The sequence below is a fragment of the Stenotrophomonas sp. SBJS02 genome, assembly GCF_020428325.2.
GTDB classification, from domain to species: Bacteria; Pseudomonadota; Gammaproteobacteria; order Xanthomonadales; family Xanthomonadaceae; genus Stenotrophomonas; species Stenotrophomonas africana.
The window spans coordinates 4133779-4190508 of the sequence record NZ_CP109812.1 but is presented as its reverse complement, the minus strand read 5'-3'; the positions used below and the strand labels follow the sequence as shown (position 1 = coordinate 4190508).

Genomic DNA, 56730 nt, shown 5'->3' with positions numbered 1-56730 from the left:
GATCGCCAGCTCCTGGCCTTTCTTGACCACGTCGCCGGCGACCACCTTCAGGTCCACGGTGCCGGCCGAGATGGCGTACAGGATCGGACTGTTGGCGGCGATCACGCGGCCGTCGGCGGCAATGTCGCGGACCAGGTCGCCGCGCTTCACTTCGGCGATGCGCACGCGGCTGCTGTCGAAGGAGCGGCTGGCATTGGACCAGGCGTGCACGGCCCAGCCGATGCCGGCCAGCAGCACGATGGCGCCCAGTGCCGGCCAGCGATAGCGCTGCCAGTTGGCGCGGGTGGTGCCGGCCGGGGCGGAGGAAACGATCTGGTCCTGTGCGGAAGTGTCGCGGATCATCGGGTGCGTGCCTGACGGTGGTAGCCAATATCAAGCACGTAGCGTGCCAACTTTATTTCCTTTCAGGTCAATGGGTTGGGCGGCGTGCTGAAGTGTCCGGGTGTCCGCGGACACCTTTCCGGACACTTTCATTAAGCGGACAGGAGGGGGAAGCCGGATACGCGGGCTAGAATGCGCCGATCGTCTTCAAGGAAACGCGTGACATGTGTGGAATCGTGGGTGCAATCGCCGATCGCGATGTGGTGCCGGTACTGATCGAGGGCCTGAAGCGGCTTGAGTACCGTGGTTACGACTCCTCGGGCATCGCGGTGATCGACCACGCCGCGCGCCCCGAAGTACGCCGTGTCCGTCGCACGGGTCGCGTGTCGGAAATGGCCACCGCGGCCGAGGCCGAGGGCTTCAATGCGGTGCTGGGCATCGGCCACACCCGTTGGGCCACCCATGGGGGCGTCACCGAGGCCAACGCGCATCCGCATATCAGCCACGGTGTCGCGCTGGTGCACAACGGCATCATCGAGAACCACGAAGAGCAGCGCGAGAAGCTGCGTGCGCTGGGCTACACCTTCGAGTCGCAGACCGATACCGAAGTGATCGCGCACCTGATCCACCATCACCTGAAGGACGGCGACGACCTGCTGGTGGCGTTGCAGCACACGGTGAAAGAGCTGACCGGTGCCTATGCGCTGGCCGTGGTCAGCCGCGCCGAGCCGGAGCGCTTCGTCTGCGCACGCATGGGCTGCCCGCTGCTGGTCGGCCTGGGCGAGGGCGAGAACTTCGTTGCCTCCGACGTTTCGGCGGTGATCTCGGCCACCCGCAAAGTCATCTTCCTGGAAGAGGGCGACACCGCCGAGATCCGCCGCGACGGCGTGCGCATCTTCGACGAGCATGACCAGCCGGTCGAACGCGATGTGCATCTGTCCGATGTGTCGCTGGCTTCGCTGGAGCTGGGTCCGTACCGCCACTTCATGCAGAAGGAAATCCACGAGCAGCCGCGCGCGCTGGGCGACACCATCGAGGCGGCGATCGACGCCGGTGGTTTCCCGGCCGAGCTGTTCGGTAAGAACGCCGAAGCGGTGCTGTCGGGCATCGAGGGCGTGCAGATCATTGCCTGCGGCACCAGCTACTACGCCGGCCTGACCGCGCGCTACTGGATCGAAGCCATCGCCGGCCTGCCGTGCAGCGTGGAGATCGCCAGCGAGTACCGTTATCGCGCCGCTTATGCGAACCCGAAGCACCTGGTCGTCACCATCTCCCAGTCCGGCGAAACGCTGGATACGATGGAGGCGCTGAAGTACGCCAAGTCGCTCGGCCACAAGCACACGCTGTCGATCTGCAACGTGCCGGAAAGCGCGATTCCGCGCGCCAGCGAGCTGGTCTGCTACACCCGGGCCGGCGCCGAGATCGGCGTGGCCTCGACCAAGGCCTTCACCACCCAGCTGGCCGCACTGTTCCAGCTGACCGTGGTGCTGGGCAAGCTGCAGGGCCGTATCGGCGCAGCGCAGGAAGCGGATTACCTGGAGCAGTTGCGCTTCCTGCCAGGCAGCGTGCAGCACGCACTGAACCTGGAACCGCAGATCGCCGCCTGGGCCGAGCGCTTCGCGCGCAAGTCCAATGCGCTGTTCCTGGGGCGTGGCCTGCATTACCCGATCGCGCTGGAAGGCTCGCTCAAGCTCAAGGAAATCTCCTACATCCACGCCGAGGCCTACCCGGCAGGCGAGCTGAAGCATGGCCCCCTGGCGCTGGTGGACGAGGACATGCCGGTGGTGGTGATCGCGCCGAACGACAGCCTGCTGGAAAAGGTGAAGTCGAACATGCAGGAAGTGCGCGCGCGTGGCGGTGAACTGTTCGTGTTCGCCGACCAGGACAGCAACTTCAATGAGTCCGAAGGCGTGCACGTGATCCGCACGCCGCGCCATGCCGGTGTGCTCAGCCCGATCGTGCACACCATTCCGGTGCAGCTGCTGGCCTACCACACCGCGCTGGCGCGCGGCACTGACGTGGACAAGCCGCGCAACCTGGCCAAGAGCGTGACGGTGGAGTAAGGCATTCACGGATCTGTTGGATGCTGCATGCGAAGGGGCCCCACGTGGGCCCTTTCGTTTGCGTCGGTAGCGGTGGCAAGTGGGACAGCGGCTGGGCGTTCTGTCCGCCGTCGGCAGCAGGCAATCAATCTTTAATGCGCAACTGCGCTTGTATTCAGCGGCGGTTTCAGCCGCGGTGCCATTCTCTGGATCGTCAGCTGGTTCCCACGACGAACTGTCCTATCGATGCCGGTAGTGACCGATGGTCGCAGTCGTAGAATCGAGTTGACCGAGGTCCGGGTTGAGCCGTTGAGCCTACCTCGTTCGCGTTGCAGCACATCGTCTGCCGATCCATTCCAAGCGGCCGCCGGGTGCGCCAGACGTGCGCTGAAAGGTCTGTTCCCGGGGAGGGGGCGTATCGGAAGAGCACACTTTTTTGACTTCAGTGACCTGCACCAGGAAACAAGAATGAACGTCCGCGAACTCCTGCAATCCAAGAAAGAAGCTGTCATCACCATCGACGCCGAAGACACCATCGGTGCCGCCGCCCACAAGATGAGCGCGAACAAGATCGCTGCGCTGGTGGTGATGAAGGACGATGCCCCGGTCGGCATCATTTCCGAGAAGGACATCGTGCGTACCCTGGCCGACGACGGCCCGCAGGCCGGCCGCCGGGTGATCTCCAGCCTGCCGTCCACCGGCCTGGAAGGCATTGCGCCGGAAGCGACCCTGAAGCAGGCCATGTCGTTGATGACGTACTCGCGGCGCCGTCATCTGATGGTCACCGAAGGCACCCGACTGGTTGGCATCCTCAGCCTGGGCGACATCGTGAAGAACCTGCTGGGCGAGCTGGAACTGGAAAAGGCCGTGCTGCAGGACATCTACATGGCCGCCCACTGAGGGCTGGATCCCTGGATGCAGAGAAGCCGGGCATTGCCCGGCTTCTTCGTTCACGGCTTCGGTGATATCAGAAAGTGACCTTCACCGAATCGGCACTGTAGTTTGCCGGGCCGTGGTAGACCACCTCGATGTTGTTGCCATCCGGATCGAGCACGAAGGCGCCGTAGTAGCCCGGATGGTAGGGGCGTTCGCCCGGTGCACCGTTGTCGGTGCCGCCGGCGGCGATGGCTTCAGTGTGGAAGGCATCGACGGTAGCGCTGTCGCGCGCCTGGAACGCCAGGTGGTGGCGGCCGGTCAGCTGGCCGGCGGCGGCCTCGCTGTTGGCGCTGGAAATGAACAGCTCATCTGCCCAGAAGTAATCATCGCCTTCGCCGGCGATCGGGATGCCGATCGTATCGAACACCGCCTGGTAGAAGCGGCGGCTGGCCGCCAGGTCACGCACCACCAGCTGGATGTGGTCGATCAGGCGGCCACGGTGCAGTTCCATCGTTTCCATACGAACCTCGCAAAAAAGGGGACGGAGGGGATTAAGTCGCTTCCGGCCAATAGTGCCAGAAACGACTTAATCCCCTCCGCCCCCTTTTTGTCAGTTGGCGATGATCTCGACCCAGTAGCCGTCCGGGTCCTTGATGAAGGCCAGGTTCTTCATGCGGCCGTCGGTCAGGCGCTTCTGGAAGGTCACGCCGAGGTCCTCGAAGCGCTGGCAGGCGGCCTCGATGTCCGGCACCGACACGCAGATGTGGCCAAAGCCGCGCGGGTCGCTGTTGCCGTCGTGGTAGACCGCGCCGTCCTGGGTTTCGGTGCCATGGTTGTGGGTCAGTTCCAGCACGCCCGGCAGGCCAGCCATCCACACGCGGCGCTGGGCGTCGTCTTCCGGCACCACCGCGCCGGCCGGTACGTAGGCCAGGAAGTACAGGCTGAACTGGGCCTCGGGGAAGTCGCGCTTGTCGATCAGCTGGTAGCCGAGCACGCGGGTGTAGAAGTCCAGCGAGGCGGTGATGTCCTTCACCCGCAGCATGGTGTGGTTGAACACGAAGCCGGTGGTTTCGGCCGGGGCCTGGGCGGCGACGCCGGGGACCTGTTGGAGGGAATGGAAGCTCATGGATCGCATCCTTGTCAGGGGGAAGGGAAAACAACCCGCGGAAGGCGTGCCTGGAAGTTGCATCTGAAACCGGTAGTTGCCGGAGCGAGCGCTGCCATTGCATCCTCCCAGCCGTTCATGGATCGGCGGGTCATGCTGCAACGCAGGATAATCGTTGTGCACCCGCAATGGGATCCGCGCTGCTGCAACGCTGGGAGAAATGCCTGCAACGATGGCATTGCAGGGCGGGAAAGCGGTGTTCAGGAGTTCGGCACGGAAGGCGATGCGCAGGTACTTCGTCAATGATGGTTGACAGCGTTTCACTGACCACGCTATTGCTTGTATGTATATACAAATAACCGAGGGTCTCCAGAGCTCCCATGCCGTACCGCCGATGGCTGCCGCTGCTGCTGATGGCCGTGCTCCTCTTCGAAGGCATCTTCGGAGCCTGGGCGGGGACGCGCATGGCCCTGCATGGCGCAGGCGGCCAGCATTCATCTGCTCGCGCGGCAGTGGGATGCCAGGTTACGCCTCGCACGACAGTGGGGGCACCTGCGGCGGCACATGCCTCCCATGAGCAGGCCCCGGCTGCCGCCGGCTCCGGGCATGAAGATCACTGCACCTGCGTTGACGCCAGCAGTTGTGACTGTCGTTGCCTGTTGAGCCTGTATCCGCCGATGCCACCGTTGCTGTTGGCGACGGCCCATCCGCGCATCACGTTGGATCTGGCGTTGCCATCGCTGATCCTGCCCGCCAGCAAACTCTCACGGGTATTCCGACCTCCCATCGCCTGAGCGGCTGTCCCTGCGTCCACAGGACGCCATCGTGTCCCTTGCCCGCAGCGTGGCGAGGGCACCCAGAGACAGTACCCCTGCGGGAGAGAGAGCATGTACCTCAAGTCCAATGCCCTGGCTGCGGCCATCGGCAGCCTGTTGTGTTTCTCCGTCATTCACTCCGCCGCCGCGCAGGACGCGCAACCCACCGATGGAAGCGCACGCACGCTCGATACCGTGCAGGTGACCGGCAGCCACATCAAGCGCGCTCAGTTGTCAGGTGTCGGCCCGGTGAGCGTGGTCGATGCCGAGGCCATCGAGCGCTCCGGCGCCACCTCGGTGGAGACCCTGCTGCAGCGCCTGCCGGCATCGGCCGGGTTCGCCGGCAGCCAGAGCAATGCCTACTGGGCCGAGAACGGTTACGGCACCACCCAGGTCAATCTGCGCGGCCTGGGTATCAACCGGACTCTGGTCCTGCTCAATGGCCGGCGCATGGTCAACGGTGGTACCGGCGCCAACAGCTCGGTCGATCTCAACGTCATCCCGGTGTCGTTGATCGAGCGGGTGGAAGTACTCAAGGATGGAGCCTCGGCAATCTATGGCGCCGATGCGGTGGCCGGTGTGGTCAACATCATCACCAAGCAGGGCTTCGACGGTGCCGAAGCGGCGGTGCGTTATGGCCAGACCAGCCAGGGCGACGGCGAGGAAACCTCGGTCGACATCAGTTGGGGCATCCGCGGAGAGCACGGCTCCCTGATGGCCGCGGTCAGCTATTTCGACAGTGGTGCCGTCAACATGGCCTCGCGCGCACCCTGCGGCCTGATCGAATCCGATGGCCGGTTGGTCTGTTCCGGCAGCTCGAGCACGATCGGCGGCCGTGCATTGCTGGCCGACGGGCAGCGCGTCAACTTCAACCAGGTGGCTGGCGGCGACGGCGATTTCTACGAGCCGTACTCGGCAGCCAAGCACAACTACAACGGCAATCCCACGCTCAATGCGGTCAATCCCATCGAGCGGCTCAGCCTGAGCGTGTTCGGCGACAGCCAACTCAATGACAGCACGCGCGTTTTCATCGAGGCGATGTACACCAATCGCCAATCCAGGCAGCTGGCTACGTCGGGCGGGCTGGGCGTGTACCGGCCGATCAACATCGCCGCCGATCATCCAACCAATCCCACCGGGCAGGATCTGCTGCTGCAGCGCCGGCGCCTGGAAGAAGCCGGCCCACGGCACTTCTTCCAGGAGACCGATACCTACCGCGTGGTGGCGGGCCTGAAAGGCCAGCTCGGCACCAGCTGGGACTGGTCGGTGGCCCTCAACTGGGGACGCAACACAGGCGTGGATGGCTCGGACAACGTTGCCAATCTTGATCGCGTCGACCAGACCCTGGACCGCGCGCTGTGCAGCACTGCGCCTGGTGCCGCCATTCCTTGCGGCGACTATCTGGGCTATGGCGACCTGAGCCGCGAGGTGCTCGACTACATCCTGTACACCTCACGCGATACCGGCGGCAACGAGCAGAAGAGCTTCACTGCCAACCTCAGCGGGCAGATCTTCGAGCTGCCTGCGGGCTGGGTGGGTTTCGCCGCTGGCGTCGAGGTGCGCAGGGAGCGCGGTTGGCGCGATCCTGACCCGCTGACCGTGCTCGGAATCGGCAACACCAACCAGCAGGATCCGATCGCCGGGCGATACACGGCCAAGGAGGCTTACGTGGAGCTGGCAGTGCCGTTGCTGCAGGACGCGGCCATTGCCGATTCCCTGTACCTGAACCTGGCCGGCCGCGTGTCCGACTATGATCTGTTCGGCCGCGACTTCAACTACAAGGTCGGCCTGGACTGGCAGGTCAGCCCTTCATTGAAGCTGCGCAGTACCTATGCCACCGCATTCCGCATCCCCAACATTCCCGAACTGTTCGGTGGCGTGGCCGAAGGCAATCTCACCACCACCGATCCCTGCAGTGGCTGGAGCAGCCTCCCGGCCGACTCGGTGGTACGTGCGAACTGCCAGGCGCATGGCGTACCGGCGGGCTATGTGCAGCCTGGCAACACCATCCTCACCACCTCTGGTGGCAACGCGGATCTCGAACCCGAAGACGCTACCTCCTTTACCGCAGGCGTGGTGTGGACGCCCACGTTCGCGCCAGGGCTGACCCTGACCCTGGACTACTACCGCATCCGCATCGAGAACGCGATCCAGCGCATCGCCGGATCCACCAAGCTGGCCATCTGCTACAACACGCCGGCATTGGCGCACCCGTTCTGCAATGCCAGCAACTTCACCCGCAATGCGCGTACCGGCGAAGTGGACTACCTGTCGTCGCAGCCGGTGAACACGGCCGATGAGGAAGTCAGTGGCATCGACCTGGGAGCCCTGTACGAGTTCAAGCCGTGGGGCATGGATGCCAGCGTCAGCGCTGACGTCTCCTACCTCCAGCGCTATGACGTGCGTCCATACGCAGGGGCGGAAGTGATCACCTATGCGGGCCGGATCACCGGCGGTCGTGGCAGCTATGCCCGCTGGCGCGGTCTGCTGTCGCTGAACGCCGCACGCGGGCAATGGTCAGGCACCTGGACCACCCAGTACATCGGCCGGGCCGACGACATCAATGCTGCACACGGTGATATTGGTGATCATGCGCCTTCGGTGTTCTATCACAACCTCCAGCTCAGGTATGCGGTCAGCAAGGCACTGGATGTGGCGATCGGCGTGGACAACGTATTCGATCGTTCCGCGCCTTTCATCCAGAGCTACACCGACGCCAACACCGACACCATGACGTACGACCTGCTGGGTCGTCGCTGGTACGCACGCATTGGCTATCGCTGGTGAACGCAGCGCCCCGCCGTCTGCGGCGGGGCGCCCTGCAAGGGAGAAGAAGTAGATGAAACCCGCATTCTGGGCGCGTCGCGCCCACAAGTGGATCGGCCTGGTGATCGGTGTGCAGGCATTGCTGTGGATGCTCAGTGGTGTCTACATGACCGTGGTGCCGCTGGAGGTGATCCATGGCGATCACCTCGCTCATGTGCGTGGCGAATCGTTGACACCTCAGCGTGAGCGTGTCGGCGCCGATGTGCTGGTCACGCGCTATCCGGGGCTGCAGTCGTTCCGCCTCAAAAAGGTGCTGGAGCGTGAGGTCTATGACGTCAGGCGCGGAAAGGAGCGCTTCCTGGTCGATGCCGTCAGTGGAGAGCGCCTGCCGCGGCTGGACCGCGCGGCGGCCGTCGCGCTGGCGCAGTCGCTGTACCAGGGCACGGGCAAGGTCGCGCGGGTCGACTGGCTGATCGATGCACCTTCCGAGGTGAAGACCCGGCCAGTACCGATGTGGGCGATCCATTTCGCTGATCGTGGAAGCACCACGCTGTACCTGTCACCGGACAGTGGCGAACTGCTGGCGCGCCGGCACAGCCTATGGCGCTGGTTCGATTTCCTGTGGATGTTCCACATCATGGACTACGAGCATCGCACCGACGTCAACAACACCCTGCTGCGTGCCGCATCAGTGATCGGGCTCGGGTTCGGGCTCAGTGGCCTGTGGTTGCTGTTCTACAGCTTTGGCCAGAGGAGGCGCGCATGACGCCCTGGTTGCGCCGAATGCACAAATGGATCGGAGTGCTGGTCGGGCTGCAGTTCCTGGTCTGGCTTGGCAGCGGGCTGGGCATGAGCCTGCTCGACCCGGATCGGATCGCTGGCACGTCGCAACGGGCGGGGCCGTTGGAAGCACCGGCCTGGCCGGCGGGCACCGTGTCGCCGGTCGATGCGCTTCGTGCTGCAGGGCGGTCGACGGCGACCCTGGACAGTGGTTGGCTGCTGCAGCAGCCGGTGTATCGCTTGCAGTCGCCGCAAGGAACCGAAGTGATCGACGCGCGTGATGGCCGGCGCATCATCATCGATCCGGCAATCGCCCTGCGTGTGGCTCAGGCCGCCTATCGCGGCGAAGGAGCAGCGGCTGCGCCGGTACATCTGCCGCACAGCCTGGAAACCCGGGCCCACCCCGATCCAGTCTGGCGGGTGGACTTCGCCGATGCACAGGACACCACGATCTACGTCTCCGCCGACAGTGGCCAGGTGCTGGAGCACCGTACTGCAACGTGGCGGTTGTTCGACGTGTTCTGGATGCTGCACATCATGGACTACGCCGCACGGGTGAACTTCAACAATCCGTTGGTAGTCGGCATGGGAGTAGGGGGGCTATGGATGGCCTTGAGCGGGGTCTGGCTCCTGCTGGCGAGCTTCCGCCTGCACGAGTTCGTTCCGCGGCGGTGGCGCGGTCATCGGCAGTTGAGGGTATTTGCGCAGGGCGGTGTCCATCTGCGCACTGTCGCCGCGGCCCGTGGTGACAGTGTCTATCTGGCGCTGGCACGCGAGGGCGTGAACCTGCCTTCCAACTGTGGCGGCGGCCAGAGCTGTGGCTTGTGCGAAGTGCGGGTTCGAGGGGATGCGGGTGTACCTACTGCTGCGGATCGTGCACATCTGGCCGGATCGCGCTTGAAGGTGGGATGCCGGTTGGCCTGCAATCTGCCGGTGGACTCGGATCTGGAGATCGAAGTCGCCGGCGGTCCGAGCCTGTGGACCGAACATTGGGCAACCGTGGAACGGGTCGAGGCGGTGACGCCGTTCCTGCGCGAGGTCCACCTGCGCCCTGATAATGCAGCCGACACGCTGTACCAACCGGGTTGCTATCTGCAGGTGCACGTACCCGAATATGACGTACCGCGCAGCGCACTCTGGCACCCGGACGAGCATCGCCTGGATTGGGGGCCGCTGCCGTTGCCGGCGACCCTGCACAACAAGGCCGCCCTTCGGCGCTCGTACTCGCTGGCGATGCCGGTTGCCGCTGCGGATGGGCAGTTGGTGCTGCTGGCCCGGTTCAGTCCAGGTTGGCAGGATGCAAAGCGGCATCCTCCGGGCAAGGGCTCCACGTATCTATACACCCTGCGGCCCGGAGACCGCGTCCGCTACAGCGGACCATTCGGCGATTTCGCGCTCAGCGGTGTGGCCCGGGAGAAGATCTTCATCGGCGCCGGTGCCGGCATGGCACCGCTGCGGGCGATGATCGAACAGCGCCTGGCCGAGGGCGGCGATGAACGCATTCATTACTGGTACGGCGCCCGCAGTCCTCGCGACTGTCCCTATGGGGCACGGATGCAGGCCTTGGCGGCAGCGCACGCGAACTTCAGCTGGCACCCGGTGTGCTCGCAGGAAGGGGAGGGCAGGCGGGTGCATGACGCCATCCACGAGGACCTGCTGCGGCAGCACCCGGACCTGTCCGCGTGCGAGTTCTATCTGTGTGGTCCACCGCCGATGCTGGCAGCGACCCGGCAGCTGCTGCGCCGGCTGGGTGTGACGGAGGAGCGGATCGCGTACGACGACTTCAAGATCTGACGCGGAGGGCACCGTGGTTGCGGGGGGGGCCACGGTGCCCGCCTGTGGCCTGCAGGCGGAGTAGAATGCGCGGCTGTACTCACCGAAGTGGCGTTCCATGTCCCAGCGCGCTTGGGTGGCTGCGGCCATCCGCAAGATCGAAGCCGATTTCAACCGTTCCGCCGATACCCATCTGATCCCGCTGGCGCTGCCCGGGTTCGAGGGCATCGATGTGTACCTGAAGGATGAGTCGAGCCATCCCACCGGCAGCCTCAAGCACCGGCTGGCACGCTCGCTGTTCCTGTACGCGTTGACCAACGGCTGGTTGCGCGAAGGACGGCCGGTGATCGAGGCGTCCAGTGGCTCGACCGCGGTGTCCGAAGCTTACTTCGCGCGGCTGCTCGGTCTGCCGTTCATTGCGGTGATCCCGGCCACGACCTCGCCGGAGAAGATTGCCGCCATCGAGTTCCACGGGGGCCGCTGCCACCTGGTCGAGCGCGCCTGCGAACTCAACGGTGAATCGGAGAAGCTGGCCCGCGAAACCGGTGGTCACTTCATGGACCAGTTCACCTATGCCGAGCGGGCGACCGACTGGCGGGCCAACAACAACATTGCCGAGTCCATCTTCAAGCAGATGGCCGAGGAGCCGAGCCCGGTTCCGGAATGGATCGTGTGCAGCCCCGGTACCGGCGGTACCGCAGCGACGCTGGGCCGCTATGTCAGCTACCGCCGGCACGACACCCGCATCCTGTGCGCGGACCCGGAAGTGTCGGTGTTCTTCGACGGTTACCAGGCCGCCGTGGCCGGTGAGCAGGACTGGCGTGGCCTGACCTGCAGTGGTGGTTCGCGTGTGGAAGGCATCGGCCGCCCGCGGGTGGAGCCGAGCTTCATTCCGACCAGTGTGGATGCGATGGTGAAGGTACCCGACGCGCTGAGCCTGGCCGCCATGCGCCATGTCAGCCGCCAGCTCGGCCGTCGTGTCGGCGGATCCACCGGCACCAATTTCATCGGCGTGCTGCAGGCCGCGCAGTGGATGCGTGAGGCCGGCCACCAGGGCAGCATCGTCAGCATCCTGTGCGACAGCGGCGAGCGCTATGCGCAGAGCTACTACGACCCGGCGTGGTACGCGCGCCAGGGCATCGATGTCGACGGTGCCGATGCACAGCTGGCCGCAGCGGTGGCCGGGCAGGGGCTGCCGGAACTGCCGTGGTGCAGCCTGGAAGCGCTGTAGCACGGCAACGCACGGCCGGATGTGCATCGGCTGGGTAGAGTCGACTGTTAGTCGACTGCTCTACGTCCAGGTCGCGAAAATCCCGCGCTGCGCGCGAAAGTCGACTGACAGTCGACTCTACCCGATCGGCGGGGCGTCTCAATATCCCGCTGCGGTGAACGCGTCCAGCACGGCATCGCGCAGCGCATCGGGCAATGCCTCGATGTCCATCGCGCGATCATCCAGATGCAGGCTCGGGTCCAGGATGCTGGTGCGTCCCTGGGCCAGCGCCTGCAGCCACAGCAGCACGCAGATCACGAACTCGCGCTCATGGCCCAACCGCAGCTGGCTGGCGCCGCGTTCGACCACTTCGAAGGGATACCACTCCTGGGCATCGTTGAACGTGCCGCCCTGCTGTAGCACTGCCTGCAGCTGATGCAGGTGACGTGGGGCGTCGTCGCCGGCATCGCACAATGCGGCGATCCAGGTCAGTTCGGCCGGGCTGGCGGACAATGCCAGTGACCGGGCCGGTGAGGCGGATGCAACTGCAGCCAGACCTTCCATGTAGGGCCTCGTTTGGTGCGTATCGCTGCGGACTCCCCCGCAGCCAGAGCTTCGGTGCGCGACCGTAAGGCCGACGTGAATGCCGGGCCGTGCCCCCTTGTCAGCCCCGCCTGCCAGCGCCATATCCTGCATGCTGCCCGCCTGCCGGGCCCGTACCCTGGAGATCTGCCGTGACCGTTGCCAACCCCCTGCTCGATTTTTCCGGCCTGCCGCGCTTCGAGGCCATCCGCCCCGAGCACGTGGCGCCGGCGCTGGACGTGCTGCTGGCCGATGCCGAGGCCGCCGTCAGCACGGCCGAGCAAGTGCAGCCGGTGCGCTGGCAGACCTTCGTGGCCCCGCTTGACGATGCCACCGAGCGCCTGTGGCGCGCCTGGGGTCTGGTCGGCCACCTGCAGGGCGTGGTCAACACCCCGGAACTGCGCGAGGCCTACAACAGCAACCTGCCGCGGGTGACCCGCTTTGCCAGCGCGCTGGGCCAGAACCTGGCGCTGTACCGTCAGTACCAGGCACTGGCTGCCAGCGCGGAGGCCGCGACGTTCGACGACGCCCAGCGCAAGGTGCTGGACAACACCCTGCGCGATTTCCGCCTCGGTGGTGCCGAGCTGGCGCCAGAGGCGCAGCAGCGCTTTGCGGCGATCAAGGAGGAGCTGTCGGCGCTGTCGGCGAAGTTCTCGCAGAACGTGCTCGACGCTACCGACGCGTGGTCGCTGATCATCGAGGACGAAGCGCGACTGAAGGGCGTGCCGGAAGACGTGAAGGCCGCTGCACATGCCGCAGCACAGAAGGACGGCAAGGCCGGCTGGAAACTGACCCTGCAGATGCCGTGCTACCTGCCGGTGCAGACCTGGGGCGAGGACCGCGACCTGCGCGAGATCCTGTACCGCGCCAGTGCACAGCGTGCGTCCGAATTCGGCGACGACGCGCTGGACAACAGCGGCAACATCGACCGCATCCTGGCCCTGCGCGCGGAACTGGCGGCGCTGCTCGGCTTCGGTTCGTATGGCGATTATTCGGTGGCGACCAAGATGGCGCAGGACCCGGCCGAGGTGCTCGGTTTCCTGCGTGACCTGGCCTCGCGCGCCAAGCCGTTCGCCGCCAAGGATCGGGCCGAGCTGGAGCAGTTCGCACGCGAACAGCTCGGCATCGACAGCCTGCAGGCCTGGGACCTGGCGTTCGCCGCCGACCGCCTCAAGCAGGCGCGCTACAGCTATTCCGAGCAGGAAGTGAAGCAGTATTTCACCGAACCGAAGGTGCTGGGCGGCCTGTTCTCGGTGATCGAGCAGCTGTACGGCCTGCGCGTGCAGGAGGACAGCGCGCCGGTATGGCACGAGGATGTGCGCTTCTTCCGTCTGGTCGATGCGCAGGGCGCGCTGGTCGGCCAGTTCTATCTGGATCTGTATGCGCGCGAGGGCAAGCGTGGTGGTGCGTGGATGGATGATTGCCGCAACCGCCGCGAGCGTGCCGATGGCAGCATCCAGACGCCGCTGGTCTACCTGGTGTGCAACTTCGGCCGCGGTGCCAACGGCAAGCCGGCCACCTTCAGTCACAACGAGGTGACCACCCTGTTCCATGAGATGGGCCACGGCCTGCACCAGCTGCTGACCCGCATCGGTGAGCTGGGCGTGGCTGGCATCAACGGCGTGGAGTGGGATGCGGTGGAGCTGCCCAGCCAGTTCATGGAGAACTTCTGCTGGGAATGGGACCACCTGCAGGGCATGACCGCGCACGTGGACAGTGGCGAGCCGCTGCCACGCGCGCTGTACGAGCGCATGCTGGCCGCGCGCAACTTCCACAGCGGCATGGCCACCGTGCGCCAGCTGGAGTTCGGCCTGTTCGACATGCTGCTGCACAGCCAGTTCGATCCGGCGCAGGACAGCGTGCTGGCGCTGCTGGATCGCGTGCGTGCGGAAGTGGCGGTGAACCACCCGCCGGTCTGGAATCGCTTCCCGCACCAGTTCAGCCACATCTTCGCCGGCGGCTACGCGGCCGGTTACTACAGCTACAAGTGGGCTGAAGTGCTCAGTGCCGATGCCTACGCCGCGTTCGAGGAAGCGCCGCAGGCACTGGCTGAAACCGGTGCACGCTTCCGCGATGAGATCCTGTCGCGCGGTGGCAGCCGTCCGGCCGCGGAAAACTTCAAGGCCTTCCGTGGGCGCGCACCGCAGATCGATGCGCTGCTGCGTCACTCGGGCATGGCGTAAACCGTTTGGTAGGTGCCAACCTTGGTTGGCACTTCACCGCCATCCACGCATGGCGTGGATCTACTGGAACATGCCCTGGTAGGTGCCAACCTTGGTTGGCACGTCGCCCCCATCCACGCACATGCCGGCCAGCGGCCGGCACTACCGAAGACGGGTCATTCGGCGTAGATCATCTTCCGGGTCATGCCGCCGTCCACGATGAAGTCCTGGCCGGTGGTGAAACCGGACAGCGATGACAGCAGATATACCGCCAGTGCACCGATATCTTCAGGGCGGCCGACCCGGCCGACCGGATGCTGGGCGTGGTCGGTGGCCGAGTAATCGGGCTCGTGGCGGCGCGAGGGTGCCTGCCAGGCCGTGGTACCGATCCAGCCGGGGCTGATGCTGTTCACCCGCACCGCCGGGCCGCTGCTGATCGCCAGCGCATGGGTGAAGGCCACCAGCCCACCCTTGGCCGCTGCATAGGCCTCGCTGTGCGCCTCCGATTGCCAAGCACGGGTCGAAGCGATGTTGATGATCGTGCCGGTGGCACTGGCCGACAGCACGGGCAGCGCGTGCTTGCTGCAAAGGAAGGCGCCATGCAGCGAGGACAGGCGGCGCTGCCACTCATCCCACGCCATGTCCTGCAGCGGCGTACCGTGCGCACCGGCGATGCCGGCATTGTTGACCAGGCCATCGATGCCGCCAAACCGCTGCACCGCCGTGGCGATGAACGCGCGCACGCTGGCTTCGTCGGTGATGTCCAAGGGCTGGAACGCCGCATCGTCATCGCGCTGCCATTCGGCCAGGCAGGCGTGGCCGGCTTCCGTATCCAGATCGCCGATCAGCACGCGGCCACCGGCACCGAGCACGGCCTGGGCAATACCGCGACCGATGCCGTTGGCGCCGCCGGTGACCAACACCACTTTGCCCGACAGCGGTGCGGCCGGCCATGCGGCAATCGGCGGCACGCGGCTCATGACAGGTCGTCCCCACGCAGGCGACGATGCCAGCCGTCCACACCGATGCGGTCCAGGGTCTGGATGTTGCGCTCGACGATCACGTCCGGGTCCGGATAGACATCCACCGCGCGCGCCACGCTGTCTTCGCGCAGCAGGTGCAGGGTGGGGAAGGGCGCGCGGTTGGTGTAGTTGCTGGCGTCGTCTGCGGCCACGCCGTCGAACTGGTAGTCCGGGTGGAAGCTGGCTACCTGCAGGATGCCCTGCAGGTCCAGCGCTTCGATGGCCGCGTCGGCGTTGTCGAGGAAGTCGTTGTAGTCGAGGAAGTCGGTCAGCACCTGCGGATGCACGATCAGCGTGGTGTCGATCTGCTCGGCCGGCGTGTCGCGCAGCAGCACCAGCTCCTCGGCCAGTTGTTCAACCAGCGCTTCCGGCGTGGTCGCATCGCTGAGCACGATGCGGACCTGGTCCTTCACGTACACCGCCTTGGCGAACGGGCACAGGTTCAGGCCGATGACGATGCGCTCCAGCCACAGGCGGGTGGCGGCGATCGGGTCATCGGTGGGCAGGTGGGAATCGGTCATGGCGGGCACGTCGGCTGGCGGGGCCGCCATTGTAGGCAGTGTGCCAGTGCTGCGCTGTCCACTGTGCAGGAACTGGACAGTGGCGAAGCGGGAAACTCCTGATGATTCAATCCGTTGCGCGCTACCGATGGATGGCCGATTGCCAGCCCGGGGCGACAGGCGTGGAATGGATGCACGACACAGGAGGACACCCATGACTGCATCTTTCCCGTGGCTGCCGGACGCCCTCTGGGCCGGCGCCTTCTTTGATGGCCACTGGCAGGCTGCCCCACAACGGCACCCGGTGATTGAACCGGCCACCGGCCAGCAGCTCGGCGAGATCGGTCTGGCCGACCCGGCCCAGGTCGCGCGTTCGGCGGCCGCCGCTGCACAGGCGCAGCAGGCGTGGCGGCGGCACCCTACGAACAGCGTGCCGAGGTGCTGCGCAAGGCCGCGCGTCTGGCCGAAGAAAACATCGAGACCCTGGTCGAGTGGCTGGTGCGCGAAAGCGGCTCGACCCGCCTGAAGGCGGGCTTCGAAGCCAAGGTGACCATCAAGGCACTGCATGAAGCTGCGGCGCTGCCGTCGCGCAGCACGGGTGAGATCCTGCCGTCCGAACCGGGCAGGCTGAACCTGGCGCGCCGACGTCCGCTGGGCGTGGTCGGGGTCATCTCGCCGTTCAACTTTCCGCTCTACCTGGCGATGCGCGCGGTGGCCCCGGCGATTGCGCTGGGCAACGCTGTGGTCCTCAAGCCGGACCCGCGTACGGCGGTATGTGGCGGCGCGGTGATCGCACGCGTGTTCGAGCAGGCGGGCCTGCCGGCAGGCGTGCTGCACATGCTGCCCGGCGATGGCGCGGCCGGGGCCGTACTGACCAGTGACCCGCACGTGGCGATGATCCAGTTCACCGGTTCCACCGCCGCTGGCCGCAAGGTCGGAGAGGCGGCCGGCCGGCATCTGAAGAAGGTCTCGCTGGAACTGGGCGGCAAGAATTCGTTGATCATCCTTGATGATGCAGACCTGGACCTGGCGGTGGCCAACACCGCGTGGGGCGTCTACCTGCACCAGGGCCAGATCTGCATGGCGACCGGCCGCGTGCTGGTGCACCGGAAGATCCACGACACGTTCCTGCAGAAACTGGTGGCCAAGGCCAACGCGCTGAAGGTGGGCGACCCGGCACGTGAGGACGTGGCCATCGGCCCGCTGATCAATGCCGGCCAGCGCGACCATGCCGCACGCGTGGTCGAGCAGGCCGTGCAGGCCGGTGCCACGCTGGAAGCGGGAGGCACGCATCGGGACCTGTTCTTCGCGCCGACCGTGCTCGGCAATGTTGCGGCCGACAATCCGGCCTTCAACGAGGAGATCTTCGCGCCGGTAGCGGTCGTGGTGCCGTTCGACGATGACGACGAAGCCGTGCGCCTGGCCAACGACAGCGAGTACGGGCTGTCGATGGCGATCGTGTCCAGCAATGTCGGCCGCGCGCTGAAGATCGGCGAGCGCCTGCGTACCGGCCTGCTGCACATCAACGACCAGACCGTGAATGACGAGGTGATCAACCCCTTCGGCGGCGTCGGCGCGTCCGGCAACGGCACCAGCATCGGTGGCCCGGCCAACGGCGAGGAGTTCACCCAGTGGCAGTGGTTGACCGTCAAGGGCGAAGCGCCCGCTTACCCGATCTGATCGAAGGAACCATCACGATGAACGACAACAACGCAACGCGTGAGATCACCGCCGCCGTGGTACGCGGCAAGGAGCAGCCCTTCGTCATCGAGCAGGCGACGCTGCGCGGCCCGCAGGACGATGAGGTGCGGGTGAAGGTGGTGGCCACCGGCCTGTGCCATACCGACCTGATCGTGCGCGATCAGTACTACCCGGTGCCCTTGCCCGCGGTGCTCGGCCACGAAGGTGCCGGCATCGTGGAAGCGGTTGGCCCCAACGTACGCGACCTCAAGGTGGGCGACCATGTAGTGCTGACCTATGGTGCCTGTGGCCACTGCAATCCGTGCCGGGGCGGCCACGGTGCCTATTGCAGGGATTTCTTCGCACTGAACTTCGGTGGCGATGATGGCCACGGACATACCGCGATCACCGATGCGCAGGGCCAGCCGCTGCACGACCACTTCTTCGCGCAGTCTTCGTTTGCCACCTTCGCGCTGGCCCGCGAGATCAATGCGATCAAGGTACCTGACGACGCGCCGCTGGAACTGCTGGGCCCGCTGGGGTGCGGCATCCAGACCGGTGCCGGTGCGGTGCTCAACTCGCTGCAGGTGCGGTCGGGCAGCAGCTTTGCAAGCTATGGTGCCGGCGCGGTGGGCCTGAGTGCGGTGATGGCGGCCAAGGTGGCCGGCGCCACCACCATCATTGCCATCGACGTGGTGCCCTCGCGCCTGGAGCTTGCCCTGGAGCTGGGGGCTACCCACGTGGTCAACAGCCGGGAGACCGATGTGGTCGAGGCAGTGCGCGCGATCACGGGGGGGAGGTGCTGACTTCGCGCTGGAATCGACGGGTCGTCCGGACGTGCTGTCCGCCGGCATCGAGGCGCTGGGTGGGCTGGGCATGATGGGCGTGGTCGGTGCGCCGAAGCTGGGCACCACCGCCAGTTTCGATGTGAACAACCTGCTGCTCGGCGGACGCAGCATCCGCGGCATCGTCGAGGGTGACAGCGTGCCGCAGGTGTTCATTCCGCAGCTGGTGACCCTGTTCCAGCAGGGGCGCTTCCCGTTCGACAAGCTGGTGAAGTTCTATCCGCTGGAACAGATCAACCAGGCGGCGGAGGACAGCACCCGCGGCATCACCCTGAAGCCGGTGCTGCGCATCGCAGCGTAACGTCCACCGTCGGTAGCGCCGGCCGCTGGCCGGCATGGGGTCGGATCCGTTTTCCAGGAGAAGGCGGCTCCGACCCCTTGTTTGAACGCGTCTTGAAACGGAAACGCTCCGTTGTGGAGACGTAACATGGCGTTGCCGCTGGCGGGTGTACGCTGCATTCATGATGGCCACGACAGTCGGGCAGCAACAACTGGTGGCGGCACGTGCCGCTTTCGCCGAGGGCGATGCGCGCTCATTGGGCGTGTTGCCGCTACCGCTGCAGCAGTCATGGCTGCGTTCGCGCGCGGCGGGCCTGCAACCGGGGCAGGAGCCGGACTATCGACCGCTGCTGGGGCGCGGAAAGCGTCTCCCGCATCCCGATGACCGGCGCCTGGCACGTTGCGTGCAGCCGGAGCTGGAACAGCTCTGGGCGGCCTTCGGTGGGCGTGGCTGGACGATGTTCTGCGCCAACCGCGACGGCATGGTGATCGCGCAGCAGGCCCACGGCCTGGAAGATGCGCCCCTGCTGCGGCCGATCCAGGTCGGGCGACAGCTGGGCGAGACCGAGATCGGCACCACCGCGCCGGCGGTCAGCCTGGCTGACGACGTGCCGGCACTGGTGCGCGGCAACGAACACTACCTGCAGCGGTTCGCGCCGGTGTTCTGCCTGAGCGAGCCACTGCACGATCTCGACGGCCGGGTCTGCGGGGTGATCGACATCACCGGTCTTGGCGAGCGAGATCCGGCCCTGCTGCAGGGCTATTTCCGGCAGGCTGCGCTGGCCAGCGAAAATCGCTTGTTCCACAGTCTCACCGACGTGCACCTGCTGGCTGTGCAACATGATCCGCGCTGGCTGGCGTCACCGCTGCAGGGACTGCTGGCGGTGCAGGAGGATGGCCAGCTGCGTGCAGCCAACCGCGTTGCACGGCGCCTGCTGGGCCTGCCACGGCGGGGGCCGTTGCCGCTGCTGGATCTGGAGGCGCTGTTTGCTGGCGCCAGTGCGGCGCAACGGCGTCGCCTGCTGCAACCGGGCGCAGCGCATCGGGTCCGGTTGGGCGAGGGCAGCGCGGTCTACCTGCAGCGTCTGCAGGGGCCGCGGGGCGGGGCGCATCGGTCTGCTCAGCGGAGCACCCCGGCAGATCCGGTCGCGCCGCTGCTGCGTGACCAGCAGCGTGAGGCCGCGCGCCGCGCGGCCCAGGCCGCTGACGGCAACCTCAGCCTGGCCGCGCGCCAGTTGGGGATCTCGCGCACCACGCTGTACAAGCTGCTGCGCGATTGACCGCGTAGTCCGCCGGGCATGGCCCGGCGGGGCATCAGTCGCGGAAATTGTTGAACTGCAGCGGCAGCTCGAACTTGCCGGCCTTGAGTACGGCAATGGCGTCCTGCAGGTCATCGCGCTTCTTGCCCTGCACGCGCAGCTTGTCGCCGTTGATCTGGCTTTCCACCTTCAGCTTGGCGTCCTTCAGTGCCGCCGCGATCTTCTTGGCGATCTTCTGCTCGATGCCCTGCTTGACGGTGATCTTCTGCCGGGCCTGGGCCAGGTTGGTCTCGATGTCGCCGAACTCCAGGCTGAGCACGTCGATGCCGCGCGCGGCCAGGCGTGCACGCAGGATGTCGTTCATCTGCTTGAGCTGGAACTCGGTCGGCGCAGTCTGGTTGATGACATCGCCATCGCGCTCGAACTTGGCGTCCACGCCCTTGAAGTCGAAACGGGTGGCCAGTTCGCGGTTGGCCTGGTCGATGGCGTTGGTCAGCTCGTGGGTGTCGACTTCGGACACGACGTCGAAGGAAGGCATGGGCGAGGCTCCGCAGAATTCAGTGGTGGCCATTCTATCGCGCCGGCCCGCATGCCCGCTTTGCGTGGAGTCGAGCCATGCTCGACTGTCGCCCTTCTGTAGAGCCGAGCCATGCTCGGCTGCTTTGTTAAGAGCAGTCGAGCATGGCTCGACTCTACAAGACGGCCAGTCGAGCATGGCTCGACTCTACAATCCGGTGCGGTCGGCGATAATGGGCCATGAACCTGCAACGCTCCCCTTCGCGTGCGGTGGCCTGGATGGTCGCTGCGGTCGCCTGCTTCTCGCTGATGGACGCCGGCATGAAGCAGCTGTCGGCCAGCTATCCCACGCTGGAAGTGACCTTCCTGCGTGGTGCGGCCTCATTGCCGTTCGTGCTGGTCTGGGTGCTGGTCAGTGCCGGGCCGCGTTCGCTGGTGCCGCGCCGCTGGGGCCTGCACCTGCTGCGTGGCGGGCTGGGCATGGCGATGATCGGCTGCTTCGTGTTCGCCCTGCGCGACCTGCCGCTGTCCACTGCCTACACCATCTATTTCGTTGCCCCGCTGCTGATCGCCGCGCTCTCGGTGCCGTTGCTGGGCGAGCGCGTCGGGCCGCGGCGCTGGGTCGCCATCGGCATCGGCCTGGTGGGCGTGCTGGTGGTGCTGCGGCCGGGTGTGGACGGCTTCATTTCGGTGCCCGGCCTGATGGTGCTGGCGGCGGCAACGGCCTATGCCGTGGCTGCGATCACGGTCAGCCTGCTGACCCGCACCGATACCTCGCAGTCGATGGTGGTCTGGTTCCTGGTCATCATGGCCATCGGCGCCGGCCTGCTGGCCATTCCCGGCTGGGTACCTCTGCAATTGGCGCATGCGCCGCTTATCGCCGGCATGGGTCTGGCCGGGGCGCTGGGCCAGATCGCCCTGACCAAGGCCTTTCAGCTGGGCGAGGCCTCGATGATCGCACCGCTGGAGTACAGCGGCCTGGTCTGGGTGATCGGCTGGGATCTGGCGTTCTGGGGCCAGCTGCCCGACAGCTATACCTGGGTGGGGGCGGCGATCATCGTCGCCTCGGGCCTGTACCTGCTGCACCGTGAGCGGGTGAACCGGCAGGAACCGCCGAAGCCGCTGGACCATCCCTGAGCCGGGGGAGTGCGGGCTGCTGGCCGGCAACCCCCTTGCGCCGGAGGGACCGCTGCAGGTGCAGGCCAGCGGTCAGCACTACCGGGGAAAGCGGCTTAGAACCAAAAGGAATAACATTCTGGCCCATGGCGCGGGCGCGCGACCGCCTGCGCTGGTAGGCTGCACGCCCCCTTCCGTCACCCAGCCGGTGAGCCACGCCCGTGATCGAGTTCCAGCGCCTGCACAAATCCTATGCCGTTGCCGGCCGCGCAGTCAGCGCGCTGCAACCGCTGGACCTGACCATCGAGGCCGGTGAGGTATTCGGCATCATCGGCCATTCCGGTGCCGGCAAGTCGACCCTGATCCGCATGATCAACCGCCTGGAAGAACCCAGCGGTGGTCGCCTGCTGATCGGTGGCGAGGATGTCACCGCACTGGACGCGGACGGCCTGCGCACATTGCGCCGGCGCATCGGCATGATCTTCCAGCACTTCAACCTGCTGTCGTCGCGCACGGTGGCCGGCAACGTCGCCTTCCCGCTGGAGCTGGCCGGCATGCCGAAGGCGGAGATCGACGCGCGCGTGGCCGAGCTGCTGCAGACTGTGGGCCTGGAGGCGCATGCCAAGAAGTACCCGGCACAGCTGTCTGGTGGCCAGAAACAGCGCGTCGGCATCGCCCGCGCGTTGTCCACGCGCCCGCAGATCCTGCTGTGCGACGAGGCCACCAGTGCGCTCGACCCGCAGACCACCGCCTCGGTGCTGTCGCTGCTGTCGAAGATCAATCGCGAGCTCGGCCTGACGATTGTGCTGATCACCCACGAGATGGACGTGATCCGCCGCGTCTGCGACCGCGTCGCCGTCCTGGATGCTGGCCAGATGGTCGAGACCGGACCGGTCACCCGCGTGTTCCTGCACCCGCAGCACCCGACCACGCGCCGTTTCGTCAGTGAATCGGAGCAGGTGGACGAAGGTGCGCTGCACCGCGATTTCGATGCCGTCGGTGGCCGCATCGTGCGGCTGACCTTCCTTGGCGGAGACACCTACGAACCCCTGCTCGGCAGCGTCGCGCGGCAGACCGGAGTCGACTACAACATCCTGTCCGGCCGTATCGACCGGATCAAGGACACCCCGTATGGCCAGCTGGTGGTCGCCCTGGTGGGCGGTGACCAGTCCGCTGCGCAGGCCGCGTTCGTGGCCGCCGGCGTGCATGTTGAGGAACTGCGTCGATGATCATCGCTACTGCCGGCGGCTTCTTCCGCCACCTGGATGCGGGCAAGTGGGCCGACATCGGCCAGGCCACCATCGACACTCTGCTGATGCTGCTCGGTTCGCTGCCGCTGACGCTGGCCATCGGCCTGCCCCTGGGCGTGCTGCTGTACCTGTTCGGCGCACCGCAGATGAAGCGCCGGCCGTTCGCCTATGGCGTCCTGGCACTGGTGGTGAACCTGCTGCGCTCGGTGCCTTTCATCATCCTGATGATCGTGCTGATCCCGGTCACGCTGTTCCTGATGGGGACGTCGCTGGGTGTGCGCGGCGCGATCGTGCCGCTGGTGATCGGTGCCGCGCCGTTCTACGCGCGCCTGGTCGAGACCGCGCTGCGCGAAGTGGACCGTGGCGTGATCGAAGCGACCCAGTCGATGGGTGCCACCACCTGGCAGCTGGTCACCCGCGTGCTGCTGCCGGAGGCGCGTCCGGGCCTGATCGCTGGCGCAACGGTCACCACCGTGGCGCTGATCGGCTTCACCGCGATGGGCGGTGCGATTGGTTCCGGTGGCCTCGGCGACCTGGCCTTCCGCGATGGCTACCAGCGCTCGCACACCGACGTGGCCCTGGTCACCGTGGTCCTGCTGTTGATCCTGGTGCAGCTGCTGCAGATGCTCGGCGACCGCCTGGTCGCGCATTACAGCCGCAGATGACGGAATGCCGGGCAGCGCCCGGCATCGTGCGGGTAGTGCCGGCCGCTGGCCGGCAGTTCCACGTGCGATCAACGCACGTTCGGTACTTCGTAGCCCAGCTTGCCGACCTGCTCAGGGTGCTGCGGCACGCGCTTGAGCTTGTCGGTGTTCACCCCGTACTCGTCACGCAGGCGCTCGGCCAGCTCCTTGTACAGGGCTTTGTCCATGTCCGGCGTACGCGAGAAGATCCAGGCCATTTCACGGCCCGGGTAGCCGATCAGCGCCCACGAGTAGTCCGGCGCCACTTCCAGCACTCTCGAGTGCGTAGGCACGACGCGGTAGAACCAGGTGCGCCAGCCGTGGTTGCCGCTGTCCGGATCGACGCTGGCGCGCGCGCGGACTTCCTGCAGCGGTTCGCCGAAGCCATCGCGATAGCGGTAGGTGATGCCGACCTTGTGCTCGTCGCGGAGTTCGTACTCGTTGACGCTGGCTACATGGCCACGTTCGATGAAATTCGGCACGCGGCCGATCACATACCAGGTACCCATGAAACGCTTCAGGTCGATCGGCGCGTCCGGGTCGGCCGCGCGCAGGGCGCTGGCACGGGGCGATGGCGGCTCACTGGCGGCCACGGCGGGGGCCGCCAGGGACAGGGCCAACAGCACGGCGCAGAGCGGGCGGATCGAAGTCATGCGGGAGCGGGCTCAGGAGGGCTTTGCCTGAGCATGGTCGACTGAGCGTGCGCGATCCGTCAATGGTGTCGCAACCTGTGAGAAGGGCCTTGTCCAAGCTGCGTTGCATTGTCCACCGGAGAAGCCCCATGAACATACGTTCCGTCCGTCGCCCTGCAGCTGAACGCGTCAGCGTCGAACGTGCCCACCCGCACCTGCTGCGCACCGTGCAGCAGCTGGCCCTGGCCGGTGTGGCGCTGGTCCTGGTCTGGCCAGCCGCGCGCGGCAGCAACGCCTGGCTCGGTTGGTTGCCGATGTGGCTGGTGGGCATGCCGCTGGTGGCCTGGTGGGCGCTGCTGCGCTTCCCGTTGCCGCGCCTGTCGTGGCTGCGACTGGCGCGTCGTACCGGTGGACAGGCCCGCCGCCGCAGCGGTGGGGCGGTGCGTGGCCGTCGCGGCTCGCCCACCACGGCCTGACCTTCGACACGGGGGCGGCCGCAGCGATCCATGCTAGCGTTCCACGGCTTATGACTGCCTGGAGCTGCAATGTCACGACTCGCTTCCGCCTGCCTGCTGGCTGGCATGATGACCGCTGCCTCGGTGGGGACCGCCGTGGCCGCTGAAGACACCGACCGTTATGCCTGGCTCGAAGACGTCACCGGCGACAAGCCGCTGACCTGGGTCAAGGAACAGAACGCCAAGTCCGAGGCGCGCCTGGCGCAGAGCCCGGCCTTCAAGCAGATGGAGGCCAGCATCCGCGAGGTGCTCGACTCCGATGCCAAGATTCCCGCCGTGCAGAAGATCGGCGACTACTACTACAACTTCTGGAAGGACCAGCAGCACGAGCGCGGCCTGTGGCGGCGCACCACGCTGGCCGAATACCGCAAGGCCTCGCCGCAGTGGGAGACCGTGCTCGATCTGGATGCGTTGAACAAGGCCGAAGGTGAGAACTGGGTCTGGCATGGTGCCGACTGCCTGCGCCCGGACTACAGCCGCTGCCTGATCGCGCTGTCGCGTGGCGGTGCGGATGCCGACGTCACCCGCGAGTTCGACCTGGCCAACAAGACCTGGATCAAGGATGGCTTCTTCCGTCCCGAGTCCAAGGGCGGCCTGAACTGGGTCGACCGCGATACCGTGTTTGTCTACACCGACTTCGGTGCCGGCTCGATGACCACGTCGGGTTACCCGCGCGTGGCCAAGCTGTGGAAGCGTGGCACGCCGATGACCTCGGCCACCCTGGTGTACGAAGGCAAGCCGGAAGACATGTACATCGCGGCGATGCACGATGACACCCCGCGTTTCGAGCGCAACCTGGTCAGCCGCACCCTGGCCTTCTACAACAACGAGATCTACCTGCGTGGCGACGATGGCACGCTGACCAAGATCGATGCGCCGAACTCGGCCGAGAAGGGCCTGCACAAGCAGTGGCTGACCCTGGAACTGCGCGACCCGTGGACCGTGGGCGGCAAGACCTATGCCTCCGGTTCGCTGCTGGCCACCAAGCTGGATGATTTCCTGGCCGGCAAGCGCGACTTCGAGGTGCTGTTCACCCCGACCGCGACCACCTCGCTGGCCAGCGCCACCTGGACCAAGAGCCATCTGGTGCTGAACGTGCTGGACGACGTCAAGAACCGGCTGTCGGTGCTGACCCCGGGTGCCGATGGCTGGCAGACCAGCCGCTTCGTCGGCGCGCCTGCCTTCGGCACGCTGGGCGTGGCCGCAGTGGACAGCAACGACAGCGACGCGGTGTGGCTGACCGCCACCGACTACCTGACCCCGACCACGCTGGCACTGGCCGAAATCGGCCAAGCGCCGGAAACGCTGAAGACCATGCCGGCCTTCTTCGATGCCAAGGGCAAGGTGATCGAGCAGCACTTCGCCACCAGCAAGGACGGTACCCGCGTGCCGTACTTCGTGGTGCACGACAAGGCGATGAAGCTGGACGGCTCCAATCCGACCCTGCTGTACGGCTACGGTGGTTTCGAGATCTCGCTGACGCCGAACTATTCCGGTGGCATGGGCCGCGCCTGGCTGGAGAAGGGCGGTGTGTACGTCGTTGCCAACATCCGTGGTGGCGGCGAGTACGGCCCGCGCTGGCACCAGGCGGCGCTGAAGCAGAACCGTCACAAGGCCTATGAAGACATGGCCGCAGTGGCACGCGATCTGGTCAAGCGCAAGATCACCACCGCCAAGCACCTGGGCGTGCAGGGCGGCAGCAACGGTGGCCTGCTGACCGGCAACATGCTGACCCAGTACCCGGAACTGTTCGGCGCAGTGGTCGTGCAGGTGCCGCTGCTGGACATGAAGCGCTACAGCCACCTGCTGGCCGGTGCTTCGTGGATGGCCGAGTACGGCAACCCGGACACCAGTGACTGGGACTTCATCAAGACCTTCTCGCCGTACCACCTGTTCGACGCGAAGAAGAACTACCCGCCGGTGCTGTTCACCACCTCCACCCGCGATGACCGCGTGCATCCGGGCCATGCCCGCAAGATGGCGGCGAAGATGATCGACGCCGGCAAGGACGTGACCTACTACGAGAACATCGAAGGTGGCCACGGCGGCGCAGCCAACAACGCGCAGGCCGCGCACATGTCGGCGCTGGCCTACAGCTTCCTGTGGGAGCGGTTGGGCGGCAAGTAAGCAGAACGGAAAACGCCGCCTCAGGGCGGCGTTTTTCTTTGGGTTCCACCTATCCACGCATGGCGTGGATCTACCCATGAACGCCACGCATGGCGTGGATCTACCCATGAACGCCATGCGTGGATGCCGTTCGCGCGGACTATCAGCCGTTCCAGCGCTTCAATCCCCGCGCGATCCGCGCCACCGCCTCCTGCAGCCGCGGCACTTCTTGCGTGTACGCCAGCCGCACATGCTGGTTGGCGCGATGGAAGCCGAAATCCAGCCCGGGGGTGAATGCCACGTGCTCGGTTTCCAGGAAGTGCGCGCAGAATGCCTGCGCGTCGTCGGTGAATGCGCTGACATCGGCGTACAGGTAGAACGCACCCTGCGGCTCGATTTCGATGCGGAAACCCAGCTCGCGCAGCGCGGGCAACAGGAAGTCGCGGCGCTGGCGGAACGCTTCGCGGCGTTGCTCGAAGATCGCCATGGACGCCTCGCTGAAACACGCCAGGGCCGCGTGCTGGGCGATGCTTGACGCGCTGATGTACAGGTTCTGCGCCAGCTTCTCCAGATCAGGCACGGCCGCCGGCGGTGCCACCAGCCAGCCGAGCCGCCAGCCGGTCATGCCGAAGTACTTGGAGAAGCTGTTCAGCACGAAGGCGCTGTCATCCACCTGCAGGACGCTGGGCGCATCCAGGCCATAGGTCAGGCCGTGGTAGATCTCGTCCACCACCAGGTGCCGCCGCGGGCGTGCAGCGTCTTGGACAGCGCCGCCAGTTCGTCGGCCGACAGCACGGTGCCGGTCGGATTGGCCGGTGATGCCACCAGCGCGCCGACGCTGTCGGCGTTCCAGTGCTGCTGCACCAGCGAGGGGGTGAGCTGATAGGCCGTGTCAGGCCCCACCGGCACCAGCTGCGCGCCGCCTTCCACCAGGCGCAGGAAGTGGCGGTTGCAGGGATAGCCGGGGTCGGCCAGCAGCCAGTGGCGGCCCGGGTCGACCAGCAGGCTGCTGGCCAGCAGCAGCGCACCGGAGCCACCGGGGGTGACCAGGATGCGTTCGGGGTCGATGTCCAGCCCATAGTGGCTGCGATAGAAGCCGCTGATCGCCTGGCGCAGGGCTGGCAGGCCACGTGCGGCGGTGTAGCGGGTATGGCCGGCGGCCAATGCGGCCTGGCCGGCACGCACGACCGGTTCTGCCGTGGTGAAGTCCGGCTCACCGATTTCCAGGTGGATCACATCATGGCCGGCCTGTTCCAGCGCCTGCGCGCGGGCCAGCAGGGACATCACGTGGAACGGAGCGATTTCATGGCTGCGCCGGCTGTAGCCCGGCGTGTGGGGCAGGGTACTCATGTGTCCATGGTACGCCGGGCAGCAAGGGTGCGCCGCAGCGGTGGTAGAGTCGAGCTTGCTCGACTGCAGTTGCGGTCAGTCGAGCAAGCTCGACTCTACCTACGCCACGGACGCCATTGCGTAACCGCACCAGGACCCTTATCTCATGAAATCCACCCTCTGCCTGTTGCTTGCCAGCCTGATGACCAGCACCGTTACCGCCGCCATCCCGCCCGTTCCGCCGGATGCCGCCAAGCACCCGCACGTGGTCAAGGCGCCGTTCGGCGCCACCCGCAACGACGACTATTACTGGCTGCGCGACGACAAGCGCGAGAACAAGGACATGCTGGCCTACCTGCAGGCCGAGAATGCCTATGCCGACCAGCTGCTGGCGCCGCTCAAGCCGCTGGAAGACACCCTGTACAAGGAGATCGTCGGCCGCATCAAGCAGGACGATTCCAGCGTGCCGGCGCGCGAGCGCGGCTACTGGTACTACAGCCGCTTCGAGACCGGCCAGGACTACCCGATCCACGCCCGCCGCAAGGGCAGCATGGACGCGGCCGAAGAGATCCTGCTGGACGTCAACACGATGGCTGCCGGCAAGGGCTACTTCAGCGTCGGCTCGATGGAAGTGAGCCAGGACAACCAGCTGCTGGCCTGGGCCGATGATGATGTGGGCCGCCGCCAGTACACGATCCGCTTCAAGGACCTGCGCACCGGCCAGGTGCTGCCCGACGTGATCACCGGCAGCTCCGGCGACCTGGTCTGGGCTGACGACAACCGCACGGTGCTGTACGTCGAGAACGATCCGGAAACGCTGCTGACCGTGCGCGTGAAGAAGCACGTGCTGGGCACCCCGGCCAGCGCCGACACCGTCGTCTACGAAGAGAAGGACGACAGCTTCTACATGGGCATCGGCCGCACCCGCGACGATCGCTTCATCACCATCGGCGTGCACAGCACCGTGTCCTCCGAAGAGCGCTACGCGCCGGCCAGCGACCCGACCACGTTCACCGTGCTCGCCCCGCGCCAGCGCGACGTGGAGTACGACGCCGACCACTACGATGGCCGCTGGGTGATCCGCACCAACGATGGTGCGAAGAACTTCAAGCTGGTCACCGCACCGACCGATGCCACCTCGCGTGCGCAGTGGAAGGACTGGATCGCGCACGACGATGCGGTGTTCATCGAAGGCTTCGAGCTGTTCGATGCGTACACCGCCATCGCCGAACGTTCCGAAGGCCTGGAGCGCATCCGCCTGCTGTTCAAGGATGGCCGCAGCGACTACGTGAAGGCTGATGAGCCGGCCTATTCGATGGGCCTGGGCGACAACACCGAGGCCGGTACGCCGTGGCTGCGCTACGTCTACACCTCGATGACGACCCCGACCACCGTGTTCGAACTGAACACCGCCACCGGTGAGCGCCGCCAGCTGAAGGTGCAGCCGGTGATCGGCTATGACGCCTCGAAGTACGAAACCGACCGCGTCTGGATCACCGCGCGCGATGGCGTGAAGGTGCCGGTGTCGCTGGTCTACCGCAAGGGCTACCAGAAGGACGGCAAGGGCGCGCTGTTCCAGTACGCGTATGGCAGCTACGGCATGTCGATGGATCCGTACTTCAACCAGACCGCGGTGAGCCTGCTCGACCGAGGCGTGGTGTATGCCATCGCCCACATCCGTGGTGGCCAGGAGATGGGCCGCGACTGGTACGAGAACGGCAAACTGCTGCACAAGCAGAACACTTTCAACGACTTCATCGACGTCACCCGTGGCCTGGTGGCGCAGGGCTGGGCGGCGAAGGATCGCGTGGCCGCCTCCGGCGGCAGCGCCGGTGGCCTGCTGATGGGCGCGGTGGCCAACCAGGCGCCGCAGGACTACCGCGTGATGGTGGCGCAGGTGCCGTTCGTCGATGTGGTCACCACCATGCTCGACCCGACCATCCCGTTGACCACCAACGAGTACGACGAGTGGGGCAATCCGGAGCAGAAGCCGTACTACGACTACATGCTGTCCTACTCGCCCTACGACAACGTCAGCAGGCAGGCCTACCCGGCGCTGTTCGTGGGCACCGGCCTGTGGGATTCGCAGGTGCAGTACTGGGAGCCGGCCAAGTGGGTGGCCAAGCTGCGTGACGACAACACCGGCCACTACCCGATCCTGTTCCGCACCAACATGGAAGCCGGCCACGGCGGCAAGTCCGGGCGCTTCCAGCGCTACCGCGAGCTGTCCGAGTCGTACGCGTTCGTGCTGCAGCAGCTGGGCATCGCCCAGCCGTAATGGCACAGGGGGGCCGGGCGTAGCCTGGCACCCCGAACCGGTATCCTTGCGGCCATGAGCCTGCCCGAACCATCTGCACCGCGCGATAGCGCCACGCCACCGCGCGTGGTGCGTTTCCGCTGGGCATGGTGGCTGCTGGCGTATGCCAGCCTCGGCACCGGCATCGTCGGCATCTTCGTGCCGGGTCTGCCGACCACCGTATTCATCCTGATTTCGGCCTGGGCCGCCTCGCGCGGTTCCGAGCGCCTGCATACCTGGCTGCTGCAGCACCCGCGCTTCGGCCCGGCCATCGCCAACTGGCAGGCGCACGGTGCTGTCAGCCGCTACGGCAAGTGGATGGCCACGATCACCATGGCGGCATGCGCTGGCATCATGCTGTGGTGCGTGCCGATTGCCTGGGTGAAGTGGTTCTCGATCGGCAGCATGACCGTGGTGGCGATCTGGCTGTGGACCCGTCCGTTGCCACCGCCGGAAGGCTGAACATGGCCCGCCCTGGGCGGCCCGTGGGGGCGGTCAGGGGGTAGCGCCGACTGTTACTCGACTGCTCTTCCAACGGCCGCGAAACCCCGCGCTGCGCGCGGTAGTCGACTCTACCAACCGCTCAGCCGCCAATGGCTATACTCGGGGCATGAACATCCCCCATCGAAACACCCTCCTGATTCCGCTGGCAGCGGCCTCGCTGCTGCTCCTCGCCGCCTGCGGCAACAAGGGCCCGCTGGTACTGCCGCAGAAGCCGGTGCCGGTGGAAGAAACCGTCGAGCCGGTTGCCGAGCCCGCTACCGAAGCGACCCCGGCGCAGACCGAAGGCAGCGGCACCCCGGCCACGACCGTGGACCCGGCTGCACCGACCACGCAACCGGCGCCTGCGCCTGCGAAGAAGGCGGGCAGCGGGAATGAGTAAGGCCGGTTCCAGGGCCCTGCGCTTCAGCAAGATGCATGGCGCGGGCAATGATTTCGTAGTGATCGACCTGCGTGACGGCACCGCGCCGCCCACGCCTGAACTGGCCGCGCAGCTGGCCGACCGCCACACCGGCGTCGGCTGCGATCAGATCCTGACCATCGAAGCGCCGCGCGCGGAAGGCTCGGTGGCGTCGTACCGCATCTGGAATGCCGATGGTTCCAACTCCGAGCAGTGCGGCAACGGCGCGCGCTGCATCGCCGCCTGGCTGGTGCGCGAAGGCAGTGCGCAGGGCGACCGTTTCGTCATCGACAGTCCGTTGGCAAGCCATGACGTGGAAGTGCTGGGCGATGGCCAGTTCGCGGTGACCATGGGCGTGCCCGCGTTCGAGCCGGCCAACGTGCCGCTGGTGGGTTTTGCCCACGCGCGCGAGGAATACCTTCTGCCACTGCAGGGCGAGAGTGTTCGCTTCGCCGCGGTGTCGATGGGCAACCCGCATGCGGTGATCGAAGTGGGCCTGATCGATGCTGCACCGGTCGAGCGCGTGGGTTCGCTGCTGCAGCAGCACGCGTCGTTCCCGCGCTCGGTGAACGTGGGCTTCGCCCAGGTGATGGGCCCGGCGCATGCGCGCCTGCGCGTGTTCGAGCGCGGTGTCGGTGAAACCCTGGCCTGCGGCAGCGGTGCCTGTGCCGCTGCGGTGACCCTGATGCAGCGCGGCCGCCTGCAGCGCGATGCGCGCATCAGCCTGCCCGGGGGGGGACCTGCGCATCCAGTGGCCGGGCGATGGCCAGCCGGTGGTGATGGCCGGCCCGACCGCATTCGTCTTCGAAGGGGAGTGGATGGCATGACCGAAACCGTCGACAAGCTCGGGGCCCATGAAGTCGCTGCCTGGTTGCGGCGCCATCCGGGCTTCCTCAAGCAGTTCCCGGACCTGGCCCTGACCCTGGTGGTGCCGCGTGATGACGGCCCGACCGCGTCGCTGGCCAGCTACCAGCTGGAAGTGCTGCGCGAGAAGAACCGCGAGCTGGCACGACGGTTGGCCGATCTGGGCGCCACCGCCCAGGTCAATGAACGCCTGGCGGTGCGCACGCACCAGCTGACCCTGGCGCTGATGAAGCAGGACAATGCCGCCGACACCCTGCGCGCGATGGCCGCATCGCTGCAGGAAGATTTCGCCGGCGACCTGGTACGGTTGGTGGTGCACACGCCGGTGGCCGGGTTGGAACAGGCCGACTGGCTGCAGGTGATCGCCGCCGATGACCCTCAGCTGGGCCCGTTCCGCGACTGCCTGAAGGACGGCGAGCCGATCTGCGGCCGCCTGCAGCCGGAAAAGAATGCCGTGCTGTATGGCGTGCGCAGCGAGGAAGTGCAGACCACCGCACTGCTGCCGTTGCCGGGCGTGGGCCTGATTGCGGTCGGCAGCCACGATCCGAACCGCTTCTATCCGGGCATGGGGACGTTGTTCCTGCGCATGATGGGCGAGGCGTTGGTCGCCGGCCTGAAGCGCTTCCCGGGCTGAGCAGGACACGACGATGAGCGCGGTACAGGCGTTCCTGCAGCACCTGCAGGTAGAGCGGCGGATGTCGGCGCATACGCTCGATGCCTACCGCCGCGACCTGGACGCGCTGTCGGTCTGGGCGGAGCCACGTGGTGTAGCGGTGGAGGCGCTTGATGCTGATGCGGTGCGCCAGTTCGTCGCCGATGAGCATCGCCGCGGCCTGTCGGCCAAGAGCCTGCAGCGCCGCTTGTCCGCCTGCCGCAGCTTCTATGCCTGGCTGCTCAAGCACGGGCGCATCGAGGTCAGTCCGGCGGCGACGCTGAAGGCGCCGCGTGCGCCGCGCCGGTTGCCGCAGGTGCTTGACGCCGACGAAGCCGTGCAGCTGGTCGAGCTGGAGCCGGAAGGCGAGCTTGGCCGCCGTGACCGCGCGCTGCTGGAACTGTTCTATTCCTCCGGCCTGCGCCTGAGCGAAGTCTGCGCACTGACCTGGCGTGACCTGGATTTCGCCAGCGGCTTGGTCAACGTACTGGGCAAGGGCAATCGCCAGCGCCGCGTGCCGTTCGGCAGGCCAGCGCGCGAAGCACTGCAGGCGTGGCGCGCGGAAAGTGGTGGTGGACCGGCCTCGCCGGTATTTCCCGGCCGCAACGGGCCGATCAGCCAACGCGCGGTGCAGATCCGCATCCGCCAGCTGGCGCAGCGCCAGGGCCTGTTCAAGCACGTGCACCCGCACATGCTGCGGCACAGTTTCGCCAGCCATATCCTGGAATCGTCCGGTGATCTGCGTGGCGTGCAGGAGCTGCTGGGCCATGCCGACATCGCTACCACGCAGATCTATACCCACCTGGATTTCCAGCACCTGGCCAAGGTCTACGACGCCGCGCATCCGCGCGCGAAGCGTCGAAGCGGCAACAAGGGCAGCGGAGAAAGCTGAACGTTGCCCCTGCGGCAGCCGGTCGCGGGTGTCTTGAAGGGCGCAGGGCAGTCCCCACCTCTGGTTCTGTCACCCCGGAGGCATCATGGACCCCAGTCAGAACCCCAACGTTTTCCACGCCACCACCATCGTCTGCGTCCGTCGCGGCGAGCACGTGGCCATTGCCGGCGACGGCCAGGTCACGCTGGGCCACACCGTGATGAAGGGCAATGCGCGCAAGGTGCGCCGCCTTGGCCGTGATGGCCAGGTGCTGGCCGGCTTCGCCGGTGCCGCCGCCGATGCGTTCACCCTGTTCGAGCTGTTCGAGGCCAAGCTGGAAAAGCACGGCCAGCTGCAACGTGCGGCGGTCGAGCTGGCCAAGGACTGGCGCACCGAGCGTCGCCTCGGCAAGCTTGAGGCCCTGTTGGCGGTGGCCGACAAGGAAACCTCGCTGATCATCAGCGGCACCGGTGATGTGATCGAACCGGAGGACGGCATCATCGCCATCGGCTCCGGTGGTTCCTATGCACTGTCGGCCGCACGCGCGCTGATGGCGCACACCGAACTGGATGCGCGCACCATTGCCAGCGAAGCGATCGGCATCGCCGGCGACATCTGCATCTACACCAACCGCAACGTGGTGGTCGAGGAGCTGTGATCGCTCTTCTGTAGTGCCGAGCCATGCTCGGCAGGGCTGCCCGTCAGCCGAGCATGGCTCGGCTCTACATGCATCTGAATTCGTGAGCACATCCATGTCGAAGATCGAAGTTTCCTCCGCCACCATGACCCCGCGCGAGATCGTGCAGGAACTGGACCGGCATATCGTGGGCCAGCACGACGCCAAGCGCGCCGTGGCCATCGCCCTGCGCAACCGCTGGCGCCGCATGCAGCTGGTGCCTGAGCTGCGCAATGAAGTGATGCCGAAGAACATCCTGATGATCGGCCCGACCGGCGTCGGCAAGACCGAGATCGCGCGCCGCCTGGCCACGTTGGCCAACGCACCGTTCGTGAAGGTTGAAGCCACCCGCTTCACCGAAGTCGGCTACGTCGGCAAGGACGTCGAGCAGATCATCCGCGACCTGGCAGATACCGCCGTCAAGCTCTATCGCGAACAGGCCAAGGTGCGCGTGCGTACCCAGGCCGAAGAGCGCGCCGAAGACCGCATCCTCGATGCACTGCTGCCGCGCCGTAGTGGCGGCATCGGTTTCGATCCGGAAGTCGCGCGCAACGAGCCGTCGGCGCAGGACAACGAGACCCGCATCAAGTTCCGCAAGATGCTGCGCAACGGGGAGCTGGACGAGCGCGAGATCGAGCTCGACCTGGCCGCCAACGTCAGCATGGACATCATGACCCCGCCGGGCATGGAGGAAATGGGCCAGCAGCTGAAGTCGATGTTCGCCAACCTCGGCGGTGGGGCCAAGGCGCACAAGCGCACGCTGACCATCAAGGCTGCGCGTCCGCTGCTGATCGAGGAAGAAGCCGGCAAGCTGGTCAACGAGGACGACATCCGCACCGCGGCGATCGAGGCCTGCGAGCAGCACGGCATCGTCTTCATCGACGAGATCGACAAGGTCGCCAAGCGTGGCGATAACGTGGGTGGTGGCGATGTCTCCCGCGAAGGCGTGCAGCGCGACCTGCTGCCGCTGGTGGAAGGCTCCAACGTGTCGACCAAGTACGGCACGATCAAGACCGACCACATCCTGTTCATCGCCTCGGGCGCGTTCCATTTGGCCAAGCCCAGCGATCTGATTCCGGAACTGCAGGGCCGCTTCCCGATCCGCGTGGAACTGGGCGCGCTGAGCAAGGGTGATTTCGTACGGATCCTGACCGAGCCGAAGGCCGCGCTGACCAAGCAGTACGAAGCGTTGTTGGCCACCGAGGGCGTCAAGGTCAGCTTTACCGCCGACGCCATTGATCGTCTGGCCGAGATCGCCTTCCAGGTGAACGAGCGCCAGGAGAACATCGGTGCCCGCCGCCTGCACACCGTGCTGGAACGCCTGCTGGATTCGCTCAGCTACGAGGCGCCGGACCGCGATGGTGAAAGCCTGGCCATCGACAGCGCCTACGTTGACAAGCACCTGGGCGAGCTGGTGCAGGACCCGGACCTGAGCCGCTACATCCTGTAATGCCCGTTGGGGTCGGATCCCTCGCCCTGGCGATGACTCTGCCCCGCCCACTGCAACAGAAGAGGCCGCCGAAAGGCGGCCTTTTTTTGTTGGCGGTCAGTGCGGGTGCCGGGTGCGATAGTCCTGCAGCACCTGGTCGATCACTGCACTGGTGCGGGCGGCACTGAGGCCGGTCGAAGGTGAACGGCCGTAGCCACGCAGTTCTTCGACGAGGGAGGCGATCAACGGCTGCTGCACCGATGGCGGGTTCGGGATATCGAACATCTGCACGCCCGCTTCGGTCTCCAGAACGACTGGAACATCCTCGAAGATGGCAAAGCGCAGCTGCCCGCGGTCGCCGGTGATCTCGATCTCATCCTGGCGGCGGAACGCGCAGAAACTCCAGTGCGCGATGCCGTGCGCGCCCATTCCAGTGCGGAAGCACATCGAAACGCTGTCCTCGGCGGCGTAGGCGCCGGTCAACGAGCTGGCCAGGCCACGCACATCGCTCAGCGGGCCCATTAGATGGTCGAGCAGGTCCAGGGTATGCGAGCCCAGATCGACGAACAGCCCGCCGCCGGCGATCGCCGGGTTGGTCCGCCAGAAGTCGGGCGATGCGGCATTCGCCGAATGCGGCCGATGCAGGGACGCGCGCACGCTGCGCGGCGTGCCGATCGCACCGCTGTCCAGCAGCTGCTTCACCTGTGCGAAGCGAGGCAGGGCGCGGCGGTAATAGGCCACGAACACGGGCACGCCACGGCGTGCGCTGGCCTCCAGCACGCGTTCGCATTCCGCGTGATCCATGGCCATGGGCTTCTCGATGTAGACCGGCTTGCCAGCGGCGATCGCCTGCAGCGCGTACTGCATGTGCGTCGAGGGCGGCGTTGCGACGTACACCGCGTTCACTTCCGGATCGGCGATGAGCGCATCGGCGTCCGCGTACCACCGAGGAATGGCATGGCGCCTTGCGTAATCTTCGGCCAACGCCGCATTGCGGCGCATGACCGCTGCCACCCGTGAGCCGGGTGTACTGGCCAGGGCGGGTCCGCTCTTCTTCTCGGTGACACTGCCGCAACCGATGAAGCCCCACACCACGTTGTCCAGGATCATGGGGCTGTCCTCACATGGGTGCCAGGGTGGCGGCAGCAGCGCCACTCACGCTTCGGGCAGCGGCTCGGGCACGGTGCCGGGCGCGAACACGCCGTCCTTCACGTAGGCGGCCAGGGTCATGTCCAGTGCGAGCATGCCGTCGCGCTTGAGGTCCATCAGTTCCGGTTCGACCATCGCCCCGTGCAGCACGCCCAGCACGGTGGCGTGCAGCATGCGCGCGGCGATCTTGGGGTCGGCGCCTTCGCGCAGCTGGCCCAGATCGCGGGCACGGCGCAGGGCGCGCTCCATCCGGTCCAGCGCATCGCGGAAACCAGCCTGCTGCATCTCGGTCAGCACCTTGGTGTCAGCCGACGCATCGCTGCGCAGCATGATCTCCATGGTCTTGCGCAGGCGCTCGTCCTCGGACAGCTCGATGAACGAGTGGATCATCACCGCGCGCAGGTCGTGCACCGGGGTGTCGCGCTGGTCGGTGGAGGTGCGCTCCAGTTCCTGCATGAAGGGCAGGTGCACGCGCTCGACGATCGCGGCCAGCACCTCGCTCTTGTTCTTGAAGTGCCAGTACACCGCGCCACGGGTATAGCCGGCGCGGGCGCCGATCATCTCCAGCGTGGTACGGGCCACGCCGTGTTCATGGAAACAGGCTTCGGCGGCGTCAAGGATGCCTTCCCGGGTTGCCTGGGTGTCCTCTTTGGTCTTGCGGGCCATGGATGGGTACGAGTGCGGGTGAAACGTGGCTGAATTGTACCGGTTTACAAACAAACACGCATGTATGTATATTTCCGTCCCATCATTCCCGCCGCGTGCGTGGCAGGCCGTCGCCGGCTGCTGCTCCCCGCCGGTGAGCGTTGCCTGCTGGCGCTTTCAGCCTGTATCAGAGCGTTTTGAGATTCCTTCCCCTAAGAGCCTTTCCGTCATGTTGCTGAGCCGAATCCGACCCATCGCGCTGTCGCTGGCCATCGCCGCGACCGTGGCTGCCTGTGGCGGCCAACCCGAGGCCCCCGAACAGGGCCCGGGTGACGTCACTGTGGTCACGCTGAAGTCCGAGACCGTGGGCCTGACCCGCGAACTGCCGGGCCGCACCAATGCCTTCCTGGTTGCCGAAGTGCGCCCGCAGGTCAATGGCATCGTCGCCAAGCGCCTGTTCACCGAAGGCGGCATGGTCAAGGCCGGCGAGCCGCTGTACCAGATCGAGGACGCCAGCTACCGTGCCCAGGCCAACAGCGCTCGCGCGCAGTTGGCCCGCGCCGAAGCCACGGCCAACGCCGCCCGCCTGAGTGCAAAGCGCATCACCGAACTGGCCAAGGTCGACGCGGTCAGCCAGCAGGACCTGGAAAACGCCGTCGCCGCGCAGAAGCAGGCCGAGGCCGACGTCGGTGCCGCCAAGGCCTCGCTGGATGCGGCCAACGTCACCCTGGGCTACGCCCGCATCACCGCGCCGATCAGCGGCCGCATCGGCAAGTCCAGCGTTACCCAGGGTGCGCTGGTCAGCGCCGGCCAGGCCAATGCACTGGCCACCGTGCAGCAGCTGGACCCGATCTACGTCGACCTGACCCAGTCCTCGGCCGAGCTGCTGCAGCTGCGCCGTGAGCTGGCCGCTGGCCGCCTGCAGGATAACCAGACGCTGCCGGTCAGCATCCTGATGGAAGACGGCAGCACCTTCGAGCACAAGGGCACGCTGGAGTTCTCCGAAGTCAGCGTCGATCCGGCCACCGGCAGCTTCGGCCTGCGCGTGAAGGTGGACAACCCGGATGGCCTGCTGATGCCGGGCACCTACGTGCGCGCGGTGATCGGCGGCGGCGTGCGCAGCGATGCAGTGCTGGTGCCGATGCAGGGCATCGCCCGCGATCCGAAGGGCGACACCACCGCGATGGTGGTCGGCAAGGACAGCAAGGTTGAAGTGCGCCCGGTCAAGGTCAGCCGCACGGTTGGCGACAAGTGGCTGGTCGAGGACGGTCTGAAGGCCGGCGACAAGGTCATCGTCGAAGGCCTGCAGAAGATCGGCCCCGGCATGCCGGTCAAGGCCACCGAGAAGGGCGCTGCTCCGGTCAAGCCGGACGCCGCCGCCCAGCCTGCCGCCCCGGCCGGCGACGCGAAGTAAGCGGAGAACCCCATGGCACGCTTTTTCATCGATCGACCCATCTTTGCATGGGTGATCGCCATCATCATCATGCTCGCCGGCGGCCTGGCCCTGTTCAAGCTGCCGGTCTCGATGTACCCCAACGTCGCACCGCCGGCGGTGGAAATCAGCGCCACCTACCCGGGTGCATCGGCCAAGGTGGTCGAGGACTCGGTGACGCAGATCATCGAGCAGAACATGAAGGGCCTTGATGGCCTGATCTACTTCTCCTCCAACAGCTCGTCCAACGGTCAGGCCACCATCACCCTGACCTTCGAGAGCGGCACCAACCCGGACATCGCCCAGGTGCAGGTGCAGAACAAGCTGCAGCTGGCCATGCCGCTGCTGCCGCAGGAAGTGCAGCGGCAGGGCATCAACGTGGCCAAGTCCAGCTCGGGCTTCCTGAACGTCATCGCGTTCGTGTCCGAGAACGGCAGCATGGACGCCAACGACATCGCCGACTACGTCGGATCCAATGTCGTCGACCGTCTGAGCCGCGTGCCGGGCGTGGGCAACATCCAGGTGTTCGGTGGCAAGTACGCCATGCGTATCTGGCTGGACCCGAACAAGCTGCATACCTATGGCCTGTCGGTTGCGGAAGTGACCGCAGCGGTCAAGGCACAGAACGCCCAGGTCGCCATCGGCCAGCTCGGCGGTGCGCCGTCGATCAAGGGCCAGCAGCTCAACGCCACCATCAACGCGCAGTCGCGCCTGCAGACCCCGGAACAGTTCCGCAACATCATCGTGCGCGGTGCGCAGGACGGTGCCGAGCTGCGCCTGGGTGATGTCGCCCGCGTCGAACTGGGTGCGGAATCGTACGACTTCGTCACCCGCTACAACGGCCAGCCGGCCAGCGGCCTGGCGGTCACCCTGGCCACCGGCGCCAACGCGCTGGATACCGCCGCTGGCGTGAATGCCGCGCTGGAGGACATGAAGAGCTTCTTCCCGGCCGGGCTGAAGGCCGAGGTCCCGTACGACACCACCCCGTTTGTGCGCGTGTCGATCAAGGGTGTGGTGCAGACCCTGATCGAAGCGATCGTGCTGGTGTTCGTGGTGATGTACCTGTTCCTGCAGAACTTCCGCGCCACTCTGATCCCGACCATCGCCGTGCCGGTGGTGCTGCTGGGTACCTTCGGCGTGCTGTCGATGCTGGGCTTCTCAGTGAACATGCTGACCATGTTCGCGATGGTGCTGGCGATCGGCCTGCTGGTGGACGATGCCATCGTAGTGGTGGAGAACGTCGAGCGCATCATGTCCGAGGAGGGGCTGTCGCCGCTCGAGGCCACCCGCAAGTCGATGGGCCAGATCACCGGCGCGCTGGTGGGTATCGGCCTGGTGCTGTCGGCCGTGTTCGTGCCGATGGCCTTCATGAGCGGTTCCACCGGCGTGATCTATCGCCAGTTCTCGGCCACGATCGTTTCGGCGATGGCACTGTCGGTGCTGGTCGCGATCGTGCTGACCCCGGCGTTGTGCGCGACCATGCTCAAGCCGCTGAAGAAGGGCGAGCACCACGTCGCCCATCGCGGCCTGGCCGGTCGCTTCTTCAACGGTTTCAACCGTGGCTTCGACCGCACCAGCGAAAGCTACCAGCGTGGCGTGCGCGGCATCATCCACCGTCCGTGGCGCTTCATGGGCATCGTGGCGGCGCTGTTCGTGCTGATGGGCGTGCTGTTCGTGCGCCTGCCCAGCTCGTTCCTGCCCAACGAAGACCAGGGCGTGCTGATGGCGCTGGTGCAGGCCCCGGTCGGTGCCACCCAGGAACGTACGCTGGAATCGATCGCAGCACTGGAAAACCACTTCCTGCAGAACGAAAAGGATGCGGTGGACTCGGTATTCTCGGTGCAGGGCTTCAGCTTCGCCGGCATGGGCCAGAACGCCGGCATGGCGTTCGTCAAGCTGAAGGACTGGAGCGAGCGTGACGCCGACAATGGCGTGATGCCGATCACTGGCCGCGCCATGGCAGCGCTGGGCCAGATCAAGGATGCCTTCATCTTCGCCTTCCCGCCGCCGGCCATTCCGGAGCTGGGTACCGCGTCGGGCTACACCTTCTTCCTGAAGGACAACAGCGGCCAGGGCCACGAGGCACTGGTGGCTGCACGCAACCAGTTGCTGGGCCTCGCTGCCGGCAGCAAGAAGCTGGCCAACGTGCGCCCGAACGGCCAGGAAGACACGCCGCAGTTCCGCATCGACATCGACGCGGCCAAGGCGACCTCGCTGGGGCTGTCGATCGACCAGATCAACGGCACGCTGGCTGCCGCTTGGGGCAGCTCGTACATCGACGACTTCGTCGATCGTGGCCGCGTCAAGCGCGTGTTCGTGCAGGCCGACCAGCCGTTCCGCATGGTGCCGGAGGACTTCGACCTCTGGTCCGTGAAGAACGACAAGGGTGAGATGGTGCCGTTCAGTGCCTTCGCTACCAAGCATTGGGATTACGGTTCGCCGCGCCTGGAGCGCTACAACGGTGTGTCGGCCATGGAAATCCAGGGCGAACCGGCCCCGGGTGTCGCCTCCGGTGACGCCATGGCCGAGATCGAGCAGCTGGCCAAGCAGCTGCCGGCGGGCTTCGGCATCGAGTGGACGGCGATGTCGTACCAGGAGCGCCAGGCTGGCTCGCAGACGCCGCTGCTGTACACGCTGTCGCTGATGATCGTGTTCCTGTGCCTGGCTGCGATGTATGAAAGCTGGAGCGTGCCGACGGCGGTGCTGCTGGCGGCCCCGCTGGGCATCCTCGGCGCCGTGCTGGCCAATACCTTCAAGGGCCTGGAACGCGACATCTACTTCCAGGTGGCGATGCTGACCACGGTGGGCCTGACCAGCAAGAACGCGATCCTGATCGTCGAGTTCGCCAAGGAAAACCTGGAGAAGGGCGCCAGCCTGATCGAATCGATCATGCACGCCGTGCGCGACCGCCTGCGCCCGATCGTGATGACCTCGCTGGCCTTCGGCATGGGCGTGGTACCGCTGGCGATCTCCACCGGTGCGGGCTCCGGCGCCAAGCAGGCGATCGGCACCGGCGTGCTCGGCGGCATGATCGTCGGCACCGTGCTCGGCGTGTTCTTCGTGCCGCTGTTCTTCGTGGTGGTGCAGCGCGTGTTCAAGCGCAAATCCGCGACGTAAGCGAAACGGCCATGCCGGCCTCAGGCTGGTGTTATCGAAACGGTAGTGCCGGCCGCCGGCCGGCATGACCTCCTGCCATCCGGCAGTACCGATGGAAGTCATTCCCATGAAAAGTACATCCCTGTTCCTTTCCATTACCGCAGCGCTCGTGCTCGCCGGCTGCTCCACCCTGGCGCCGAAGAACACCGCTGTCGCTCCGGCAATTCCGGCGCAGTGGCCGGCCGAGGCCGCGCAGGGCGAGGTGGCCGATGTCGCCGCCGTCGGCTGGCGCGATTTCTTCACCGATGCGCGCCTGCAGCAGGTGATCGACCAGTCGCTGCAGAACAACCGCGACCTGCGTGTGGCCGTGCTCAATGTTGAACGCGCGCGCGGCCAGTACCGCGTGCAGCGCGCCGATCGCGTACCCGGCGTGGCCGTCACCGGCCAGATGGACCGCCGTGGTACCGACGCCGGTGTCACCGAGCAGTTCGCCGCCGGTGTCGGCGTGGCCGAGTTCGAGCTGGATCTGTTCGGCCGCGTGCGCAATCTCAGTGAAGCGGCGCTGCAGCAGTACTTCGCCGTGGCCGCCAACCGCCGCAACGCGCAGTTGAGCCTGGTGGCCGAGACCGCGACGGCGTGGCTGACCTACGGTGCCGACGCGCAGCGGCTGAAGATCGCCGATGCAACGCTGAAGACCTACGAGGATTCGTTGCGCCTGGCCGAGGCCCGCCACGAGCGTGGTGGCAGTTCGGCGTTGGAACTCACCCAGACCCGTACCCTGGTCGAGACCGCACGGACGGATGCGGCACGCCTGCGGGGCCAGTTGGCCCAGGACCGCAACGCGCTGGCGCTGCTGGCGGGTGGCCAGCTGGATCCGGCACTGCTGCCGGACAGCATCGAACCGCAGCTGCTGGCGCTGGCACCGCCGCCGGCTGGCCTGCCCAGCGACGTGCTGCTGCAGCGCCCGGACATCATGGCCGCCGAACACCAGCTGCTGGCCGCCAACGCCAACATCGGTGCGGCACGCGCAGCGTTCTTCCCGAGCATCTCGCTGACCGGCAGCATCGGCAGTGGCTCGAGTGAACTGTCCAACCTGTTCGACAGTGGAACGCGGGTGTGGAGTTTCCTGCCGAAGATCACCCTTCCGATCTTCCAGGGCGGCAAGCTGCGCGCCAACCTGGCCATCGCCAACGCCGATCGTGATATCGCACTGGCGCAGTACGAGAAGTCGATCCAGGTGGGCTTCCGCGAAACCGCCGATGCGTTGGCATTGAACGTCAGCCTGGACGAGCAGGTGAGTTCACAGCAGCGCCTGGTGGAAGCGGCCGAACAGGCCAACCGCCTGTCACAGGCCCGCTACGACGCGGGGCTGGACAGCTTCGTCACCCTGCTCGATGCGCGGCGTACCGCCTACAACGCGCAGCAGACCCAGCTGCAGGCGCAGCTGGCACAGCAGGCCAACCGCATCACCCTGTACAAGGTGCTGGGCGGCGGCTGGCACGAGCGCGGCTAGTCCGCGCTTCTTCAGGTAGGTGCCAACCTTGGTTGGCACAGGGCCAGGCGCCTGCACGGACGCATCCGTGCCAACCAAGGTTGGCACCTGCCTGATGATCGATGGTAGTGCCGGCCGCTGGCCGGCATTGTCATTCCGGGGCCCGCTACACCGCTTCATCGTCGCGCCGCGCCGCATGGCAGGCGCGAACGCGCGCCAGCGCATCGCCGGCTTCGCGCGCCATCTGCTCGTACTCCGCGCGGATCTCTTCCAGGCGCGCTTCGTCCAGTTCTTCCAGATCCAACAGTTCGTTGTTGGCTTCGGCGGTCGCCCGGATCAGCTCGTCCAGCTTGATCTGCATCGCGGCGGTGTCCGCGTTCTGCGTGTGCTGGATCAGGAACACCATCAGGAAGGTGATGATGGTGGTGCCGGTGTTGATCACCAGCTGCCAGGTGTCGTTGAAGCCGAACACCGGACCACTGATGCCCCAGATCACCACGATCGTTACTGCAGCCAGGAAGGTCCACGGCGAGCCGGTGGCGGCCGCGGCCTTCTTGGCGATCGTATTGAACAGGTTTCGTACTTTCATCGTCGTCGTCCCACTCAGGTGACGAGGATGATCGGCAGTGGCCCGTGCAGGCGCCGTGCAGCGGCGGTCAGGCCCGCATGCGCTGCAGCCGCGGTGCCTGCAGGCTGCGCACCGGACTGCTCTGGTAGACGTGCTGCCAGCAACGGTCGACGAACTCGCGGGCCTGGGCTTCGCTCAGCCGCGGCATGATCTGCAGGGCGTACTGGGTCTGGAACATCTCGTCACGTTCGGCCTCGCTGGCGCGCGGCTGGGTGATCAGCGAATCGCAGGCGAACTTGATCCACGGCACGTACGAGCCGAACGAGTTGTGCGGCAGTGCGCCTTCGGCATGTTGGCGGCGCCAGTGATCCAGCTCGGCGTCAACGTTGATGACCGGAGGAATGGTGGGGACTTCAGCGTGCATGACAATCCAGTTCGGTTGAGTGGAAAGGGAGTGGGGGTTCATCGGAGTGTGGCGTATGTGGCGGTGCATGCCGCGTCAGCGGGATGTGGAGCTGGCGTTGGCATGGCCGATCAACTGCGCATGCTCGACGGCACCGAGATCTTCGGCCAGGTTGGCCATCGCGTTGCACAGACGCTCGTGGTCGAGCGGATGGTGATGGACCAGCTCCAGCTGCATGCGCTGGTAGGCGGTCCAGAACAAGGCGCCGCGCCGGTGCAGTGCATATTGCCGCTGCAGGCGTTCGCGGATCGGATCGAGGATCGAGTCTGGCGTGGGTCGTACGGCGTGCGCGCACATGGCTGGCTCCGCCGGGGAAAGAAGTCCCGGTAACCCCACCCTAGGCGCGGCAGCCGGGCGGGGTGTTACCGCAGCGTGTGCACGCTGCGCAGCTGACTGTGCACGGGTTCACGGCAATGGCCGCAAACGCTGCCGGCACTAGGGCGTGCCGGCACTGAAGCGTTCATTAAACGGGTTCAACAGGACACTGCGTGGTGATCATTCACCGATGTCTTCATTCCAGATCTCCGGGTGCTGCGCAATGAAGCCGCCCAGCATGTCCACGCATTCCTGGCTGTCCAGGTCGATCACGTTGACGCCGTTTTCCCGCAACCAGTCGATGCCGCCCTGGAAGGTGCGCGATTCGCCCACCACCACGGTGCCGATGTTGAACTGGCGCACCAGGCCCGAGCAGTACCAGCACGGTGCCAGGGTGGTGACCATGATCGTGTCCTGGTAACGGCGCTGGCGGCCGGCCTTGCGGAACGCATCGGTTTCGCCGTGCACGGACGGGTCGCCTTCCTGCACGCGGCGGTTGTGGCCGCAGCCAAGCAGGCGGCCGTCGTTGTGGTACAGGGCCGCGCCGATCGGCACGCCGCCCTCGGCCAGTCCCTGGCGGGCTTCGGCGATGGCGGTCTGCAGCAGGGCCTGGTAGTCGGGCGTGGTGATCATGCGGGGCTCCGGTAAGTCGTGGCCCGCCATGATACGGGCAGGGGGTGCCGCTGGCCCCCGGCGGTGCGATAATCGGGGTCATGAGCGAATCCCCCTACAAAGCCGGTACCACCCATTTCGGGTTCCGCGACGTCGCCGCCAAGGACAAGCAGAAGCTGGTCGGCCAGGTGTTCACCTCGGTCGCGCGCAACTACGACCTGATGAACGACCTGATGAGCCTGGGCGTGCACCGGGCGTGGAAGCGCTACTACGTGGCCACCGCGCAGGTGAAGCCGGGCGACCGCGTGCTCGATCTGGCGGGCGGCACCGGCGACATCGCCGCCCTGCTGAAGGAGCGCGTTGGCGCCGAGGGCTCGGTGGTGCTGGGCGACATCAACGCCGGCATGCTGTCGGTCGGCCGTGATCGCCTGACCAACCGCGGCCTGGTGCTCGGCCTGGACTACGTGCAGTGCAACGCCGAGGCCCTGCCGTTCCCGGACAACAGCTTCGACCTGGTCACCATCGCCTTCGGCCTGCGCAACGTGACCGACAAGGACGCCGGCCTGCGCGAGATGTACCGCGTGCTGAAGGTCGGCGGCCAGGCCCGCGTGCTGGAGTTCTCCGAAGTCACCGCGGACTGGTTCAAGCCGATCTACGACTTCCACTCGTTCAAGATCCTGCCGAAGCTGGGCAAGCTGTTCGCCAATGACTCGGACAGCTACCAGTACCTGGCCGAGAGCATCCGCAAGCACCCGCCGCAGGATGAACTGAAGGCGATGATGGGGCAGGCCGGGTTCGAGCGCTGCCACTACAAGAACCTGACCGGCGGCATCGTTTCGATCCACTCCGGCTACAAGCTGTAAGCCCGTTGTTCCGGTAGTGCCGGCCGCTGGCCGGCATCTGCGCGGCCAATCACCGGGCGACGGGGTTGCCGGCCAGCGGCCGGCACTACCGGCGCTGTGTCCGCCATTACCCCGCACCGCGCAACGCCTGCGGGGCCGGAGGGAGGTACCATTGGGGTTTGATCCCCGTAACGGTCCCGATTCATGCGTAATCCGCTGATGCTCCTTCCGCTGGCCGTGGCCCTGGCCGCCGGCTGCTCCCAGGAGGCGGCCGCGCCCGCCGCCGCCCCGACTGCCGCAAAGGCCCCCGCCGCCCCCGTGAACGCCGAGAACCGCAGCCACGACGAAAGCTCGTACGCCGAGCCGGACAAGGTCGTCATCAAGGACATCGCGCTGGACCTGAAGCTGGATTTCGACCAGAAGCAGATCGGCGGCACCGCCACCTACACCCTGGAATGGAAGCAGAAGGACGCCAAGCAGCTGGTGCTCGACACCCGCGAGCTGACCGTGTCCAAGGTCGAGGCCGTCGGTGCCGATGGCGCGCGCAGCCCGCTGCAGTTCGCGCTGGCCCCGGTCGACAAGGTGTTCGGCAGCAAGCTGACCATCGAGACCCCGGAACAGCCGGCCAAGGTGGAAGTGACCTACCACACCGCACCGACCGCCTCGGGCCTGCAGTGGCTGGCGCCGTCGATGACCGAAGGCAAGAAGCTGCCCTTCATGTTCAGCCAGTCGCAGGCCATCCATGCCCGTTCCTGGGTGCCGCTGCAGGACACCCCGAGCGTGCGCTTCACCTACAGCGCGCACGTGGTCTCGCGGCCGGACGTAATGGTCCTGATGAGCGCCGACAACGATCCGAAGGCCGCGCGTGATGGTGACTACACCTTCAAGATGCCGCAGCCGATTCCGTCCTACCTGCTGGCCATCGCCGCCGGCGACCTGGTGTTCGAGCCGATCTCCGGCCGCTCCGGCGTCTGGGCCGAGCCGACCATGGTCAACAAGGCCGCCAAGGAATTCGAAGACACCGAGAAGATGATCGGTGCCGCCGAGAAGCTGTACGGCGAATACCGCTGGGGCCGCTACGACATGCTGGTGCTGCCGCCGTCGTTCCCGTTCGGCGGCATGGAAAACCCGCGCCTGACCTTCGCCACTCCGACCGTGATTGTCGGCGACAAGTCGCTGGTCTCGCTGGTCGCCCACGAACTGGCGCACAGCTGGTCGGGCAACCTGGTGACCAACGCCAGCTGGAAGGACATCTGGCTCAATGAAGGCTTCACGACCTACGTCCAGGGCCGCATCACCGAAGCGCTGTATGGCAAGGAGATGGCCGAGATGGAGAAGCAGATCGACCAGACCGACCTGCTGGCCGAAGTGAAGGACATGAGCCCGGCCGACCAGGCGCTGGCGCTGCCGCCGCTGAACGAGCGCGACCCCGACGAAGCCCTCAGCCAGGTGGCCTACGTCAAGGGTGCATGGTTCCTGGAATTCCTGGAACAGCGCTTCGGCCGCGAGACCTTCGATCCGTTCCTGCGTGGCTGGTTCGATGACCACGCCTTCCAGAGCGCGAATACCGACCAGTTCGTCGCGTACATGAAGAAGAACCTGCTGCCGAAGAAGCCGTCGGCAGTGACCGAGGCCGAGCTGAAGGCATGGCTGGACGAGCCGGGCATTCCGGCGTTCGCGGCCAAGGCGCAGTCGCGCAACTTCAGCAGCGTCGATACCGCGCGCATCGCCTTCGCCAGCGCCGGCACCGTGCCGAGCAGCCAGGTCATCGCCGACTGGAGCACGCAGGAATGGGTGCGCTTCATCGACGGCCTGGGCGCGACCCAGCCGCTGGACAAGCTGGCCACGCTGGACAAGGCCTTCCACTTCACCGGCACCCCGAATGGCGAGATCGCCATGCGCTGGTACCCGCTGGCGATCCGCAGCGGCTACGAGCAGGCCAATGAAGGCGCGGCTGCGTTCATCGAGCGCGTCGGCCGTCGCAAGCTGATCCTGCCGATCTACGCCGAACTGGTGAAGACTCCGAAGGGGCTGGAACTGGCCAAGCAGGCCTTCGAAAAGGCCAAGCCGGGGTACCACCCGATCACCACCGCCTCGGTCCAGGACATGCTGGCCAAGGCCGAAGCCAAGTAAGAAAACGCGCCGGGCATCCCCCGGCGCTTTTTTTGTAGAGTCGAGCCATGCTCGACTGGCTCTTCAACAGCAGTCGAGCATGGCTCGACTCTACAGAATCGCGAATACACGAAGGACCTCCACCATGAAACGACTGATCCTGCTCACCGCCTGTACGTTGGCCCTGGCCGCCTGCAGCAACCCCGAGGAAGAGCGCAAGGCGCAGGAAGTCGCCGCGGCCGCCGTGCAGGCGCAGAAGGAGGCCAAGGCCGAAGACGTGGCCAAGCAGTACGACATGGCCGTGGCCGCGCAGGACTGGGAGCGTGCGCGCCTGCATGGCGCCTCGCTGCTGGACCAGTACAAGGACACCGCCGCCGCCGAGCGCATCGCCGCAGGCTTCGACGAGGTCAAAGCCAAGGGTGATGCCGCGCGCGACCTGCGCCGCATGCAGGCGCTATGGCAGTACAACCAGATTCCGGTGGGCAACAAGGGCAACCAGGTTTCGGCGCAGATCTACAGCAAGGAACGGGTAGACGTGGATGGCAGCGGCGCCAAGCCGGTGCAGCTGGTGTTCCGCGATCACCCGGAGTGGAAGCGGCATGCGTATCTGGTGCTGCAGGCCGGCGATTTCCGTTGCCCGCAGTGCACGGTGAAAGTGACCGTGGACGACGGCAAGCCGATTTCCATGGCGGCGTGGCGCCCGAAGACCGATGAAGCCATTGCCCTGTTCATCACCGACCAGAAGGCGCTGTGGAAGCTGGCGCGCAAGGGCAAGTCGATCAGCATCGAGTTCCCGGTCAAGGCCGGTGGTACCCGCACCGCCGTTTTCGAAACCGGTGGCGTCGACGCCAGCCGCATGCCGCAGTGGTGGCAGTGAAGGTTGCGGCGGGCATCGCAGTGCACGCCTTGTCCGCGATCCGGCACTGGGTGTTCGACATGGATGGCACGCTGACTGTGGCCGTGCATGATTTCGCCGCGATCCGCCGCGCGCTGGAGATCGCCGCGGAGGAAGACATCCTCGACCATATCGCAGCGCTGCCGGAAGCGCCGGCGCAGGCCAAGCGCGAGTGGCTGTTGGATCACGAGCGCGCGCTGGCCGAGGAGGCGCTGCCGGCGCCGGGTGCGGTGAAGCTGCTGCGCGCGCTGTCGGCGGCGGGCTGCCGGCTGGGCATCCTGACCCGCAACGATCATGCGCTGGCGAAGCTGACGCTGGAGGCGATCGGGGTCGGGGCGTTGTTCGACGATGCCGACATCATCGGCCGCGATGAGGCGGTGCCCAAGCCCTCGCCGGATGGCCTGCAGCAGCATCTTCGTCGCTGGGGCATCGGGGCTGCGCAGGCGGTGATGGTCGGTGACCACGCCTACGACCTGGAGTGCGGCCGTGCCGCGGGCGCCCATACCGTGCTGGTCAACCTGCCGGAGAACCCGTGGCCCGGCAGCGCCGACTGGCATTTCGCCGATTGCCGCGCCTTGCTGGCGGCCTGGCAGGGCGGCTGACGATGTAGAGCCGAGCCCACGCTCGGCTGCTCTCCGGTCAGATCGCGCTGGCGCGTGCAAGCCGAACATGGGCTCGGCTCTACAGAGCGCAGGCAACGTGCCGGTCGGAGGTTCCGGCAGTGCCGGCCGCTGGCCGGCCGTGTCGACCAAGGTCGACACCTACCAACAGCATTCCCGGCAGCACATCGGGTGGAAAGCCCCCTTGTTGTTCAAGGGGCGCGCCGAAGGCGCGGGGACAAGGTGGGATGCGCGGGCAGTTCGTTTACGCGTTCAACGCGTAACCGAACTGCTGCTTGAACTGCTCGTTGAACTCGTCGAAGGTGAAGCGCTGGTTCTGCGTGCCCGGGTGCTCGACCTTCAGTGCGCCCATCAGGTTGCCCATGCGGCCGATGGTCAGCCAGTCGTAGCCCTTCTGGATGCCGTAGATCAGGCCGGCGCGGAAGGCGTCGCCACAGCCGGTCGGGTCGACCACGCGGCGCTCGTGCGCCGGCGGGATGTCGTAGCTCTTTTCCGGGGTATGGATGACCGCGCCCTTCGGGCCGCGGGTGGTGATGTAGGCCTTGACCCGGCTGACGATCTCCTTCTCGTCCCAGCCGGTGCGTTCCTGCAGCAGGTTCGACTCGTAGTCGTTCACCACCACGTAGTCGGCCTGCTCGATGAACTCGCGCAGTTCCGGGCCGTTGAACAGCGGCATGGCCTGGCCCGGGTCGAAGATGAACGGGATGCCGTCTTCGTGGAATTCCTGCGCGTTCTGGATCATGCCCTCGCGGCCGTCCGGGCCGACCAGGCCCAGGGTCACGCCCGGCACGCCACGCACGTGGTTCTCGTAGGAACGCATCATCGCGCCCGGGTGGAAGGCGGTGATCTGGTTGTTGTCGTGGTCGGTAGTGATGAACGCCTGCGGGGTGAACAGCTCATCGATCACGCGCACGCGCGACAGGTCGATGCCCAGGCCTTCGAAGTACTCGCGGTACGGGCCGAAGTCCGAACCCACGGTGCCCATCGGGATCGGCTGGCCGCCCAGCAGGTGCAGGTTGTAGGCGATGTTGCCGGCGCAGCCGCCGAACTCGCGGCGCATGCGCGGCACCAGGAAGGACACGTTCAGGATGTGCACCTTGTCCGGCAGGATGTGATTCTTGAACTGGTCCGGGAACACCATGATGGTGTCGAAGGCAAGAGAACCACAGATCAGAGCGGACATCGATGTAAGCCTATGCGGTGAATTTTGGGGTGGGCCGGCCCGGTTCGGCGGGCAAGCAAACGGCGCCCTTGGGCGCCCGACGGCGCAAAGGTTACCCGCTGGTGCCGCTCAGGGCCAGAAGCGGGTGAGACCCGATCAGGCCGAAAGCCTGTGAAGACGCGGGTTCAGCTAGTTTTTTCCTTGCTCGGCGGCAGGCGGGTTGCTAGGCTTGTCGGCCTCGATTTCTGCCCATTTTTTCGCCATCCCGCGGCGGGCACGACACCCCTCAGGACTCCTTCCTCAGATGTTCAAGAAACTCCGTGGCATGTTCTCCAACGACCTGTCCATCGACCTGGGCACGGCCAACACCCTCATCTACGTGCGCGGGCAGGGGATCGTGCTGAACGAGCCATCGGTCGTGGCCGTGCGTCAGGACCGTGCCATCGGTGGCACCCGCTCGGTGGCAGCCGTAGGCGCCGAAGCCAAGCAGATGCTTGGCCGTACCCCGGGCCACATCACCACCATCCGCCCGATGAAGGACGGCGTCATCGCCGACTTCACCTATACCGAGGCGATGCTCAAGCACTTCATCAAGAAGGTGCACAAGTCGCGCGTGCTGCGCCCGAGCCCGCGCGTGCTGGTCTGCGTGCCGGCCGGTTCGACCCAGGTCGAGCGCCGCGCGATCAAGGAATCGGCAGAGGAAGCCGGTGCCCGTGATGTGTTCCTGATCGAAGAACCGATGGCCGCCGCGATCGGCGCCGGCATGCCGGTTACCGAAGCGCGTGGCTCGATGGTCATCGACATCGGCGGCGGCACCACCGAAGTGGCGGTGATCTCGCTCAACGGCATCGTCTACTCCGCGTCGGTCCGCATCGGTGGCGACCGCTTCGACGAGTCGATCACCAACTACGTGCGCCGCAACCACGGCATGCTGATCGGTGAAGCCACCGCCGAGCGCATCAAGGTGGAGCTGGGCTGCGCCTACCCGCAGGCGGAAGTGATCGAGATGGAAATCTCCGGTCGGAACCTTGCCGAGGGCGTGCCGAAGATGATCAAGATCAGCTCCAACGAGGTGCTTGAAGCCCTGCACGAGCCGCTGTCGGGCATCGTCAGCGCGGTCAAGCTGGCGCTGGAGCAGACCCCGCCGGAACTGTGCGCCGACGTCGCCGAGCGCGGCATCGTGCTGACCGGTGGTGGCGCCCTGCTGCGTGACCTGGACCGCCTGATTTCCGAGGAAACCGGCCTGCACGTGCAGGTGGCGGACGATCCGCTGACCTGCGTGGCCCGCGGCGGTGGCCGTGCGCTGGAGCTGGTCGACATGCACGGCAACGAGTTCTTTGCGCCGGAATAAGCCGTCCCGGCTGCCTGCGCCCGCAGCGCCCCTCCGGGGTGCGGCCCACCACGAGGGTGGGCCGGCACCGGCGGGCGCCCGCGTGTTTCCCTTCCGCCTTCTGCCAGTTGAATCGTTGCCGTGCCGCCCTACGCCGGACCTCCCGTTGCTTCCCGATCCGGTGATGCCGCCAGCCCGCTGCGTCTGCTGGCTTATCTCGCACTGGCCATCACCCTGATCGTGCTTGACGACCAGGCCGGCTGGCTCGCGCAGCTGCGCGGGCAGGCCAACAGCCTGGTGCAGCCGGTATGGGCACTGGCGGGCCTGCCGGGCAAGCTCGGCAACCAGGTCAAGGATTCGGCGGCCAGCCACGGCCAGCTGGTCAACGAGAACCGTGAACTGCGCAACCAGCTGCTGCTGGCCAACGCGCGCCTGACCCGCCTGCAGACCGCCGCGCTGGACAACGCCCAGCTGCGCGAACTGCTGAACGTGGCCGAGCGCAGTGGCCTGGACGTGCAGTTGGCGCCGATCCTGGACATCGACCTGGACCCGGTGAAGCAGCGCCTGGTACTCGACGCCGGCAGTCGCGAAGGCGTGCACGTCGGCCAAGCGGTGATCGATGCCGGCGGCCTGATGGGCCAGGTGATCAGCGTCACTGGCGGTACCTCCACCGTGCTGCTGCTGACCGACCCCGACCACGCGGTGCCGGTGACCGTGGCCCGCAACGGCGTGCGCCTGATCGTCTACGGCCGCGGCGACAAGCTGGAACTGCGCGACATCCCGCTCAGCGCCGGCGTTGAAGTGGGCGATGAGATCGTCACCTCCGGCCTCGGGGGCCGTTTCCCGGCTGGCTTCCCGGTCGGCACCATCACCGGCCTGCGCCCGGACGATACCCATGCCTTCCTGGTTGGCGAACTGAAGCCGGCCGCCCAGCTGGACCGCGGCCGCGACGTGCTGCTGCTGCGCCCCGGCGCTGCGATCCGTATTCCGCCGAACCTGCGCCTGCAGCTGGAAGAGACCGCCCCGGGTGGCCCGGCCACCGGTGCCGCTGTACCGGCGCCGACAGCGCCGCCTGCCACTTCGCCTGCCGCGGGCCCGGCTTCGGTGGCGGCAACGCCTGCGCCTGCGACGGCAACAACGCCGGCTGCCCCATCGCCAGCCAAAGCCGCGTCGACCGTGCCGCAAGCGACTGAACCGCCCCCGCCCGCTGCGGAGGCCCAGCGATGAGCCGCCTGCGCGACAACCCATGGGTGCTGCCGGCCAGCCTGGTGGTGGCGCTGCTGCTGGGCCTGCTGCCGCTGCCGGCGCTGCTGCAGCCGCTGCGCCCGTACTGGCTGGCGCTGGTGCTGGCCTATTGGGTGATCGAAGCGCCCGAGCGCGTCGGCCTGGGCGTCGCTTTCACCAGTGGCGTCATCGCCGACCTGCTGTATGGCGGCGTGCTTGGCGAACAGGCACTGCGGCTGGTGATGCTGGCCTTCATCCTGCAGCGCTTCCGCGCCCGCATCCGCTTCTTCCCGATGTCGCAGCAGATGCTGGCCATCGGCGGCCTGCTGTTCAACGACCGCATCGTCAGCGCGCTGGTGCACATCCTGGTGGGTGAACCCACCCTGCCGTGGTCGTACTGGTGGGCACCGCTGTTGGGCATGGGCCTGTGGCCGCTGGTGTTCGTGCTGCTGGATGCGGTGCGCTTCGGCAAGCGTGGGCGCTGAGCCATGATCCCGCGTCGCCAGGTCAAGAATCCGCACGCCGAAGCCGAACAGTTCCGCCGCCGCGCGGCGCTGGGCTTCCTGGGCGTGCTGGTCTGCCTGCTGGGCCTGGGCGGCTGGTACTTCAAGCTGCAGGTACTGGACCACGACGTCTACGCCACGCGCTCGGAAGCCAACCGCATCAAGCCACGGCCGGTGGTGCCCGGGCGCGGCATGATCTACGACCGCAACGGCCGCCTGCTGGCCGAGAACGTGCCGGCCTTCCGCCTGGACGTGACCCCGGACAAGGTCAAGGACATGGACGCCACCCTCGAAGGGCTGGCAAAGATCATCAGCATCAGCCCGGAAGAGCTGGAAGCGTTCAACAAGTCGCGCAAGGCGCGGCGCAAGTTCCTGCCGGTCACGCTGAAGCTGCGCATGAGCGACGAGGAGATGGCGCGCTTCGCCGTCGACCGCTGGCGGTTCCCCGGTGTCGAGCTGGAACCCTACCTGACCCGGCGCTACCCCTACGGTGACCTGTTCGCGCACATCATCGGCTACGTCGGCCGCGTCGATGACAAGGATCTGGAGATCCTCGGCGAGGGCAACGCAGCACTGACCCACATCGGCAAGTCGGGGTTGGAGCGCTATTACGAGCAGCAACTGCGCGGCAAGGTCGGTTACGAACAGGTAGAGACCAACGTGCAGGGCCGTGCGATCCGCACCATCGGCCGCGTCGCCGCGCAGTCCGGTGCCGACCTGCGGCTGTCGATCGACGCCGACCTGCAGCGCGCCATGGTGGCCGCCTTCGGTGACCAGGAAGGCTCGGCGGTGGCGATGGACCCGCGCACCGGCGAAGTGCTGGCGATGGTCAGCCTGCCGTCCTACGACCCCAACCTGTTCGTCAACGGCATTTCCCATGCCGACTTCAAGGCATTGAACGAAAACCCGTCGCGGCCGCAGTTCAACCGCCTGGTACTTGGCGGTGTCGCCCCCGGTTCCACGCTCAAGCCGCTGATCGGCCTGGCCGGCCTGGACTCCGGCGTGCGTCGCCCGGAAGACAAGGTGCTGTCCACCGGCATGTTCTACCTGCCGGGCACCTCGCGCGGCTGGGGTGACGCCCACCGTGGCGGCCATGGTTGGACCGACCTGCGCAAGTCGATCGCCGAATCGGTCAACACCTATTACTACAAGCTGGCGCTGGACCTGGGCATCGAGCGCTTCGACCACTACATGGAGTACTACGGGTTCGGCCAGCCGACCGGCATCGACCTCACCGGCGAGATCGGCGGCATCCTGCCGTCGCCCGCCTACAAGCGGAAGAGCCGCAAGGAAGCCTGGTACCCCGGCGATACGGTCAACATCAGCATCGGCCAGGGCGACTGGAAGGTCACCCCGCTGCAGCTGGCGCGCGGCGTCAGCGCGCTGGCCGACGGCCAGCTGCGCACCCCGCACCTGGTGATCCAGCAGCGCGAAGGTTTCGACAGCGACTGGGCGGCGACGTCGCCTGGCGAGACCAAGCCGGTCAGCCCCAACCCCAACAACCTGCAGGCCGTGCGCGAAGGCATGATGGCCACCATGCGGCCCGGCGGCAGTGGCTGGCGCGTGGCGGTCGGTGCGCCGTACGTGATGGCCGGCAAGACCGGTACTGCACAGGTCATCAGCCGCAAGGGCACCGCCGCAGTGAATCCGAAGAGCCTGCCGATGCATCTGCGCCACCGCGCGCTGTTCGTCGGCTTCGCGCCGGCGGACAACCCGGTAATCGCGATTGCGGTGGCGGTGGAAGGCGGTGGCTATGGTGGCTCGGCCGCCGCGCCGATCGCCCGCAAGGTGTTCGATGCGTATCTGCTGGGCAAGATGCCGGAGGGCATGGAGCCGCTGGACAGTGAGCGCGGTACCACCGCCATCGGCGCCACCGCGTTCGACAACGAAGACGCGGGTGCGCGCCAGGCCGGCGACCTTGCCGCTGCACAGGTTGGAGAACATCCGGTGCTGATCGGTGTACCCGCACCGGAACCGGCGCCTGCGCCGCAGCCGGGTTCGCAGGCCGCCGCGCTGCCGGCCACGCCGCGCCCGACCACCGCGGAGCCCGCACGATGAGAGTGTTCCTGCGTTGGGCCGGCGACATGCTGCGCCGCTTCTTCAGCACGCTGGACTGGGTGCTGTGCCTGGCCCTGGGCGCGCTGATGGTGATCGGCCTGGCCACGCTGAAGAGTGCCGGTGGCGACGGCCTGGTAATGGCCCAGGGCGCGCGCTTCGCAGTGGGCATGGCCGCGCTGTGGGGCATCTCGCGGGTGCCGATCCTGCGCATCCGCTCGGCCACGCCGATGATCTATGCGATCTCGATGATCCCGTTGCTGGCGGTGTTCGTGCTGGGCACCGGCAAATATGGCCGGCAGTGGCTGGACCTGAAGTTCTTCTACCTGCAGCCGGCCGAGCTGCTGAAGGTCAGTCTGCCG

General features: G+C 66.5%; 48 protein-coding genes and 4 pseudogenes (2 of these 52 cut by a window edge). 36 read left to right on the top strand and 16 right to left on the bottom strand.

Annotated elements, in window-relative coordinates; genetic code table 11:
• Positions 1-342, bottom strand: partial view of an efflux RND transporter periplasmic adaptor subunit gene (locus tag FQS62_RS19320; protein WP_049443924.1) — the 5' portion only. Its footprint begins 936 nt before the window's first position; the window shows 342 of its 1278 coding nt (coding positions 1-342); the start codon lies at positions 340-342; its stop codon lies beyond the left edge, outside the window.
• Between the two features lie 203 nt (positions 343-545).
• Between FQS62_RS19320 and glmS the strand changes: the two genes are divergently transcribed.
• Both glmS and FQS62_RS19310 read left to right on the top strand, forming a co-directional pair.
• A complete protein-coding gene (gene glmS, locus FQS62_RS19315) occupies positions 546-2384 on the top strand; it encodes a glutamine--fructose-6-phosphate transaminase (isomerizing) (RefSeq protein ID WP_049443925.1) in 1839 nt (612 codons plus the stop codon).
• A 447-nt stretch (positions 2385-2831) separates the two neighbouring features.
• On the top strand, positions 2832-3263 hold the full coding sequence (locus tag FQS62_RS19310; RefSeq protein WP_010481344.1) for a CBS domain-containing protein: 432 nt from the start codon (positions 2832-2834) through the stop codon (positions 3261-3263).
• A gap of 67 nt (positions 3264-3330) precedes the next feature.
• On the opposite strand, the gene FQS62_RS19305 is transcribed toward FQS62_RS19310, so the two are convergent.
• On the bottom strand, positions 3331-3759 hold the full coding sequence (locus tag FQS62_RS19305; RefSeq protein ID WP_049443926.1) for a VOC family protein: 429 nt from the start codon (positions 3757-3759) through the stop codon (positions 3331-3333).
• A gap of 90 nt (positions 3760-3849) precedes the next feature.
• A complete protein-coding gene (gene gloA / locus FQS62_RS19300; protein ID WP_049443928.1) occupies positions 3850-4365 on the bottom strand; it encodes a lactoylglutathione lyase in 516 nt (171 codons plus the stop codon).
• Between the two features lie 359 nt (positions 4366-4724).
• Between gloA and FQS62_RS19295 the strand changes: the two genes are divergently transcribed.
• From FQS62_RS19295 to FQS62_RS19275, 5 genes are all read left to right on the top strand, one after another.
• Positions 4725-5138, top strand: coding sequence for a CopL family metal-binding regulatory protein (locus FQS62_RS19295; RefSeq protein ID WP_141097626.1), 414 nt, complete (start codon positions 4725-4727; stop codon positions 5136-5138).
• Between the two features lie 93 nt (positions 5139-5231).
• Positions 5232-7946 carry a TonB-dependent receptor plug domain-containing protein gene (locus FQS62_RS19290; RefSeq protein WP_208043591.1) on the top strand — a complete coding sequence of 905 codons (2715 nt, stop codon included), beginning with the start codon at positions 5232-5234 and terminating at the stop codon, positions 7944-7946.
• Positions 7947-7998: 52 nt separating this feature from the next.
• Positions 7999-8691 (top strand): PepSY domain-containing protein, encoded by a 693-nt coding sequence (locus tag FQS62_RS19285; protein WP_049443931.1) that lies wholly within the window; start codon positions 7999-8001, stop codon positions 8689-8691.
• A gap of 17 nt (positions 8692-8708) precedes the next feature.
• Positions 8709-10499: a 2Fe-2S iron-sulfur cluster-binding protein gene (locus FQS62_RS19280; RefSeq protein ID WP_208043590.1), complete on the top strand. Its 1791-nt coding sequence runs from the start codon at positions 8709-8711 to the stop codon at positions 10497-10499.
• Positions 10500-10596: 97 nt separating this feature from the next.
• A complete protein-coding gene (locus FQS62_RS19275; RefSeq protein ID WP_049443934.1) occupies positions 10597-11709 on the top strand; it encodes a PLP-dependent cysteine synthase family protein in 1113 nt (370 codons plus the stop codon).
• Between the two features lie 138 nt (positions 11710-11847).
• Here FQS62_RS19275 and FQS62_RS19270 read toward each other — a convergent pair whose 3' ends face one another.
• Entirely contained in the window at positions 11848-12252 is a 405-nt protein-coding gene (locus tag FQS62_RS19270; protein ID WP_057500519.1) for a hypothetical protein, read from the bottom strand.
• A 170-nt stretch (positions 12253-12422) separates the two neighbouring features.
• Between FQS62_RS19270 and FQS62_RS19265 the strand changes: the two genes are divergently transcribed.
• Positions 12423-14453, top strand: coding sequence for a M3 family metallopeptidase (locus FQS62_RS19265; RefSeq protein ID WP_088479134.1), 2031 nt, complete (start codon positions 12423-12425; stop codon positions 14451-14453).
• Between the two features lie 155 nt (positions 14454-14608).
• On the opposite strand, the gene FQS62_RS19260 is transcribed toward FQS62_RS19265, so the two are convergent.
• Together FQS62_RS19260 and FQS62_RS19255 are read right to left on the bottom strand one after the other, a co-directional pair.
• Positions 14609-15412, bottom strand: a complete 804-nt coding sequence (locus tag FQS62_RS19260; RefSeq protein WP_049443939.1) for an SDR family oxidoreductase — start codon at positions 15410-15412, stop codon at positions 14609-14611.
• The gene (locus FQS62_RS19255) at positions 15409-15975 is read right to left on the bottom strand and encodes a DUF1415 domain-containing protein (RefSeq protein ID WP_049443995.1); all 567 of its coding nucleotides are present in this window, start codon (positions 15973-15975) and stop codon (positions 15409-15411) included. Before FQS62_RS19255 ends, FQS62_RS19260 begins: the two co-directional genes overlap by 4 nt.
• 193 nt (positions 15976-16168) lie before the next feature.
• Here FQS62_RS19255 and FQS62_RS19250 point away from each other — a divergent pair.
• The 3 genes and pseudogenes from FQS62_RS19250 (at position 16169) to FQS62_RS19240 (ending at position 20038) form a co-directional block, all read left to right on the top strand.
• Positions 16169-17634, top strand: a pseudogene (locus tag FQS62_RS19250) (benzaldehyde dehydrogenase).
• Between the two features lie 17 nt (positions 17635-17651).
• Positions 17652-18780: pseudogene (locus FQS62_RS19245) on the top strand (NAD(P)-dependent alcohol dehydrogenase).
• 163 nt (positions 18781-18943) lie between these two features.
• Complete coding sequence (locus tag FQS62_RS19240) at positions 18944-20038, top strand: helix-turn-helix domain-containing protein (protein WP_226053658.1); 1095 nt, start codon at positions 18944-18946, stop codon at positions 20036-20038.
• Between the two features lie 34 nt (positions 20039-20072).
• On the opposite strand, the gene FQS62_RS19235 is transcribed toward FQS62_RS19240, so the two are convergent.
• The gene (locus FQS62_RS19235) at positions 20073-20555 is read right to left on the bottom strand and encodes a YajQ family cyclic di-GMP-binding protein (RefSeq protein ID WP_006471121.1); all 483 of its coding nucleotides are present in this window, start codon (positions 20553-20555) and stop codon (positions 20073-20075) included.
• A gap of 218 nt (positions 20556-20773) precedes the next feature.
• On the opposite strand from FQS62_RS19235, the gene FQS62_RS19230 reads away from it, so the two are divergent.
• From FQS62_RS19230 to FQS62_RS19220, 3 genes are all read left to right on the top strand, one after another.
• Positions 20774-21670 carry a DMT family transporter gene (locus FQS62_RS19230; RefSeq protein ID WP_049443945.1) on the top strand — a complete coding sequence of 299 codons (897 nt, stop codon included), beginning with the start codon at positions 20774-20776 and terminating at the stop codon, positions 21668-21670.
• A gap of 200 nt (positions 21671-21870) precedes the next feature.
• On the top strand, positions 21871-22878 hold the full coding sequence (locus tag FQS62_RS19225; RefSeq protein ID WP_164158810.1) for a methionine ABC transporter ATP-binding protein: 1008 nt from the start codon (positions 21871-21873) through the stop codon (positions 22876-22878).
• Positions 22875-23564, top strand: a complete 690-nt coding sequence (locus FQS62_RS19220; RefSeq protein ID WP_088479131.1) for a methionine ABC transporter permease — start codon at positions 22875-22877, stop codon at positions 23562-23564. The genes FQS62_RS19225 and FQS62_RS19220 overlap by 4 nt, the downstream gene beginning before the upstream one ends.
• Positions 23565-23632: 68 nt before the next feature.
• Here FQS62_RS19220 and FQS62_RS19215 read toward each other — a convergent pair whose 3' ends face one another.
• On the bottom strand, positions 23633-24235 hold the full coding sequence (locus tag FQS62_RS19215) for a lipocalin family protein (protein ID WP_049443951.1): 603 nt from the start codon (positions 24233-24235) through the stop codon (positions 23633-23635).
• Between the two features lie 128 nt (positions 24236-24363).
• On the opposite strand from FQS62_RS19215, the gene FQS62_RS19210 reads away from it, so the two are divergent.
• A complete protein-coding gene (locus tag FQS62_RS19210; protein WP_049443953.1) occupies positions 24364-24690 on the top strand; it encodes a hypothetical protein in 327 nt (108 codons plus the stop codon).
• A gap of 69 nt (positions 24691-24759) precedes the next feature.
• Positions 24760-26856, top strand: coding sequence for a prolyl oligopeptidase family serine peptidase (locus tag FQS62_RS19205; RefSeq protein WP_208044199.1), 2097 nt, complete (start codon positions 24760-24762; stop codon positions 26854-26856).
• 142 nt (positions 26857-26998) lie between these two features.
• Here FQS62_RS19205 and FQS62_RS19200 read toward each other — a convergent pair.
• Positions 26999-28185, bottom strand: a pseudogene (locus FQS62_RS19200) (pyridoxal phosphate-dependent aminotransferase).
• A gap of 145 nt (positions 28186-28330) precedes the next feature.
• On the opposite strand from FQS62_RS19200, the gene FQS62_RS19195 reads away from it, so the two are divergent.
• The 8 genes and pseudogenes from FQS62_RS19195 to hslU all read left to right on the top strand — a co-directional run bounded on the left by FQS62_RS19195 (position 28331) and on the right by hslU (position 35874).
• Positions 28331-30442 (top strand): S9 family peptidase, encoded by a 2112-nt coding sequence (locus FQS62_RS19195; RefSeq protein ID WP_088479128.1) that lies wholly within the window; start codon positions 28331-28333, stop codon positions 30440-30442.
• A gap of 54 nt (positions 30443-30496) precedes the next feature.
• Positions 30497-30922 (top strand): YbaN family protein, encoded by a 426-nt coding sequence (locus FQS62_RS19190; RefSeq protein WP_049443960.1) that lies wholly within the window; start codon positions 30497-30499, stop codon positions 30920-30922.
• A gap of 148 nt (positions 30923-31070) precedes the next feature.
• Positions 31071-31343 carry an LPS translocon maturation chaperone LptM gene (locus FQS62_RS19185; protein ID WP_049443961.1) on the top strand — a complete coding sequence of 91 codons (273 nt, stop codon included), beginning with the start codon at positions 31071-31073 and terminating at the stop codon, positions 31341-31343.
• Positions 31336-32188, top strand: a pseudogene (dapF, locus tag FQS62_RS19180) (diaminopimelate epimerase). The gene FQS62_RS19185 and the pseudogene dapF overlap by 8 nt, the downstream one beginning before the upstream one ends.
• Positions 32185-32859, top strand: coding sequence for a DUF484 family protein (locus tag FQS62_RS19175; RefSeq protein ID WP_049443965.1), 675 nt, complete (start codon positions 32185-32187; stop codon positions 32857-32859). The pseudogene dapF and the gene FQS62_RS19175 overlap by 4 nt, the downstream one beginning before the upstream one ends.
• Before the next feature lie 13 nt (positions 32860-32872).
• Positions 32873-33769: a tyrosine recombinase XerC gene (gene xerC, locus FQS62_RS19170; protein WP_088479127.1), complete on the top strand. Its 897-nt coding sequence runs from the start codon at positions 32873-32875 to the stop codon at positions 33767-33769.
• 85 nt (positions 33770-33854) lie between these two features.
• A complete protein-coding gene (gene hslV / locus FQS62_RS19165; RefSeq protein WP_005411093.1) occupies positions 33855-34406 on the top strand; it encodes an ATP-dependent protease subunit HslV in 552 nt (183 codons plus the stop codon).
• 94 nt (positions 34407-34500) lie between these two features.
• Complete coding sequence (gene hslU / locus FQS62_RS19160; protein WP_049443969.1) at positions 34501-35874, top strand: ATP-dependent protease ATPase subunit HslU; 1374 nt, start codon at positions 34501-34503, stop codon at positions 35872-35874.
• Between the two features lie 96 nt (positions 35875-35970).
• Here the strand turns inward: hslU and FQS62_RS19155 are convergent, their stop codons facing one another.
• Together FQS62_RS19155 and smeT are read right to left on the bottom strand one after the other, a co-directional pair.
• On the bottom strand, positions 35971-36963 hold the full coding sequence (locus tag FQS62_RS19155) for a Gfo/Idh/MocA family protein (protein WP_154349648.1): 993 nt from the start codon (positions 36961-36963) through the stop codon (positions 35971-35973).
• 45 nt (positions 36964-37008) lie between these two features.
• Positions 37009-37668: an efflux transporter SmeDEF transcriptional repressor SmeT gene (smeT, locus tag FQS62_RS19150; RefSeq protein WP_100442838.1), complete on the bottom strand. Its 660-nt coding sequence runs from the start codon at positions 37666-37668 to the stop codon at positions 37009-37011.
• 208 nt (positions 37669-37876) lie between these two features.
• Between smeT and smeD the strand changes: the two genes are divergently transcribed.
• The 3 genes from smeD to smeF all read left to right on the top strand — a co-directional run bounded on the left by smeD (position 37877) and on the right by smeF (position 43688).
• Positions 37877-39061, top strand: a complete 1185-nt coding sequence (gene smeD / locus FQS62_RS19145; RefSeq protein WP_049443973.1) for a multidrug efflux RND transporter periplasmic adaptor subunit SmeD — start codon at positions 37877-37879, stop codon at positions 39059-39061.
• A 12-nt stretch (positions 39062-39073) separates the two neighbouring features.
• Positions 39074-42196 (top strand): multidrug efflux RND transporter permease subunit SmeE, encoded by a 3123-nt coding sequence (gene smeE, locus FQS62_RS19140; RefSeq protein WP_088479125.1) that lies wholly within the window; start codon positions 39074-39076, stop codon positions 42194-42196.
• Positions 42197-42287: 91 nt separating this feature from the next.
• The gene (gene smeF, locus FQS62_RS19135) at positions 42288-43688 is read left to right on the top strand and encodes a multidrug efflux RND transporter outer membrane subunit SmeF (RefSeq protein ID WP_164159147.1); all 1401 of its coding nucleotides are present in this window, start codon (positions 42288-42290) and stop codon (positions 43686-43688) included.
• Between the two features lie 145 nt (positions 43689-43833).
• On the opposite strand, the gene FQS62_RS19130 is transcribed toward smeF, so the two are convergent.
• The 4 genes from FQS62_RS19130 to FQS62_RS19115 all read right to left on the bottom strand — a co-directional run bounded on the left by FQS62_RS19130 (position 43834) and on the right by FQS62_RS19115 (position 45646).
• On the bottom strand, positions 43834-44256 hold the full coding sequence (locus FQS62_RS19130; RefSeq protein WP_049443977.1) for a low affinity iron permease family protein: 423 nt from the start codon (positions 44254-44256) through the stop codon (positions 43834-43836).
• A 67-nt stretch (positions 44257-44323) separates the two neighbouring features.
• Entirely contained in the window at positions 44324-44659 is a 336-nt protein-coding gene (locus tag FQS62_RS19125) for a hypothetical protein (RefSeq protein ID WP_005411085.1), read from the bottom strand.
• A gap of 75 nt (positions 44660-44734) precedes the next feature.
• The gene (locus tag FQS62_RS19120) at positions 44735-44995 is read right to left on the bottom strand and encodes a hypothetical protein (RefSeq protein ID WP_049443978.1); all 261 of its coding nucleotides are present in this window, start codon (positions 44993-44995) and stop codon (positions 44735-44737) included.
• Between the two features lie 198 nt (positions 44996-45193).
• The gene (locus tag FQS62_RS19115; RefSeq protein ID WP_208044200.1) at positions 45194-45646 is read right to left on the bottom strand and encodes a nucleoside deaminase; all 453 of its coding nucleotides are present in this window, start codon (positions 45644-45646) and stop codon (positions 45194-45196) included.
• An 80-nt stretch (positions 45647-45726) separates the two neighbouring features.
• Here FQS62_RS19115 and ubiE point away from each other — a divergent pair, with 80 nt between their 5' ends.
• The 4 genes from ubiE (at position 45727) to FQS62_RS19095 (ending at position 50076) form a co-directional block, all read left to right on the top strand.
• Complete coding sequence (gene ubiE / locus FQS62_RS19110) at positions 45727-46488, top strand: bifunctional demethylmenaquinone methyltransferase/2-methoxy-6-polyprenyl-1,4-benzoquinol methylase UbiE (protein WP_005411082.1); 762 nt, start codon at positions 45727-45729, stop codon at positions 46486-46488.
• 183 nt (positions 46489-46671) lie between these two features.
• A complete protein-coding gene (locus FQS62_RS19105) occupies positions 46672-48600 on the top strand; it encodes a M1 family metallopeptidase (RefSeq protein ID WP_107380442.1) in 1929 nt (642 codons plus the stop codon).
• Between the two features lie 124 nt (positions 48601-48724).
• Entirely contained in the window at positions 48725-49456 is a 732-nt protein-coding gene (locus FQS62_RS19100) for an outer membrane protein assembly factor BamD (RefSeq protein WP_099590203.1), read from the top strand.
• The gene (locus FQS62_RS19095; protein WP_049443983.1) at positions 49444-50076 is read left to right on the top strand and encodes an HAD family hydrolase; all 633 of its coding nucleotides are present in this window, start codon (positions 49444-49446) and stop codon (positions 50074-50076) included. The genes FQS62_RS19100 and FQS62_RS19095 overlap by 13 nt, the downstream gene beginning before the upstream one ends.
• A 262-nt stretch (positions 50077-50338) precedes the next feature.
• Here FQS62_RS19095 and FQS62_RS19090 read toward each other — a convergent pair whose 3' ends face one another.
• Entirely contained in the window at positions 50339-51277 is a 939-nt protein-coding gene (locus FQS62_RS19090; protein ID WP_049443985.1) for a carbohydrate kinase family protein, read from the bottom strand.
• 283 nt (positions 51278-51560) lie between these two features.
• Between FQS62_RS19090 and FQS62_RS19085 the strand changes: the two genes are divergently transcribed.
• From FQS62_RS19085 to rodA, 5 genes are all read left to right on the top strand, one after another.
• On the top strand, positions 51561-52607 hold the full coding sequence (locus tag FQS62_RS19085) for a rod shape-determining protein (RefSeq protein ID WP_005419402.1): 1047 nt from the start codon (positions 51561-51563) through the stop codon (positions 52605-52607).
• 120 nt (positions 52608-52727) lie between these two features.
• A complete protein-coding gene (mreC, locus tag FQS62_RS19080; RefSeq protein WP_268922680.1) occupies positions 52728-53813 on the top strand; it encodes a rod shape-determining protein MreC in 1086 nt (361 codons plus the stop codon).
• Entirely contained in the window at positions 53810-54295 is a 486-nt protein-coding gene (gene mreD / locus FQS62_RS19075; protein WP_049443989.1) for a rod shape-determining protein MreD, read from the top strand. Before mreC ends, mreD begins: the two co-directional genes overlap by 4 nt.
• Before the next feature lie 3 nt (positions 54296-54298).
• The gene (mrdA, locus tag FQS62_RS19070) at positions 54299-56371 is read left to right on the top strand and encodes a penicillin-binding protein 2 (protein ID WP_057499478.1); all 2073 of its coding nucleotides are present in this window, start codon (positions 54299-54301) and stop codon (positions 56369-56371) included.
• Positions 56368-56730, top strand: partial view of a rod shape-determining protein RodA gene (rodA, locus tag FQS62_RS19065; protein ID WP_010481418.1) — the 5' portion only. 750 nt of this gene lie beyond the right edge of the window; 363 of the gene's 1113 nt are visible here — the first part of the coding sequence; the start codon lies at positions 56368-56370; its stop codon lies off the right edge, out of view. Before mrdA ends, rodA begins: the two co-directional genes overlap by 4 nt.

What these genes read in the sequence shown, in the direction of transcription:
- glmS (WP_049443925.1), top strand. Translation starts at nt 546, where the DNA reads ATGTGTGGAATCGTGGGTGCAATCGCCGATCGCGATGTGGTGCCGGTA.
- FQS62_RS19310 (WP_010481344.1), top strand. Translation starts at nt 2,832, where the DNA reads ATGAACGTCCGCGAACTCCTGCAATCCAAGAAAGAAGCTGTCATCACC.
- FQS62_RS19305 (WP_049443926.1), bottom strand. Translation starts at nt 3,759, where the DNA reads ATGGAAACGATGGAACTGCACCGTGGCCGCCTGATCGACCACATCCAG.
- gloA (WP_049443928.1), bottom strand. Translation starts at nt 4,365, where the DNA reads ATGAGCTTCCATTCCCTCCAACAGGTCCCCGGCGTCGCCGCCCAGGCC.
- FQS62_RS19295 (WP_141097626.1), top strand. Translation starts at nt 4,725, where the DNA reads ATGCCGTACCGCCGATGGCTGCCGCTGCTGCTGATGGCCGTGCTCCTC.
- FQS62_RS19290 (WP_208043591.1), top strand. Translation starts at nt 5,232, where the DNA reads ATGTACCTCAAGTCCAATGCCCTGGCTGCGGCCATCGGCAGCCTGTTG.
- FQS62_RS19285 (WP_049443931.1), top strand. Translation starts at nt 7,999, where the DNA reads ATGAAACCCGCATTCTGGGCGCGTCGCGCCCACAAGTGGATCGGCCTG.
- FQS62_RS19280 (WP_208043590.1), top strand. Translation starts at nt 8,709, where the DNA reads ATGCACAAATGGATCGGAGTGCTGGTCGGGCTGCAGTTCCTGGTCTGG.
- FQS62_RS19275 (WP_049443934.1), top strand. Translation starts at nt 10,597, where the DNA reads ATGTCCCAGCGCGCTTGGGTGGCTGCGGCCATCCGCAAGATCGAAGCC.
- FQS62_RS19270 (WP_057500519.1), bottom strand. Translation starts at nt 12,252, where the DNA reads ATGGAAGGTCTGGCTGCAGTTGCATCCGCCTCACCGGCCCGGTCACTG.
- FQS62_RS19260 (WP_049443939.1), bottom strand. Translation starts at nt 15,412, where the DNA reads ATGAGCCGCGTGCCGCCGATTGCCGCATGGCCGGCCGCACCGCTGTCG.
- FQS62_RS19255 (WP_049443995.1), bottom strand. Translation starts at nt 15,975, where the DNA reads ATGACCGATTCCCACCTGCCCACCGATGACCCGATCGCCGCCACCCGC.
- FQS62_RS19240 (WP_226053658.1), top strand. Translation starts at nt 18,944, where the DNA reads ATGGCCACGACAGTCGGGCAGCAACAACTGGTGGCGGCACGTGCCGCT.
- FQS62_RS19235 (WP_006471121.1), bottom strand. Translation starts at nt 20,555, where the DNA reads ATGCCTTCCTTCGACGTCGTGTCCGAAGTCGACACCCACGAGCTGACC.
- FQS62_RS19230 (WP_049443945.1), top strand. Translation starts at nt 20,774, where the DNA reads ATGAACCTGCAACGCTCCCCTTCGCGTGCGGTGGCCTGGATGGTCGCT.
- FQS62_RS19220 (WP_088479131.1), top strand. Translation starts at nt 22,875, where the DNA reads ATGATCATCGCTACTGCCGGCGGCTTCTTCCGCCACCTGGATGCGGGC.
- FQS62_RS19215 (WP_049443951.1), bottom strand. Translation starts at nt 24,235, where the DNA reads ATGACTTCGATCCGCCCGCTCTGCGCCGTGCTGTTGGCCCTGTCCCTG.
- FQS62_RS19210 (WP_049443953.1), top strand. Translation starts at nt 24,364, where the DNA reads ATGAACATACGTTCCGTCCGTCGCCCTGCAGCTGAACGCGTCAGCGTC.
- FQS62_RS19205 (WP_208044199.1), top strand. Translation starts at nt 24,760, where the DNA reads ATGTCACGACTCGCTTCCGCCTGCCTGCTGGCTGGCATGATGACCGCT.
- FQS62_RS19195 (WP_088479128.1), top strand. Translation starts at nt 28,331, where the DNA reads ATGAAATCCACCCTCTGCCTGTTGCTTGCCAGCCTGATGACCAGCACC.
- FQS62_RS19190 (WP_049443960.1), top strand. Translation starts at nt 30,497, where the DNA reads ATGAGCCTGCCCGAACCATCTGCACCGCGCGATAGCGCCACGCCACCG.
- FQS62_RS19185 (WP_049443961.1), top strand. Translation starts at nt 31,071, where the DNA reads ATGAACATCCCCCATCGAAACACCCTCCTGATTCCGCTGGCAGCGGCC.
- FQS62_RS19175 (WP_049443965.1), top strand. Translation starts at nt 32,185, where the DNA reads ATGACCGAAACCGTCGACAAGCTCGGGGCCCATGAAGTCGCTGCCTGG.
- xerC (WP_088479127.1), top strand. Translation starts at nt 32,873, where the DNA reads ATGAGCGCGGTACAGGCGTTCCTGCAGCACCTGCAGGTAGAGCGGCGG.
- hslV (WP_005411093.1), top strand. Translation starts at nt 33,855, where the DNA reads ATGGACCCCAGTCAGAACCCCAACGTTTTCCACGCCACCACCATCGTC.
- hslU (WP_049443969.1), top strand. Translation starts at nt 34,501, where the DNA reads ATGTCGAAGATCGAAGTTTCCTCCGCCACCATGACCCCGCGCGAGATC.
- FQS62_RS19155 (WP_154349648.1), bottom strand. Translation starts at nt 36,963, where the DNA reads ATGATCCTGGACAACGTGGTGTGGGGCTTCATCGGTTGCGGCAGTGTC.
- smeT (WP_100442838.1), bottom strand. Translation starts at nt 37,668, where the DNA reads ATGGCCCGCAAGACCAAAGAGGACACCCAGGCAACCCGGGAAGGCATC.
- smeD (WP_049443973.1), top strand. Translation starts at nt 37,877, where the DNA reads ATGTTGCTGAGCCGAATCCGACCCATCGCGCTGTCGCTGGCCATCGCC.
- smeE (WP_088479125.1), top strand. Translation starts at nt 39,074, where the DNA reads ATGGCACGCTTTTTCATCGATCGACCCATCTTTGCATGGGTGATCGCC.
- smeF (WP_164159147.1), top strand. Translation starts at nt 42,288, where the DNA reads ATGGAAGTCATTCCCATGAAAAGTACATCCCTGTTCCTTTCCATTACC.
- FQS62_RS19130 (WP_049443977.1), bottom strand. Translation starts at nt 44,256, where the DNA reads ATGAAAGTACGAAACCTGTTCAATACGATCGCCAAGAAGGCCGCGGCC.
- FQS62_RS19125 (WP_005411085.1), bottom strand. Translation starts at nt 44,659, where the DNA reads ATGCACGCTGAAGTCCCCACCATTCCTCCGGTCATCAACGTTGACGCC.
- FQS62_RS19120 (WP_049443978.1), bottom strand. Translation starts at nt 44,995, where the DNA reads ATGTGCGCGCACGCCGTACGACCCACGCCAGACTCGATCCTCGATCCG.
- FQS62_RS19115 (WP_208044200.1), bottom strand. Translation starts at nt 45,646, where the DNA reads ATGATCACCACGCCCGACTACCAGGCCCTGCTGCAGACCGCCATCGCC.
- ubiE (WP_005411082.1), top strand. Translation starts at nt 45,727, where the DNA reads ATGAGCGAATCCCCCTACAAAGCCGGTACCACCCATTTCGGGTTCCGC.
- FQS62_RS19105 (WP_107380442.1), top strand. Translation starts at nt 46,672, where the DNA reads ATGCGTAATCCGCTGATGCTCCTTCCGCTGGCCGTGGCCCTGGCCGCC.
- FQS62_RS19100 (WP_099590203.1), top strand. Translation starts at nt 48,725, where the DNA reads ATGAAACGACTGATCCTGCTCACCGCCTGTACGTTGGCCCTGGCCGCC.
- FQS62_RS19090 (WP_049443985.1), bottom strand. Translation starts at nt 51,277, where the DNA reads ATGTCCGCTCTGATCTGTGGTTCTCTTGCCTTCGACACCATCATGGTG.
- FQS62_RS19085 (WP_005419402.1), top strand. Translation starts at nt 51,561, where the DNA reads ATGTTCAAGAAACTCCGTGGCATGTTCTCCAACGACCTGTCCATCGAC.
- mreD (WP_049443989.1), top strand. Translation starts at nt 53,810, where the DNA reads ATGAGCCGCCTGCGCGACAACCCATGGGTGCTGCCGGCCAGCCTGGTG.
- mrdA (WP_057499478.1), top strand. Translation starts at nt 54,299, where the DNA reads ATGATCCCGCGTCGCCAGGTCAAGAATCCGCACGCCGAAGCCGAACAG.